Raw genomic sequence first — 57,671 nt, forward strand, 5'->3', positions numbered from 1 at the left:
CGGTGCGCGCGAGCCCCTGCTCGTCGCGCACCGCGACCCGCGGCACACACGTCCGTCCTGCGAGAGGTACGCGATGTCCCCCATCATCGAGCTCGACGAGGTCACCAAGGTCTTCGAGGCGCCGTCCGGCCCGGTCCGTGCCGTCGACGGCATCTCCCTGAGCGTCGAACGCGGCGAGGTGTTCGGCGTGATCGGCTACTCGGGCGCGGGCAAGAGCACGCTCGTGCGGTTGATCAACGGGCTCGAACGCGCCACCTCGGGCCGGCTCGTCGTCGACGGCGACGACGTCACCCGGCTCTCCGAGCGCGAGCTCGAGCTCAAGCGCCGGCACATCGGCATGATCTTCCAGCAGTTCAACCTGTTCGCGTCGCGCACGGTCGCGGGCAACGTCGCGTTCCCGCTCAAGGTCGCGGGGTGGCCCCGCGCAGACCGGGACCGCCGCGTGGCCGAGCTGCTCGACTTCGTCGGCCTGCTCTCACGCGCGCACGACCACCCGAGCCAGCTCTCCGGGGGTCAGAAGCAGAGGGTCGGCATCGCTCGCGCCCTCGCCGCGCAGCCGTCGATCCTGCTGGCCGACGAGTGCACGAGCGCCCTCGACCCGCAGACCACCCAGGACGTGCTGCGCCTGCTGCGCAAGGTGAACACCGAGCTCGGTGTCACGATCGTCGTCATCACGCACGAGCTCGACGTGGTGCGCACGATCGCCGACCGTGTCGCCGTGCTCGAGCACGGCAGGCTGGCCGAGCTCGGGACCGTCTTCGACGTCTTCACCCAGCCTCGCGCGGAGGTCTCGCGGCGGTTCGTCTCGACCGTGCTGCACGACCGACCCCGCGCCACGGACCTCGAGCGCCTGCGCCGCCACCACGACGGCCGCATCGTGACGGCCGACGTGCTCGACGGCAGCACCCTCGGCGCGGTGCTCGGCTCCGCGGGCGAGCTGGGGGTGGCGTTCGAGATCGTCTACGGCGGGATCGGCACGCTCCAGGACCGGTCGTTCGGCTCGTTGACGCTCGCGCTGCAAGGTGCCGACCCGTCGGTCGACCACCTCATCGCGCGGCTGCGCGAGGTCACCACCGTGCAGGAAGTCCGATGATCCCCGTCGTGCAGGCCGGCCAGGGCTTCGACTGGTCGTTCCACGGCCCCAAGCTCGTCGAGTCCCTCGGCCAGACCCTCTACATGGTGGGGGCGACGCTCGTCATCGGCGGCGCACTGGGCCTCGCGCTGGGGCTCGCGCTCTACACGACCCGCCGCGGCGGGCTACTCGCGCACCGTGGCGTGTTCTTCGTGCTCAACCTCGTCGTGAACGTGTTCCGCCCGATCCCGTTCCTGATCCTGCTCATGGTGATCGCCCCGGTCACGGTGACCCTGCTCGGCACCCGCCTGGGCAGCACCGCGATGGTCGTCGCGATGTCGTTCGCCGCGACGTTCGGCGTCTCGCGGATCGTCGAGCAGAACCTCGTCGCGATCGACCCGGGCCTGATCGAGGCGGCTCGCGCGACGGGCGCGACGCGCTGGCGCATCATCTCCACGCTGCTCGTCCCCGAGGCGCTGGGCCCGCTGATCCTGGGCTACACGTTCGTGTTCGTCGCGGTCGTCGACATGTCCGCCCTCGCGAGCATCATCGACGGCGGCGGGCTGGGGGCGTTCGCGCTCGACTACGGCTACAAGCGCTGGAACTTCGCGGTCGTGTGGATCACGGTCGTCGTGATCATCCTGCTCGTGCAGGCCGCGCAGGCGATCGGGAACCGGCTCTCACGGCGCGTCATGCACCGCTGAGCGGTCGCCCCGGGCGGCTCAGAGCTGCTCGCGGATCGCGCGCATCGCCTTCTTGCGGACCGAGCGCTCGAGGCGGTCGAGGTAGAGCATGCCGTCGAGGTGGTCGACCTCGTGCTGCAGGCAGCGCCCCATGAGCTCGGTGCCCTCGACGACGACCTCACGGCCGTCGAGGTCCGTGCCGACGACCCGCGCGTACCAGGCGCGCCGCGTCGGGTACCACAGGCCCGGGACCGACAGGCAGCCCTCGTCGCCGTCCTGGTACTCGTCCTCGGACAGCTCGACGATCTGCGGGTTCAGGACGTAGCCGATCTCGTCGTCGATGTTCCACGAGAAGGCCCGCAGCCCCACGCCGATCTGGTTGGCGGCCAGGCCCGCGCGGCCGTCGGCGTCGACGGTCTCCAGCAGGTCCTCGACGAGCGAGCGCACGCGGTCGTCGATCGTCGTGATCGGGTCGCACGGGGTGCGCAGCACGGGGTCGCCGACAGTCCGGATCTCTCGCATCGCCATGGCGAGAATCCTCGCACGCCGCGCACGTCCAGGTCGGCGCGGTCCACGTCGCCGGCACGCCGATCACCGCCGTCGCGCGCGGCTGTGACGAGCGAGACAGGCCGTGCGGTGGTCCGTGCGAGGACCGACGGGTCTATCGTTTGTACTGACCGGTCAGTCAGGAGGACTCGTGAACCAGCAGGACCCCGCCACCGCCCAGCCGCAGGAGGGTGCCGTGCGCGACACGCTCGAGCTCGCACCCGCCCTCGAGACGCCACCGGAGGCTTCCCTGGCGACTCCCGTGGCGGTCGTCGCGCGAGGGTTGCGCCTGCACGGCCGACGCGGCGTCGTGTACGGGCCCGTGGACCTCGATCTCCCGGCGGGCGCGCTCACGGTCGTGCAGGGCCCGCAGGGCGGGGGTCGCTCGAGCCTGCTCCTGACGCTCGCGGGCCGCATGGTCCCGGACGCGGACGCGACCCTCGAGGTGCTCGGGCACACGCTGCCCCGTGAGCGCCGCACGGTGCAGCGACTGGCCGCCGTGGCGGGCTTCGCCGGGATCGACGACCTGGACGAGAGCGTCACGGTCGGTGAGGTGGTCCGCGAGCGCCTCGCCTGGCTCGCCCCCTGGTACCGCCGCGCGCCGCGCGTGGACCAGCGGACCTTCCGCGCGCTGGCCGAGCCCGTCTTCGGCGAGCGGCCCCTCCCGCGCGTCGAGTCCGTGCTGTGGGACCTCGACGAGGTCGACGCGCTCCTGCTGCGCGTGACCCTCGCCATGGCTCAGGGTCCGCGCCTGGTCGTCGTCGACGACGTCGACCAGGTCCACGACACCACGCGGCGCGCGACGCTCTGGCAGCGCCTCGAGGCGCTCACCGCCGCAGGGACCACGGTGGTCGCGTCCGTCGCCTCGCTCGACGAGGTGGCGCGCACACCGTGGCACACCACACCGACGCAGGTCACTCTCGCCACCGGCCCGCACGCCGTGCCCGCACCCGACCTCGCCTGACCGGCGAGCACACCCGCCTCCCGCACCCCCCGAAGGACCCCTCATGTCTGCCCTCACCAGCACCGGGACCGAACTACGCCGGTTCCGCCGCGGCCGCCTGCCACGGCTCGCGATCGCCGCGATCGTCCTCGTCCCGCTGCTCTACGGCGCGCTCTACCTGTGGGCCTTCTGGGACCCGATGGGCAACCTCGACCGCCTCCCGGTCGCGCTCGTGAACGCCGACCAGGGTGCGACCCTCGACGGCCGCGAGCTGCGCGCGGGCGACGAGGTGGTCGACCAGCTCACGAGCGCGGGCGGCCTCGACTGGCAGGTCACCGACGCCGACGCCGCCGCAACCGGCGTGGCCGACGGCACGTACTACTTCGCGGTGACCGTGCCCGAGGACTTCTCGAGCGACATCACCTCGGCCTCGGGCGACGCGCCCACGGCCGCGCAGATCCTCGTCACGTACGACGACGCGAACTCGTTCCTCGCCTCGACGCTCGGCCGCAGCGCGATGGCCCAGGTGCAGGCGGCGGTCTCGGCGTCCGTCGGCGAGCAGGCCGTCGACCGCGTGCTCGTCGGGCTCGGGGACGCGCGCGACGGGTTCGCCCAGGCCGCCGACGGCGCGCTGACGCTGCGGACCGCGGCCGGCGACCTCGGCGACGGCGCGACGCAGGTGGCGGACGGTGCGCAGCGGTCGGCGGACGGCGCGCAGCAGCTCGCCACGGGCGCGGCCGACCTCGACGCCGGGGCGACGCGCCTGGCGACCGGCTCGGCCGACCTGGCCGCGGGCGCGGTCAGCGCGGCCGCCGGCGCGGGCGACGCCGCGAGCGGCGCCGCCGACCTCGCGGACGGTCTCGGCACGCTCGACTCGGGCGCTCGGGATCTCGCCGCGGGTGCACGCGCCGCGGCCGACGGGGCGGGCGACCTCGCGGGCGGCGCCTCGACCCTCGCGACCTCGGCGCGCACCGCCGCCGACGGCGCCGCCTCCCTCGACTCCGGAGCGGGCACGCTCGCCGCGAACCTCGCCACCGCGTCGTCGGGTGCCGACAGCCTCCGGGACGGGACGGCCCGGCTCGCTACTGGCGTCGCGGCGCTCGAGGACGAGCTCACGCCGGTTCTGGGCTCGGTGCCCGACCTGCGCTCGGGGCTGGGGCAGCTCGCGGGCTACCTGACGGCTCGCGCGCAGGCGGGCGACGCGACGGCGGGACAGCTGCTGGCCGGGCTCGCGAACCAGGCGGGCTCGCTCCCCTCGGACGACGACCTCGCGGCGCTCTCCGCCGGCCTCACGACGCTCCGCGACGGCGCCGACGACGCCTCGAGCGGCGCCGCCGACCTCGCGACCGGGGTCGTCGCCCTGTCGGACGGCGCCCAGCGGCTCGCGTCCGGCACGCACGACCTCGCGACGGGGCTCGACAACCTCGCCGACGGTGCCGGGACGCTCGCGGCCGGCGCGGGCACGCTCGCGGGCGGGACCGAGGCCGTGGCCACCGGGACCGGCTCGCTGACCGACGGCACCGGAGCCGCCACGGCGGGCGCGGCCGCGCTCGCCGACGGCACGGCACGCCTCTCGGCGGGGGTCGCGTCGCTCGCCGACGGGTCTCAGACGCTCGCCTCGGGCGCCGGCCGGCTCGCGGACGGCTCGGGCACGCTCGCGGACGGGACGCACACGCTCGCGGACGGCACGGCGACGCTCGCCGACGGCGCGCTCCGGCTCGCCGACGGCTCGGGCCGGCTGACCGACGGGGTCGGCACCCTCGCCGACGCCCTCGGCGACGGCCAGCAGGCGATCCCCTCGGGCCTCGCGACCGAGGCGCGCGCTGCCACGATCGCCTCCCCCGTCGGCGTGGCCGAGACCCACGTGAGCCGGGCCGAGGGCTTCGGCGAGGGCTTCGCGCCGTTCTTCCTGCCGCTCGCGCTGTTCGTCGGCGCCCTCATCACGTGGCTCCTGCTACGACCGCTGCCCACCCGCGCGCTCGCGACGCCGGCCTCGGGCTGGCGGGTCACCCTCGCCGGGTTCGTGCCGGCGATGGCGCTCGGTGTCGCGCAGGTCGCGGTGATGCTCGGCGTCGTGCACTACGGGCTCGGGCTGCACCTGAGCTCGGCGGTCGGCACGATCGGCTTCACGCTGCTCGTCGCTGCGGCGTTCCTCGCGCTGCAGCAGATGCTCACCGCGGTGCTCGGCCCGGCCGCCGGCAAGGTCGCGATCCTCGCGCTCCTCATGCTGCAGCTCGCCTCGTCGGGCGGGACCTACCCGGTCGAGACGACCCCGGCGTTCTTCCGGGCGATCAACCCGTTCCTGCCGATGAGCTACGCGGTCACCGGTCTGCGCCAGGTCATCACGGGGACGCTCGACGCCCGCCTGTGGGTCTCGGTCGCCGTGCTGACGTTCGTGGCGCTCGGGTCGCTCACGATCACTGCCTGGCGCGCGGGCCGGATGCGCACGTGGACGCTCGACCGTCTGCACCCGGCGCTGGCGATCTAGTGACGTCGGCCGCTGCACAGCCCTCGCTAGGGTTGCACCCCATGACGGACACCCGGCGCCAGATCGTCGACGCCGCGCTCGCGCTGGTCGCCGACCGCGGCATCGGCGCGACGTCGGTCGACGAGATCGCCGCCGCGGCCGGCGTCGCCAAGGGCAGCGTCTTCTACAACTTCGGCTCGAAGTCGGGGCTGTTCGAGGCGATCATCGCCGAGGGCGTCACGCGGCTCACGGCCGCGCTTCGTGCGGCGGGCGACGGCCTGCAGGGCCGCGCGGCGCTCGACGCCATGCTGGGTGCCCTGCTCGAGCAGGTCCGGGCTCACCCGGACTTCGCCAAGCTCGTCGTCGCCGAGACGTTCCGTTCCGGACGCGCGTGGCAGGAGTCGATCCGCCAGGTGCGCGAGGAGTCGATGGGGACGCTCGTGAGCGTGATCGAGCAGGAGTGGCCCGAACGAGACGCCCGGCTCACCGCCGCGGCGCTGTTCGGTGCGGCGCTCGTCGCCGGGCTCGAGTGGCTCGTCTTCCAGCCGGACCGCTCGCTCGACGAGGTCCGCGCGGCCGTCCTGTCGACGGTCCGCTGAAGCCCGACCACCGTCCCGGCCCCCAGCCGGGCATGCGTAAGGGCCGGTGACGAGTCACCGGCCCTTACGTCGACGTGCTGGTTGCAGGCTGAGCCCGCAACCTCACTCGCCCGAACGCTGCTGCGGGACGCCCTGGAGGAGCTGGCGCACCTCGGCCTCGTGGAAGCGGCGGTGCCCGCCGAGCGTGCGGACGGCCGACAGCTTGCCGGCCTGGGCCCAGCGCGTGACCGTCTTCGGGTCGACGCGGAACAGGACCGCGACCTCGCCAGGGGTCAGCAGCGCGCCCTGCTGCAGGGGGGTCTCGGACTGGGGGGTGCTGATCGCCATCTCGGGCTCTCCTTCGTCGTTCGGTAGCTCGGCTGACCCTGTAGGCCCCGTGGCTTTGCGTCCCCTCCTTGCAGAGGGTTTGCCGTTGTCGCTGACAACTGAGAACTATGCCCTGAACTGGACACGTGTGCAAGAAGCACGGCCGTGGGAGATCGCGGGCATTCGGGTGAAATTCGGGCGTCCGGTATCAGGAGGAACGCCCCCGAGTCGGACGGACCCGTCAGAGGTGGGACCCAGGTCCTGGTCCGGCGATGACACGTCTCACCTCCAAAAACGGGTCAGACGCATTCACCCGGACGTGCGGGTCCGGCCGCCGAGACGGTCGCGTGGCGCGCCTACGTGTCGGCCCGCGAAGCACGTCATGGCCCCCGGCGCTGGGCAGCCTCCTTGCTGCCCAGCGGCTGCCCGTCCGATCGCGTCGGGGGCGACCGGACGGTCACCTGTGCAGGTCACACGGGTGGGGCAGGTGGGGCTTGAACCCACGACCGACGGATTATGAGTCCGCTGCTCTGACCGGCTGAGCTACTGCCCCGGGGCGGGCCCAGAGTACCGGCGCGTGACCTGGCCGGACCGTCGCGGCGAGTACCGTGAGCCGGTGGCCGCCTTCCGCTCCTCTCGTGCCCTCTCGACCGACGACCGGCGCCGGGTCGACCTGCGACGGGGTGACCGCGTCCTCGTCGCCGCGACGCTCGTGGACGGCCGACGCGTGGTCGCGAGCCGCCTCGCCCTCCACGTGCTGAACGGCGAGGCCGTCTCCCGCACGCCGTGGGCCGACGTCGACCGCGGCTCGCTCGACGCGACCACCCGCGCGCTGTCCGTGCGATGGGTCTGGGGCGGCACCGACGTCTTCACGTTCGACACCGACCGCGCCTCGGTGCGGTTCGCGCAGACGTTCCGCGAGCGCGTGCAGTCGTCTGTGGTGCACGCCACGACGGTCGCTCTGCCCACCGGCGGCCAGGCCCGGGTGGCGTTGCGGCGCGACGAGGACGGCGAGCTGTTCACGCAGGTCGTCGCCGACGAGGGCGTCGACCTGGCCGACCCCGAGGTCGCCTCCGCGGTCGACCAGGCCGAGGACACGCTGCGCGCGTCGGCGGGCCTGCGCGACTGACGCGTGGTCGGGAGCACCTCGTTCGGCTGCTAGAGTTCTGCAGCGCGATCCCCCGTAGCTCAATTGGCAGAGCATTCGACTGTTAATCGAAGGGTTACTGGTTCGAGTCCAGTCGGGGGAGCTCCAGAAGGCCCTGACCTGCCACCGCAGGCGGGGCCTTCGTCGTGCTCGGGCGGACCCGTGCGACGACGAGGGCATCGGCGTCCTGGACGTAGGCTGGGGACGGCCCCACGGGGTCGAGACGACCCCTTCCGCGAGACGGAGCCTCCCACCCCATGTCCGGCGTGCCGCAGCCCGTGCGCGCGTCGTCGCACCGTGCGGTGGTCGTCTACGTCGCCGCGGTCGCCGCCTACTTCGTCGCGGTCCTGCACCGCAGCGCCCTGGGGGTCGCGGGCGTCGAGGCCATCGACCGGTTCGGCCTGAGCGCCACCACGCTGTCCCTGTTCTCGGTCGTGCAGCTCACGGTGTACGCCGCGATGCAGCTGCCCGCCGGGCGCCTGCTCGACCGGTTCGGTGCGCGCGTCGTGATCGGCGTCGGGTCGGCCGTGATGGCCGTCGGCCAGCTCGTCCTCGCCTTCGCGGAGGACGTCCCGGCCGCGCTCGTCGCGCGCGTGCTGATCGGCGCGGGCGACGCGGGGATCTTCATCTCCGCGGTGCAGCTCGTGGCGCAGTGGTTCCCGCCGCGTCGCGTGCCGGTGCTCGTGCAGCTCACGGGGCTGATCGGGCAGTCGGGTCAGCTCGCGTCCGCGATCCCGCTCGCGTGGCTGCTGCACCACCAGGGCTGGACGCCGGCGTTCTGCGTGCTCGCGGGCGTGGGTGCGCTCGCGACCGTCGGGGCGTTCCTCGGCGTGCGGGAGCCGCCGGGGACACGGACCGGCCCGCGTGAGGCGGAGTCGTTCGCGCAGGCGGTGCGCGCCGCGTCGCGCCCGCCCGGCACCCGGCTGGGCTGGTGGAGCCACTTCGCGACGCCCTTCAGCGCCAACGTCGTCTCGCTGCTGTGGGGCGTGCCGTTCCTCGTCACGGCTCAGGGCCGCTCGACCGCCGAGGCCGGGCTGCTGCTGACGGTCCTGACCCTGACCGCCATGCTCTCGGGGCCGGTCGTCGGGCGGGTCACGGGTCGGCACCCGCTGCGTCGCACGTCGATCGTCCTGGCCTCGTGCGTGGCGACCCTCGCCGCCTGGGTGACGGTCCTGGTGCCGGCGACCCCGCGTCCGATGTGGCACCTGCTCGCCTTCGTCGCCGTGATCGGCGCCGGTGGTCCGGTCTCGCTCGTCGGGATGGACTTCGCGCGGACGTACAGCGAGCCGCGGCGGCTCGGGACGGCCTCCGGGTTCGTCAACACGGGCGGCTTCACCTCGACGATCGGCGCTGTGCTGGCGGTCGGCGTCGTGCTCCAGGCGGTCTCTCCCCCGGGCACGACGACCTACTCGCTGGACGCGTACCGCTGGGCGTTCAGCGCCCTGCTGGTGCCGTGGGCCCTGGGCGTCTGGGGCGTGCTGCTCAACCGCCGACGCACGCGCGCACAGCTCGCGGCGCAGGGCGTCGTCGTGCCGCCGCTGCGCCAGGCGCTCCGCCGCCGACGCTGAGGCACGCGCCGCTGCGCCTGACCTGGCTGGGACTCACAGCCGCCCGTACCGGGCGCGCACGAAGCAGTACCCGCCGAACGCGACGAAGCCGAGCGCGACGAGCGTGAGGAGCACGGGCCCGGCGGGGCCCTCCTTGAGCGTGCGCATCGCGCCGTCCAGCCCGGTCGCCTCGGACTCGTCGGCGTGCCACGCCGCGGCCACGAACAGCCCGCCGACGATCCCCAGCGCGACACCCTTCGCGATGTAGCCGACCCTGCCCGCGATCAGGGTGCCCCGCCCGGCGTGCCCGCTGGGCAGCCCCGCGAGGTCCTCGAGGAAGGTGCGACGCCAGCCCTTGACCACGTGGTAGACGCCGACGCCGATCACGGCCAGCCCGAGCGCCCCCACGAGGAGCCGTCCCGCCGGGGCGGACAGCAGGTCGGCCGTCAGACCCTGGGTGTCGCCCGACGACGACGAGCCTCCGCCGCGCGCCCAGGCCACGGTCACCGCAGCGAGCCCGAGATAGACGACGCCCCGCCCGATCGCCTTGACGCGGTCGGTGCCCGAGCCCGCACGGTCGCGCGCCGCTCCGACGTGAGCGGCCTTCGCGACCTGCCAGGCGGCGAGCGCGAGGAAGGCGACCACCGCGACCCACAGCGCCGCGCGACCCATGGGCTCGTCCGCGACCGTCGACAGCGCGCCCGACTGGTCCGCGGACGCCCCCGAGTCGCCGAGCGCGAGCCGCAGCGCCAGCAGGCCGATCAGGGCGTGCAGGACGCCGCTCACGGCGTAGCCGGCGCGCGCGGCGGTCGCCCAGGCGTCCCGGGTCGCACGGGACAGGTCGGAGGTGCTCGCCATGATGGCTCCCGTCGGGTCAAGAAGGGCAGGCCGGGCGGGGGTGGCGCCGGCGCAGGTCCGATCGTGGCAGCGGACGTGGTCGGCCGCGACCGCAGAGGAGCGCCGGACCGCCCGCCCGCGCGCGGCGCGCGGGTACCTCCCGACGACACGGTCGCGTCGTCGGACCACCGGGGCAGACCGGTAGGAACGGGGCCCTGACCTGCGCCTTCAGTGTGCTTCTCCGACCGGCTTGTCGAACGGCCCGACGAGCCCCACACTTGCGCTGCCCCCTCGTGAGTTCCGGCCACCGACAGCCGGGGAAATGGACCACCGGCCGTGCTGCGCACCGTCTCCTGCCACCTGTCTCTCGACGTGCGCAGCCCCCTCGAGCTGTACCTCGCCGTCGCCGTCGCCGACGGCGCCTACGACCGCTCCGAGCTGCTCACGGTGCGGCACGAGGACGGCCCGCTCGACGTGGTCGAGATCAAGGCGGGGCACGGCGGCCGCATCCACCACGTGCAGGCTCCGACCGGTCGGGTCGTCGTGGACTACCAGGCGTCGGTGAGCGGTCTGGCCGCACCCGCACCGGTCGAGGACCTGGACCTCGTCGAGTACCGGCAACCGAGCCGGTACGCCGAGTCCGACCGGCTCCTGGCCTTCGCGCGCGACCAGTTCCGCGGGCTCGCGGGCGCCGATCTGGTGCACGCCGTGGTGGCGTGGGTCTCGGCGCACGTGACCTACCTGTCGGGCAGCAGCCTGCCGACCGACGGCGCGACCGACACGCTGCTCAAGCGGCGCGGCGTGTGCCGCGACTTCGCGCACCTCGTCGTGGCGCTGCTGCGGGCGTGCGACATGCCCGCGCGACTGGTCTCCGTGTACGCGCCCCGGCTCAAGCCCATGGACTTCCATGCGGTCGCCGAGGCGTACGTCGACGGCGCGTGGCACCTGCTGGACGCGACGCGGCTCGCGCCGCGCGAGGGGATGCTGCGCATCGCGACCGGCCGCGACGCCACGGACACGGCCTTCCTGTCGTCGTACGGCGGTGCGCTGACGCTGCGTTCGATGACGGTGACGGCGACGGTCGACGGCCTCATGGACGCCGACGACGACGGCGGGCTGCGCGCGCTCCTCTGAGCGCCCGAGCGTCCTGTCGCCTGACCAGCCAGGTGACGAGCATCTGGTCGCCGAGCATCCGGGCGCCGAGCACCCAGGCGCGCGAGCGTCGTAGGGCGGCGGGCGGGCTCGCTCGGGGGGTCAGACGCTCTCGCGCAGGTTGCGGCGGCGTCCCTCGATCGCGACGAGCTCGGCGAAGGCAGCCTGGTAGCCCGCAGGGTCGGCCGTCGCGTCCATGCGCTGCAGCCGCCCGCGCAGCTCGGCGATGTGCCGCGTGAAGCCCATCTCCACCAGGCGCAGCACCACGCCGCGCACGTAGTCGCCGACCGCCTCGGGACGGTCTTCGGGGACCGGGGCGACCGCGAGCTCGGTGACGAGCGGGCGCACCGCCTCGGCCGCCTCGTCGAGCACGGCACCGACCCATGCCGTCGAGCTACCGTCCTCACCGACCGACGCGCGCCCGGCGGTCACGCCGCCTGCCGCACGGATCGCCTCGTGCACGGCGCGGTGCGCGGGGGCAGCGAACGCGTCGCTGCCGAGCTCGTCGAACTCCGCCGGCACGAGCGCGGGCGCCTGCAGCACGACCTCGAGCGCGGTGCGCTCGACCGCGAGCACGGGGTCGACGGGTCCGGGCCGCTGGGTCCGCGCGGGGCGCTCCGTGGCACCGGCCGGCCGGCCACCGCTCGTCGGTGCGCGGCCCGCCGCTCCCCCACGACCACGCGCGCCGTCGACCGCTCGCTGCACGGTCGCCAGGTCCTCCATGCCCAGCCATCCCGCGAGCAGCCGCGTGTACTCGGGCCGCAGGGCAGCGTCACGGATGCCCGCGACGACCGGCGCCGCGCTGCGCAGGGCGGCGACGCGGCCCTCCGCGGTGGCCAGGTCGTACGAGCGGAGGGTCGCGCGCAGCACGAACGCGAACAGCGGCTGACGTCCGGCCACGAGCGCGCGCACGGCGTCGGGCCCGCGGCTCTGGCGCAGCTCGCAGGGGTCCATGCCGCTGGGCTCGACCGCGACGAACGTCTGCGCGGCGAACGTCTGGTCCTCACCGAACGCGCGCAACGCGGCCTTCTGGCCCGCTTCGTCGCCGTCGAACGTGAAGATCACCTCGCCGCCCACCGACGTGCCCGTCGCGAGCTGCACGCCGCTGCTCGCCCCCGAGTCGCCGATGAGCCGGCGCACGATGCGGGTGTGGTCCGAGCCGAAGGCCGTGCCGCACGTCGCGACCGCGGTGCCGATGCCCGACAGGTGCATCGCCATGACGTCGGTGTAGCCCTCGACGACGACCACGCGCTTGTCGCGCTGCATCTCGCGCTTGGCGAGGTCGAGCCCGTAGAGGACGTGCGACTTGCGGTACAGCGGCGTCTCGGGGGTGTTGAGGTACTTCGGGCCGTTGTCCTCGTCGAACAGCCGGCGGGCACCGAAGCCGATCGTCTCGCCCGTCACCTCGCGGATGGGCCAGACGAGCCGTCCGCGGAACCGGTCGTAGACGCCGCGCTGGCCCTGGCTCACGAGTCCCGACGCGATCAGCTCGGGCTCGGTGAACCCCCGGCCACGCAGGTGCTTGAGCAGCGCGTCCCACCCGGTCGGCGCGAACCCGACGCCGAACTGCTCGGCGGCGGTCCGGTCGAAGCCGCGCTCCGCGAGGAACTGCCGACCGGCCGCGCCGCCCGGGGTCGCGAGCTGCTCGCGGTAGAACTCCTCGGCGACCTTGTGCGCCTCGATCAGACGACGGCGGCGTCCCGGCTCCTCGGCAGGCCTCGTCGGGCCGCCCTCCTCGTACCGGAGCTGCACGCCCACGCGCCCAGCGAGGTACTCGACGGCCTCCGCGAAGCCCAGGCCGTCGACCTTGGTGACGAAGTCGATGACGTCGCCGCCCTCGCCGCACCCGAAGCAGTGGTAGCGCCCCACCTGGGGCCGCACGTGGAAGGACGGCGACCGCTCGTCGTGGAACGGGCACAGGCCCTTGAGCGAACCGACGCCCGCCGTCTTGAGCTGGACGTGCGCGCCGACGACCTCCTCGATCCGCACACGCTCGCGGACCGCCTCCACGTCCTCCCGTCGGATGCGTCCCGCCACGCCTGGAGTCTAGGTCGTCCAGGTCGTCGTCCCGACGCCCGGGCGGGTGAGGCGGCGACCCGACCTCGCGACGGCGGGCTAGCGGGCCGACGACCAGCCGGCGGACCGGACGACGAGGGGGCCGACGCCCGCGGGCGCCGACCCCCTCGCTGCGCCGTCCGATCAGCTGATGCCCGACTTGAGCGCCGAGATCAGCTCGCCGTTGCTCGTGTCACCCGACAGCTCCCAGAAGAACGCCCCGCCGAGGCCCTTGCTCTTGGCCCACGCGGTCTTCGTGGCGATCGTCGCGGGGGTGTCGTAGCTCCACCACTCGTTGCCGCACTTGGCGTACGCGGTCCCGCCGACCGTCCCGGTGGCCGGGCAGCGGTTCTTCAGGACCTTGTAGTCCTCGATCCCCGCCTCGTACGTGCCGGGCGCGGCGCCGGTCGCGGAGCCGCCGGGTGCGCTCTGCGTGACGCCCGTCCAGCCGCGGCCGTAGAACCCGACGCCCAGCAGGATCTTGCTCGCCGGGATCCCCTTGGCGATGAGCTTGTTCACCGCGTCCTCGGAGTTGAAGCCGGCCTGCGGGATCCCCGGGTAGGACGTGAGCGGCGAGTGCGGCGCCGTCGGTCCCTGCGGGTTGAACGCGCCGAAGTAGTCGTACGTCATCGGCATGATCCAGCTCAGCTTGGTCGCCGCGGTCGCGTAGTCGGTCGCGTCGATCTTGCCGCCGCTGCTGCCGTCCGCCGTGATCGCGGCCGTGATGAGGAAGCTCGAGCCGAACTTGTTCCGCAGCGCCGTGATGACCCGGTCGAACGCCTGCGGACCGCTCGAGTCGCAGCTCAGGCCGCACGCGTTCGGGTACTCCCAGTCGATGTCGATGCCGTCGAACAGGCCCGCCCAGCGAGGGTCGTTGAGCAGCGAGTAGCACGAGCTCGCGAACGCCGTCGGGTTCGCCGCCGCCGCGGTGAACCCGCTCGACCAGGTCCAGCCGCCGAACGACCAGATGACCTTGAGGTTCGGGTTCGCGGCCTTGAGCTTGCGGAGCTGGTTGAAGTTGCCGCGCAGCGGCTGGTCCCAGGTGTCCGCGACGCCGTCGACGCTCTGGTCGGCCGTGTACGCCTTGTCGTACGCGGCGTACGAGTCACCGATCGAGCACTGACCGCCCGTCGTGTTCCCGAACGCGTACAGGATGTGCGTCAGCTTCGACGCGCTGCCCGACGTCTTGATGTTGTTGACGTGGTAGTTGCGCCCGTAGACCCCCCACTCCGCGAAGTACCCGACGAGCTTGCGGCCGCCTGGGTTCGCGGTCGGGTTCGTCGTGGGGTTGGTGGTCGGGTTCGTCGTGGGGTTGGTGGTCGGGTTCGTCGTGGGGTTGGTGGTCGGGTTCGTCGTCGGGTTCGTCGGGACGGTCCCGCCGGTGCAGGTGGCACCGTTGACCGTGCAGCCGGTGGGCTGCGCGAACGGGCCGCTGCCGACGTACCCCCAGCTCTGGGAGGCGCCCGGGGCGAAGGGGCCGGCCCAGCTCTTGGAGGTGATCTTGTAGTGGTTGCCGGTGCGGGTCACGTCCGCATCCCACGCGCTCGTGATCGCGGTTCCGGCGGGCAGGTCGAACTCGAGCGTCCAGCTCGACGCCGTGCTCGTCGTGCCGTTGGTGACCTGCACGGACGCCTGGTGACCGGTCCCCCAGTCACCCGCCGACGTGAAGGTCGCGGTGAACGTCCCGGCCGCCGTGGCCGGCAGTGCGGCGACCAGTCCGGTCGCGACGAGCGCCGCCGCGGCGGCGAGCGCGACCACCGCGCTGCGTCGTCGTCGGTGGAGCGTGCGTGCTGTGCCGGCTGCGTCGCCGGAGTGTCCTGCGTGGTGCTGCATCCTTGCCTCCCGGTGCGATGGGAAGTGCGGTATTTAGTAAGGGATATTCACAAATCCCTCGCCACAGACGCTAGCCAGACCGGGTGAAACGCGTCAACGATTCCGCCCGAATCCGGCGCAATCTCCCTCATCAGGACACCGCTCTCCCCCGACCCAGCGGGTGCTCCGGGCACGCACCCGAATGCCCGGAGCACCCGCTGCCTCGATCGATGGGCGCACGACGACCCAGCGATCACTCCGGCCCAGCGCAGCGACGCCTGAGCAGACGCTGGGTCGGCGGAGGTGGTGGAGCACGAGACAGCGCTCGTTCCGGCTCCAGCACCGCGAAGCCGGAGCGGACGCTGGGTCGGCGGGGGTCAGTGACGCGGGGGTCAGTGGCGCGGGGTCAGTGGCGTGGCGGGCGGACGAGGCGGGCGTGGGCCTCGGCCGCGGAGACGTCCGTGAGCGAGGCGACCTGGTCGATCACGACCCGCAGCCGCGCCGCGTCGTCGGCCGCCTGCGCCCAGTCCGCGGCGAACGGCGGCTCGAGCGCGAGCGGCGCACGGTCCGCCATGATCCGCACGAGGTCGGTGAGCACCTCGCGCTGCCGGTGGTAGAGCGGCTCGAGCTCGCGCGGCGCCATGACGTACGCGACGGCGAGGCCCTTGAGCACGAGGATCTCGGCCTGCGTGGTCAGCGGCACGACGAGGTCGGCGGCGTACCGCGTGAGCAGCCCGTCCCCGTACTGCTTGCGGGTGGCCTTCTGCGACGCCTTCGCGAACCGCCCGATGAGCTGGCTCGTCGCATCCTTGAGCATCGCCAGCGCGCCGCGTGACCCGTCGAAGCCCGGCGCCCACAGGCGCGCGTGGATCAGCCGGTCCATCGCGGCGAGCAGCCCCGCCTCGTCGACCGCGTCGCCGTACCAGGTCTGCACGGCCTCCACGACGCGCGCGCGCTCGTCGGGCTGCGACAGCACCGCGAGGTCGAGGCGCCCGCCGACGATCGCGTCCTCGACGTCGTGCACCGAGTACGAGATGTCGTCCGCGAGGTCCATGACCTGCGCCTCGAGGCACTTGCGCCCGGGCGGCGCGTCGCGGCGCAGCCACTCGAACACGGGCAGGTCGTCCTCGTAGACGCCGAACTTGTGCGTCGGCCGGCCGCTCGCCGCGCTCACCGGCCCCTGCAGGTACCGCCACGGGTACTTGACCGACGCGTCGAGCGACGCGCGCGTGAGGTTCAGCCCGACCGAGCGCCCGTCGTCGGCCACGACCTTCGGCTCGAGACGCGTGAGCAGACGCAACGTCTGCGCGTTGCCCTCGAACCCGCCGACGTCGCGCGCGAGCGCCGCCAGGGCGCGCTCGCCGTTGTGGCCGAACGGGGGGTGCCCCAGGTCGTGCGCGAGGCACGCGGTGTCGACGACGTCCGGGTCGCAGCCGAGCGCCTTCCCGATCTCGCGGCCCACCTGTGCGACCTCGAGCGTGTGCGTCAGGCGCGTCCGTACGAAGTCGTCCGACGAGGGGCCGAGCACCTGCGTCTTGGCGCCGAGCCGACGCAGCGCGGAGGAGTGCACGAGACGCGCCCGGTCGCGCTCGAACGGCGTGCGCCCCTTGGACTTCGCCGACTCGGGGACCCAGCGCTCGCGGTCGACGTCGACGTAGCCGTCGACGTCGAGGTGCTCGAGCATGGTCATCGCGCCAAGCCTACGCACCCGCACGCCCGTTGCGGCTCAGCCCAGCCGCCAGACCTGCACAGACGGCCCGTGCGCCGCCGGCACGACGACCGCCTCTGCGGTCACGTCCAGGCGCGCCCCGCCGTAGAGGTTCTCGGCGTCGTGCGCCGGCAGCGGCAGTCGCACGCCGTCCCACGCGTCGCGCGCCAGGACGACGAGCACGCGCTCGTCGTGCGTCTCCCGCAGGTAGCCCACCGCGTCGCGGTCCACGAACGCCCAGCGCAGACCCCCTTCGCGCAGCGCCCGGCAGGAGCGCCGCAGCGCGATGAGCGAGCGGTACACGTCGAACGTCGCTGCGTCCCACGCCGCGCCACTCGCACCGGGCTCGCCGTCGATCCGCGCCCACGGCATCGGCACGCGGCCGTGCTCGCCGTTGGTGCCGGTGAGGCCACCCTCGTCGCCCGCCCAGATGACGGGCGTGCCCGGGTACGTGAGCAGGAAGCCCGCGGCGACCTCGACGCGCTCGCGCGAGCCGGTGACCGTGCGGATCCGCGCCGTGTCGTGCGACCCGAGCAGGTTCCACTGGTGCCGCGTCACCGACCACGGGACGGTCGAGTCGAAGTCACGCATGGTCGCGACCATCGCCGCTCCCCCGGCCCGCGGGACCGACACCGGCATGCCCATGAACGGCAGCGTCGACCCGGGCGCCACGAGCCAGGTCCACAGCGGACGCGTGAACGCCGAGTAGTTCATGTTGACGTGCCAGCCGCCGACGTCCAGGTCGTCCGCGGCGTCGTGGAAGTGCTCCGAGACCAGCACGGCGTCGGGGTTGAGGTCCGACATGGTCGCGCGCAGGGCGCGCGCGACCGCGTGCGTGTGGTCGTCGTCGCGGTAGCGCCCGGTCATGTTGGCCACGTCGATCCGCCAGCCGTCCAGGTCGAACGGCGGACGCAGCCAGCGCGCGGTGACGGAGCCCTCGCCGGTGATCATGCGCTCGGCGAGCCCGGCCGCGGAGTAGTTGAGCTTGGGCAGGGACGCGTGCTCGAGCCACCCGACGTAGCCGGGGTGCTCGTCGGTCCAGTAGTAGAACGCCGCCTCGGGGCTCGTGCGGTCCGCGCGTGCCCGCGTGAACCACTCGTGCCCCGCTCCGGTGTGGTTCGTGGTGAGGTCCCCGACGACGCGCATCCCGCGCGCGTGCAGCGCGCCGGACAACGAGGCCAGCGCCGCGTCGCCGCCCAGCAGCGGGTCGACGTGCGCGAAGCTCGTGGCGTCGTAGCGATGGTTGGACCGCGCGGGGAACACCGGCGTCAGGTACAGGGTGTCGACCCCGAGGCGCTGCAGGTGGTCCAGCCGCGACTCGATGCCGGGCAGGTCGCCGCCGAACAGCTGCTGCGCGACGCCCGGGCCGGACCCGATCGGCTCGTCGGACCAGTCCGCGGGGAGAGCCCAGTCCGGCAGCGGGCCGGCCGGCGGTCCGTCGTGGCCCGACGAGCGGGCGAACCGGTCCGGGAACACCTGGTAGACCACGGCGTCGTCGAGCCAGCGCGGCGCCGGTGCGTGCACCGTGAGCCGGAAGTCCGACCCGTCCGTGACGTCCCGCGCGTGCAGGCCCCGGCCGTCGAGCCAGCGGTAGCCGTCCGGCTCGTCGAGCAGGAAGCGGTACTGCGTCACAGGGTTGTGCACCACGACGTCCGCGACGTACCAGCGCTCGTGCGCGTCCGCCCGCTCGAGGCGTGCGGGCACGAACCGTGGCTCGCCGTCGCGGACGACGCGCACGTGCACGCCACGCTCGCCACGCGACGCGGGGACGCGCACCCGGACGGGTACGACGTCCCCGAGCCGCGGGGTCGCGCGGTCGACGTAGAGCTCGGCGCCGTCGTGGTGCGGCGCGTCGAGCAGCACCACGGGCCCGTGCGCCACGGGCCGATCAGTCATCCCTTGACCGAGCCCGCCGTCAGGCCGCCGACGATGTACTTCTGCAGGAACAGGAAGAGCAGCACCACCGGCACGGCCGCGATCACGGCGCCCGCCGCGAACACGCCCCACGGTGCGGTGCGCTCGTCGGCGGCGAGCGAGTAGAGCCCGACTGCCACCGTCCAGTTCTCGGACCGCTGCAGCACGACCTTGGCGATGAGGAAGTCACCGAAGGACGAGATGAACGACAGCAGCCCGACGACCGCGAGGATCGGCGTGACCAGGCGCAGGATGATCGTCCAGTAGATCTGCGTGTGGGTGGCGCCGTCCATCTTGGCCGCCTCGTCGAGCTCACGCGGGATCGAGTTGAAGAACCCGTACATGAGGAACGTGTTCACGCCGAGCGCGCCGCCCAGGTACACGCAGATCAGGCCCAGGAGGCTGTCCAGGCCCAGGGCCGGGAACACGTCCTTGAGCGTGAGGAGCAGCAGGAAGATCGCGACGAACGCGAGCGTCTGGGGGAACATCTGCGCGAGGAGCAGGCCCGTCAGCCCCTGCTCACGGCCCTTGAACCGGAACCGCGAGAACGCGTACGCGGCCGCGGCGCCCATGAGCACGGTGCCGATCGCCGTGACGGTGCACACGACCAGGGAGTTGCCGAGCCAGCCCCAGAACCCGCGGGCCTCGAGCTCGGCGAAGTTCTCCCCCGAGACGGTCCGGAACAGGTCGTTCGAGCCGACGAGCGTGCCGCCCGGGTTGAGCGACGCCGAGATGACGTACAGCAGCGGCGTCACGCACACGACGATCATCACGACGGCGACGAGGTAGCGCCACGACACCTCGCGCCACCAGCGACGTCCCCGGGTCCCGCTGGGGCGCAGCCCGGTGCCGGCGGCCTTGGTCGACGTGGCCCGTGCGGTCTGGGTGGTCATCACAGCTCCTCGAGACGACGCGTACGGCGGAAGCCCCACCAGGAGATCGCACCGACCAGCAGGAAGATCAGGATCGACAACGCGCTCGCGAAGCCGTACTGCTTGAGCCCGCTCTCGAAGGCGATGGAGTAGACCATCGAGATCAGGATGTCCGTGTGCCCGATCACGACCGGCGTGCCCACGAAGTTGGGGCCACCGCCCGTGAGCATGTAGATCAACGAGAAGTTGTTGAAGTTGAACGCGAACGAGGCCACCAGAAGCGGCGCGACCGAGACCATGAGCAGCGGCAGCGTGATCGAGCGCATGAGCCGCCACGGCTTGGCCCCGTCCATGCGCGCCGACTCGTAGACGTCGGACGGGATCGACTGCAGGGCACCCGTGCAGACGATGAACATGTACGGGAAGCCGAGCCACAGGTTGACGCCGAGCACCGAGAGCTTGGCGAGCCACGGGTCGGACAGCCAGCCGATGTCGGCGCCGCCGAGGATCACCTGGTTGAGGAAGCCGCTGCGCGTGTTGAGCATGCCCTTCCACACCAGCGCGGACAGGAACGCCGGCACCGCGTAAGGCAGGATCAGCAGCGCGCGCAGCAGCTTGCGGCCACGCACGCGCGGGTCGTTGAACACGACCGCGAGGAACAGGCCGAGCACGAACGTCGAGAGCACCGAGAACAGCGCGAACGCGAAGTTCCACAGGAAGATCTCGATGAACGGGCCGCGCAGCCGGTCGTCGCTGAACGCGCGCGTGAAGTTCTCGAAGCCGACCGTGACGCGCCACCCGGGCGAGATCGTCGAGCCGTCCTCCGCCTGGAACTGACCGTGCTCGTTCGGTGAGTAGACGACGCCCGTCTGCGTGTTCGTCATGGTGTCGGCGTCTTCGTCGTACGCCATGACCGACTCGTAGAGGTACCCGGTCGAGGCGTCCTGCGTGCGCAGCGACCCGTCCGCGGGGTCGTCGGACGCGGGGACGCGCAGCCCGACGATCTCCTGCTGACGCTGGGCGATCTCCGCGAAGCCCAGGACCTGCCAGTCGGGGACCTCGGTGACCCGGTCGGCCTCGACCTTCGCGCCCTGCGCGGGGGCGAGCGGGTCCTCGGCCGTCCCGACGAGCGCCTCGCCGTCGCGCACGATCGCGAAGGCCAGCTGGTCGTCGCGGCTCAGGACGGTCAGCGGGAAGGCGGCCGAGCCCTCCACCCGCTGCTCGTTCTGCGCGAGGATCGCGGCGACCGCGTCCTGCTTGGTGGAGTTGTGGCCGTCGCCGTAGTTGGTGAAGGCGACGTAGCCCGTGTAGGCCGCGGTGAACACGACGTAGACGAGCAGGAAGAGGAGCCCCGGCAGCAGGTACTTGGCCGGCAGCGTCCGCCGCGAGAAGTAGATCCAGTTGACGGCGACGAGCGCGAGCGCGAGAAAGGCCATGATGGCCCACTGCTCGACGGCGATCGCCGTGAGGATGCCGTACAGGCCGACCGCGTCGATGAGGGCCACGATCGCGAGCTTGACCAGGAAGCCCTTGCCGAAGTTGCGGGCGGGCGACGAGTCGCCGCGCGTGGGCCGCGCGTCGCCGGGTGGGGAGTCGGGGGGTGCGTGCTCGCTGTCGGGCACGATCGTCTGCTGCGACATGGGTGTCCTCCGCGGCGGCGCCCGCCGTCGGACGCCGATGTGTGCAGTCTGCTCCGGCGCGCGACCCTGCGCTCAGGCAGGCGGCGACCACGAGCAGTGTGGGGGGCGCCCCCGCTGTGGGCAGGGGCGTGAACGGCCGCCCGCACCGCCGTGGACGGCGGTACGGGCGGCCGCTGTCATCAGGACGCGGAGTCGATGGCGCCCTGCATGTTGGTCACCATCGTGTTCCAGGCACCGGCCGGGTCGGTCGCCTGACCGCCGATGATCTGCACCTGGGTCGTGCCCCAGAACTGCCACATGGCACCCATCTCCGGGATGGACGGCATGGGGGCGCCGGTCGCGCCGGCCTCGTTGAAGCCGGCGAGCACCGGGTCGTCGACCTTGGCCGCAGCGGTCTTGAGCGCCGGCAGTCGACCGCCGGCCTTGTACAGCTCGGTCTGGACGGCCTCGGTCGTGAGGAAGTTGGTCACGAACTCGTTCGCGAGGACCGGGTTCTTCGACTTCGCCGAGATGAAGGCACCCTGCACGCCGACGAACGGCTTGGCCTCGGAGCCACCCGCGCTCGGGACCGGCAGGACGGAGATGTCGAGACCGGCGTTCGTGAACTCGGTCGTGTACCAGGGACCGGTCACGATGTACGGCGACTCACCCGCGAGGAAGGCCTCCTTGACCTGGTCGCCACCGAGGGCGGGGTCGAGGACCTTCTCCTGGCCGAGCTTCTGCAGGTAGGTCGCGAACTTGTCGCCGTTCTCGCCGCCGAGGCCGAGCTCGCTCGTGTACGAGCCGTCGGCGTCCTGCGTGAAGATCGGGGCGTCGAACGAGGTCTGCAGCGGGTACAGGTGGTACGCGTCGCCCTGGTCACCCTGCTGGATCAGCACGGAGTAGGTCTTGCCGGCGGCCTTGCCCTCGGCGACCAGCTCGTCGAACGTCGTCGCCTTGGTCTCGGGCAGGATCGCGTTGTTCCGGACGAGCGCGATGTTCTCGATCGCGTACGGGGCGCCGTAGATCTGGCCGTCGTACGTGAAGGCCTGCACGGCCGACGTCGAGAACTCTTCGGCCTTGTCGCCGAGCTGGATGGGGGCGACGACGCCGTTGTTGACGAACTCACCGGTCCAGTCGTGCGCGCCGATGATGACATCCGGGCCCTCGCCGGTCGGGACCTGCGAGACGAAGTCGGTACGGATGTCGCCGGACACCTTCTGCACGAGGTCGACCTTGACGCCGGTCTCGGTCTGGAACTGCTCGACGATCGGCTTCATCACGTCGATGCGGGTCTCGTCGACCCACATCGTCAGCGTCCCGGTCAGCGCGGGAGCGGTGGTCTCCTCGCCGCCGGCGGGAGCGGTGGTCTCGGCGGTGCCGCCGTCCGAGTCGCTGCCGCACGCGGTGAGGGTCAAGGCGAGTCCGAGTACGGCCGCGAAGGCCGGGATGCTCCGTCGCATCGTCGTTATCTCCTGGTGTCGTGGTGGCGTTGCCCAGAGACCGGACGATGCGCCGCACCCCACCGACTCTGGCCTGATGAGCCGACGCTAACGTCGTTGCAACCGTGGCTGCAAGTCGTTACGGTAACTTTCAGGCAACAGTTGCAGAGGGCGTCCCAGGGGCGCCCGAGGCCGCTCGACACACGAACGGCCGAGGACGAGGAGGTCCGGTGTCCCCTACGCTGCCCCCCGTGCGTACCCGTCTGACGGATCTCGCGGAGCAGGCCGGCGTCAGCACGGCCACCGTGTCGCGCGTGCTGAACGGCAAGCACGGCGTGTCCGCTCAGGCACGGCAGGCGGTGCTCGCCGCGCTGGACGTCCTCGGGTACGAGCGCCCGGAGAAGCTGCGCACGCGCTCGGCCGGCCTCGTCGGCCTCGTCGTGCCCGAGCTCGCCAACCCGGTCTTCCCCGCGTTCGCGCAGGTGATCGAGTCGATGCTCACCGAGCGCGGGTACACGCCGCTGCTGTGCACCCAGTCCCCCGGCGGCACCACCGAGGACCAGTACGTCGAGATGCTCCTCGAGCACGGCGTCGCCGGCATCGTGTTCGTCTCCGGCCTGCACGCGGACACGTCCGCCAGCAAGGAGCGCTACCACCGGCTGCGCAGCCGCGGCATGCCGATCGCGCTCGTCAACGGTTTCGCCGAAGGCGTCGACGCGCCGTTCGTCTCGACCGACGACGAGGCCGCGCTCGAGCTCGCGTTCCGCCACCTGGTCTCGCTCGGTCACCGGTCCATCGGCCTCGCGATCGGGCCCGACCGGTTCGTCCCGGCGCAGCGCAAGAAGGTCGCGTTCGCCCACAACCTGCAGCGCCACCTCGGGATCGAGGACGCCGCACCGCACATCGTCTCGACGCTGTTCACGGTCGAGGGCGGTCAGGCGGCGGCGCTCGAGCTCATCGCGTCGGGTCACACCGCGATCGTGTGCGGATCGGACCTCATGGCGCTCGGCGCGATCCGCGCCGCCCGCTCGCGCGGGCTCGAGGTGCCGGACGACCTGTCCGTCGTCGGCTTCGACGACTCTCCGCTGATCGCCTTCACCGATCCCCCGCTGACCACCGTGCGCCAGCCCGTGCTGGCCATGGGGCACGCCGCGGTCTCCGCCCTCGTCGCGGAGATCAACGGCACCCCGGCCTCGCGCATGGAGCTCAAGTTCCACCCCGAGCTCATCGTGCGCGGCTCGACCGGTGCCGCGCCTGTCGTCGTGCCGCTCAACCAGCCGGTGCCGACGGTCGTCTGACCCGGCCCTCCCGGCGCGTCCTGCGCCACCCCACTGCGCCATCCCCCTGCCTCGCCGACGCCTCGGGCGAGCGGGCACGCCCGTCCGCGCGAGCGGAACCCCTCAAGGAAGCGACTCAGCACTCGTGACGACTCTCGACGCCCACCCCCTGACCGACCAGGCCACCGTCGTGCACGCGCCCGGGGCGCTCGACGGCGAGTGGTGGCGCCACGCGGTGATCTACCAGGTCTACCCGCGCTCGTTCGCCGACGGGTCGGGCGACGGCATCGGCGACCTGCCCGGGATCACCTCGCGCCTCGAGCACCTCGCCGAGCTCGGCGTGGACGCGGTCTGGCTGTCGCCGTTCTACCGCTCGCCGCAGGCCGACGCGGGCTACGACGTCGCCGACTACCGCGACGTGGACCCGCTGTTCGGCACGCTCGCCGACTTCGACGCGCTGCTCGCCCGGGCGCACGGGCTCGGGCTGCGCGTGATCGTCGACCTGGTGCCGAACCACACCTCCGACGAGCACGCCTGGTTCGTCGAGGCACTGGCCGACGGCCCCGGCTCGGCCGCGCGCGAGCGCTACCTGTTCCGCGAGGGCCGCGGGGAGAACGGCGAGCAGCCGCCGAACAACTGGCAGTCGATCTTCGGCGGCCCGGCCTGGACTCGCGTGCCCGACGGGCAGTGGTACCTGCACCTGTTCGACTCGCGTCAGCCCGATCTCGACTGGGAGCACCCGCAGGTGCGCGCCGAGTTCGAGGACGTGCTGCGGTTCTGGCTCGACCGTGGCGTCGACGGCTTCCGCATCGACGTGGCCCACGGCATGGTCAAGGCCGAGGGCCTGCCCGACTGGGACGGTCACGTCTCGATGATCGAGGGCTCCGAGGCCGCGTTCGAGGCCGCCGAGCACGCGCTGCACGACCACGCGCCGAGCGCGGGGGGCCGCGTGGACGAGGTCACGGGCTCCGGCAACCAGGGCCCGATGTTCGACCAGGAGGGCGTCCACGAGATCTACCGCGCGTGGCACCGCGTCCTGGCCGAGTACGACGGCGACCGCGCGCTGGTCGCCGAGGCCTGGGTCGAGCCCCTGTCGCGCCTGGCGCGGTACGTGCGGCCCGACGAGATGCACCAGGCCTTCAACTTCGCCTTCCTCGCCACGCTGTGGCACGCGCCGTCCCTGCGGGACGTGATCACCGCCTCGTACACGGCCTCCGACTCCGTCGGAGCGCCGACCACGTGGGTGCTGTCGAACCACGACGTCGTGCGGCACGCGTCCCGGCTCGGGCTCGCGACGCCCGGCTCGCGGCCCAACGGGATCGGCGCCGACGACGAGCAGCCCGACGAGGAGCTCGGCCTGCGCCGCGCACGGTGCGCGAGCCTGCTCATGCTCGGCCTGCCCGGCTCGGCGTACCTGTACCAGGGTGAGGAGCTCGGCCTGCCCGACCACACCACGCTGCCCGACGACGTGCGTCAGGACCCCGCGTTCTTCCGGACCCTGGGCGCCGAGCTCGGGCGCGACGGCTGCCGCGTCCCGCTCCCGTGGGCGGCCGCCGAGCCCGGGTTCGGGTTCTCCCCCACGGGCGAGACCTGGCTGCCGCAGCCGCAGTCGTTCGCGCGCTACGCGGCCGACGTCCAGCGCGGCGTGCCCGGCTCGACCTACGAGACCTACCGCACCGCGCTGCGCGTGCGCCGCGCGGAGTCCCTCGGCTCGGGTGGTCTCACGTGGCTGCCGTCGGGTGCCGACGTCCTCGACTTCGTCAACCGCGACGTGCGCGTGGTCGCCAACCTCGGCGACGGGCCGGTCGTGCTCGCCGCGGGCACGCGGGTGCTGCTCGCGTCCGGCCCGCTCGCCACGGACGACGCGGGCGCGCTGCTCGTCGGCGCCGACACGACGGTCTGGGTGCGCCCCTGACATCCACGCCGTCCGCACCGCCACGAGGCTCCTGACGCCGTGGCGGTGCGGACGGCGTGCGCTCACGACCGGTGCGCGACGTCCCAGGCCTGCGCCGACCGCGGCGGGACGGTGACGTTCAGCCGTCCGTCGGACACCTCCGTCGCGAGGCAGTCCTCCTGGCCGGCCAGGACGTCGCAGTACCCCCCGTCGGGCAGGCTCGTGCTCAGCGTCGTGACCAGCTCGTCGTCACCGGCGTTGACGACGACGAACGCACGCCGACCCCGACCCAGAGCGACCGCGTCGCCCTGGGACCGGTGTCGACCACGGGGGCGTCGCCCGCGACACCACGCCAGCCGACCATCCCCGCGACCTGCGGCCACCGGTGCTGGCACACCCAGTCGCCGTCGGTCACGGGCGTCGTCGGTGCCGGGTCCGCGACGCAGGTCGCGTCGAGCACGCGGCCGTCGGCGTCCTGGCGCGGGCCGGTGTCGGTGTCCGTGAACGCGTAGCCGGAGTAGACCTGCGGCGTCCCGTACGCCCCGGCGAGCATGAGGACGCTCGCGAGCGCGTCGGTCGGGCCGTCCTGGTAGCTGAGCGTGGAGCCGTTGCGCTCGGTGTCGTGGTTCTCGACGAAGACGATCGCGTCGTCCGACGGCACGTAGCGCGCGGCGGCCTGCCCGAGCTCGAGCGCCAGCCCGGGCGAGCCCGCGAGCATCCCGGCGAGCTCCTTGCCGTAGGTGAACTCGTAGACCTGCCCGAGGGGGACGTACTCCTGGGGCGTGATCGGCTCGGCGGACCCGCGGATGACCTCCTGCATGATCGCGACGTCGTCCGGCAGCGGCGCGAGGATCGCCGCCAGGTCGTCGGCCGCGATGTGCTTGGCGGCGTCGATCCGGAACCCGTCGACGCCGAGCGACAGCAGGTCCTGCAGGTAGGCGGTGAGCCGCTCGCGGACCTGCGGGTTGCCCGTGTCGAGGTCGGCGAGGTTCAGGAGCTCGCACGTCTGGACCTGGGCGCGGTCGAGGTAGACCGCGATGTCGTCGTTCGCGGTGAGGCCGCAGTGGTGGAAGTCGTCCGGAGCCCACAGCCCCGGGTAGGCGTAGTGCTCGTACGACGAGCCCGCCCACCCGGTGCCGGGCGCGTCCTGGCCGGTCATGTGGTTGACCACCGCGTCGACACGCACGTCCACGCCCGCCTCGTGGCAGGTCGCGATCATCGCGCTGAGCTGCTCGCGCGTCCCGAGCCGCGACTCGAGCTCGTAGCTCACCGGCTGGTAGGCGGTCCACCACGGCTCGCCCAGCACGTGCTCCTGCGGGGGCGAGGTGAGCACCCACGCGTAGCCCGCCGGTCCGAGCGTCGAGGTGCACTCGTCCGCGATCGCGTCCCAGGTCCAGCTGAAGAGCTGCACGCCGACGTCGTGCCCGCTGCCGTCAGTCGCGGGCCGGGTCGCAGGGTCGGGCGGGTCGCCGGCGCAGCCGGAGAGCGTGAGCAGGGCGAGGCCCGCGAGCGCGGCGGCCGCGCGGCGTACGAGGTGCGTCATCGTCACCACCAGGTCGTCAGCCGTGCGCAACGGTGCTGCAACGGCTTGCAGCAACTTGCTGCCAGGGCTACCAGAGTAGGGGTCCGGGCCCGTAGGTTGCGTCACGTGACTCACGTCGTCGTGAACGGGCCCGCGTCCTGGAACACCGTCGTCCGGCTGCCGACGCTCCCGGAACCGGTGCCGCACATGGTCCTGGCCTCGAGCCACCATGACGGGCTCGGGGGCACGTCCGCGGGCAAGGCCGTCACGCTCGCTGCGATCGGCGTCCCGACGACGCTCGTCACGACGACCGGCGACGACGAGCCCGCGTCGCGCGTCCTGGCCGCGCTGCGCGCCGGGCGCCACGGCGACACGCTGCGCGTCGTGGCCCGGCCGGCGCTCGGCGGTCGCACCGAGCGCCACGTCAACCTCGTGTCCGACGACGGCGACCGCCTCTCGGTCTACCTCGAGCTGCCCGCCGCTCCCCCGCCGGACGACGAGACGCTCGGGCTCGTGCGCAGCGCGCGTGCCGCCGTCCTCGACCTCGCGGACTCCTCGCGCCCGCTGCTCGACGTCGCGCGGGCCGCGGGCGTGCCGGTCTGGTGCGACGTCCACGACGACGACGGCGTGGGCGACTACCCCCGCGCCTTCGTCGCGGCCGCCGACGTGCTGCTCGTGTCCGCCGCGCGGTTGACCGACCCCGGTGCGTACCTGTCCGCGGCCGTCGCCGGGGGCGCGACGCTCGCCGTCGCGACCCGTGGCTCGCGCGGCGCGATCGCCCGCGACGTCGACGGGTGGTGGGAGGTCGGCGCGATCGAGGCGGGCCCGCTCGTCGACGCCGAGGGCGCCGGGGACGCGTTCCTCGCCGGTCTGCTGCGCGCGACCCTCGCAGGCGCCGCGCGGGGTCAGGCCCTCGCGGAGGCCGCCGCGACCGCGGCGCTGGCCGTCGCGAGCGCGGGCCTCGGCGCGCCGCAGGCCCACGTGCCGGAGGTCGAGCGCCTCGCCGCGCAGGTGCGCGTCGCGCGCGTCGAGTGACGCACGTCGGCCAGAGGCCAGGTCAGCCGCCCGAGACGCTCAGCTCGGCCTCGTGCAGGTCCTGCCGGAACTCCTCGGAGAGCTCGCGCGAGTCGAGCCAGCCGTAGGGAAGGATCGGCCGCTTCGGTGCGCCGGCGCGTCCGCGCTGGCCCTCGGCGGGCTCGCCCGGGTACGGCTGGTCCAGGTCGAGCAGGGCGAGCAGGTCGTCGAGCTCCGCGAGCGTCGAGACGAGCCCGAACCGGGACCGCAGCTCACCACCCACCACGTAGCCCTTGAAGTACCAGGCCATGTGCTTGCGCATCTCGCGCAGCGCCTTCGACTCGTCGTCGAAGTGCTCGACCATGAGCTCGGCGTGACGACGCACCGTCGCCGCGACGTGGCGCAGCCCCGGCCGCACCCGCTCGTCGGAACCCGCGAACGCCGCGGCGAGGTCCGCGAACAACCACGGCCGCCCCTGGCACCCGCGACCGACGACCACGCCGTCGCACCCGGTCTGCTCGACCATCGCCAGGGCGTCCTCGGCCGACCAGATGTCGCCGTTGCCGAGCACCGGGATGTCGGTGACGGTCTCCTTGAGCCGCGCGATCGCCTCCCAGTCCGCCGTGCCCGAGTAGTAGTCCGCCGCGGTGCGGGCGTGCAGAGCGACGGCCGCGACCCCCGCCTCCTGCGCGACGAGCCCCGCCTCGAGGTACGTCAGGTGGTCCTCGTCGATGCCCTTGCGCATCTTGACGGTCACGGGCACGCCGTACGGCTCCGCGGCCGCCACGGCCTGCGTGACGATCGCCCGGAACAGGTCCCGCTTCCAGGGCAGCACCGCACCGCCGCCGCGGCGCGTGACCTTGGCGACCGGGCAGCCGAAGTTCAGGTCGACGTGGTCCGCGCGGTCCTCGCTGACGATCATGTGGACCGCCGCGGCGACCGTCGCCGGGTCCACGCCGTACAGCTGCACCGAGCGCGGCTTCTCGTCGGGCTCGTGCGAGATGATCCGCAGCGACTCCTCGCCGCGCTCGACGAGCGCGCGGCTCGTGACCATCTCCGCGACGTAGAGCCCCGCACCCGACTCGCGGCACAGGCGGCGGAACGCCGCATTGGTGACGCCCGCCATCGGTGCGAGCACGACGGGCGTGTCGATCTGCAGCGGCCCGATGCGCAGCGGGGGCAGCACCGGCGTAGCTGTCGATGCGCGCTCGTCGCTCCGCTCGTTCGTCAGGGTCACGTCGGACATTCTCCCATCGTCGGACGGGTGACCTCCGGCCACTCAACCTTCGTGGCCGCTCGCACGTCTCCTACGGTGTGACCACCATGACAGCCGGGACCCGCGACGAGGACGACTCGTCCCACGTCGAGTCCCTCACCGTCGTCTCCGTCCGACCAGGTCAGGCGCGCACGCGCGCCGAGATCGATCGCGAGTTCGCCGCCTTCGTCGCGCAGCACGGCGGCGACCTGCTGCGCACCGCGTGGTTGCTGTGCGGTGACGCACACCGCGCGGAAGAGCTCACCCAGCAGGCGCTCGTGCGCACGTACGCCGCCTGGTCGCGGACGCACGACCCGCTCCCCTACGCGCGACGGGTGCTGGCGAACCTGCGCGTCGACACCTGGCGACGACGACGCCGGGAGGTCCTGACCGCTCCGGAGGACATGCCCGAGCGCGACCGCGTGCACGTCGGCACCGACGAGCACGCCCGCACCGAGGACCGCGACCAGCTCGTACGGGCGCTCGCGCTGCTCACCCCGAGGCAGCGCCGGATCGTCGTGCTGCGGCACATGGTCGGCCTGCCCGAGGCCGAGGTCGCCGCCGAGCTCGGCGTGAGCCTCGGCACCGTCAAGTCCACCGCGTCGCGTGGCCTGGCCACGCTGCGCGCCGCCCTCACCACCGAGACCAGCCAGGAGGATGCGCGATGAGCACCGACCTGCGTCCCGACCCCGACCTCGCCGCCCGCGCCGAGCGCACGACGCCGCTCATGTCCCTCGACCCCGACGCCCTGCTGGGCGCCGCCCACCGGCACGTCCGGCGCCGCACCGCTGCGCGCGTCGCGGGCGGCGCGCTCGCGGTGGCCGCGGTCGCGGTCGTCGGCGCGCAGCTCGCCGCGGACCGCACCACCGAGCCCGACCCGGCCCAGCCGCCCACGCAGGTCGCCCGCCCGCTCGGCGACGGTGCGGTCGTCGAGGTCGCCGACGGTCTCCTCGCCGCGAACCGGCCGGGCGCCAAGCACGCGCCCGACCCCCGTATCGACCCGCTCGTCGACGGGGCCACCTGGCAGGTCGACCTCGGCCTGACCACGGACGACCACGAGCTGGTGCTCGGGGTCGGACCCGTCGTCGACGGCATGCAGCAGGGCGCCGCGTACTACAGCCGCGTGACCGCGAGCGGTACGTCCGACGGCTACGGCGGTGGCGTCTGGACCTGGGGCACGCCGTCCGTCGAGGACGGCGTGCGGCTCGTCGCCCCGCTCGACTCGGGCGAGTGGAGCGAGCTCGTGGTCGTCCCCACGACGATGCGTGACCCCCACGTCCTGCTGTGGAGCACCGCGGGGTTCGAGGCGTCCGGCGGCTCGCGCGTCGCGGTCGAGCTCCCGACGTTCGCCGCGCCCGACGGTCAGCTGCTCGCCGCCGCTCTCGGCGACCCCGCCGTGGCCGACTCGATCCAGTCCGGCGAGTCGGGGGTCGTCTTCGTCGGGTCCGACGGTCGCGTCGTCCAGGCGCCGTGCGCCGACCTGCCCACGCCGCAGTGCCCGACCATCGACGACGTGCCCGGGCTCGCGGCTGCGGTCGCCGCGGTGACGTCGGCGCCGACCGCCGAGACCGCCGCGACCACCAAGCTGGCGGAGGGCGTGCACGCCACCACCTCGCTCGCGCGGTCGTCGGGCGACGGCTGGGACGCCGGTCTGCGGATCACGGGCTCGTGGGCCGACGAGGGCGAGTCCGGCGTCGTCGTGCTGGCACCGGCGACCGAGGTCGAGCTCGGCACCGCGCGTGACGCGTTCGACGTCCCCGCCACGGACGGGGTGCGCGTCCGCGTCTCCGGCCTCGACGGTGTCAGCGCGTTCACCTGGGCGGACGACGACTCCGCCGACCGCTTCCCCGCCCAGAAGTACTACCCCGGGTCGTTGCGCTGGGACATGAACGACGACGTCCGCCTCCTGGCCGGTGCCGTGCCCCGGTGGCTGCCGAACGGCCGGGTCGTGCTGTGGCTGCCGCGCGGCGTCGTCGGGAACGACGGCGAGCGGGTCCACGCGCTCGACGTCCCGACGTTCGCGGACCCCACGGGCAGCGGATCCCACCTCTACGCGATCAGCCTCGACGAGGGCGTGGCCATGAGGGACGTGACGGCGCTACGGGACGCGCTCGTGCTCTACCTCGGCGAGGGGACGACGGCCGACGAGGTCGCCGAGGGCTCGGGCAGGTGCACCGCGCTGGACCCCGCGTGCCTCGAGGCGCAGCCGGACGGCGGCGCGGCACTCGTCGCCGCCCTCGCGGAACGCGGCGTGGACGTCGCCGACGTGACGCTCGGCGCAGGCGTCACGCCGCCTGCCGGGCCGTCGACCGCGGCCTCGGTCGGCGAGGGGATCACCGCGGCCACGGCCTGGTCCGACGACGAGCGCCTCGACCTGGGCGACGTCGAGGGTCGGCGGGTGTGGCTCGAGCTCGCCGACGGTGCCGGCGACGTCCTGCTGCCGACGCTCTACCTCGACACGACGCTCCCACAGACGCAACCGCGTCAGCTCGACCTGACGTCGATGGACGGCACGGTCGCTCCGCTCGCTCCCGACGTGCGCGCCTTCGTCGAGATCGGTGCCGCACCGCAGGACGGCGCCTGGCGGGCATTCACCTGGTCCGTCATGGGGAACGCGCGGGGCGACCTCCCCGTCGAGCTGCCCACCGTGTGGCACGGCGATCGCGCGATGTACGCGTACGTCGCGACGGACGCGTCCGGGCACTTCGACACGCTGAGCACGAACGTCTGGGTGTCGCCTGGTGGCGACGTGCTCGTGCCTGGCTGTGAGGGCATCAGCGAAGAGGAGTGCGAGCAGACGGGCGGCACGCCGGGGATCTTCGCGGACGTCCGCGCGGCGCTCGGCTGACGTCGCCTGCAGTGAGGCGCGAGCACGCGACGAGGCCCGTCTCCGGTGGACCGGGGACGGGCCTCGTCGTCGTTCGCGGCCGCGAGGGCCGGCAGGTCAGGCGCCGAGCAGGCGCGGGGCGAGGTAGGACGTGACCTGGTCGAGCGCGACGCGCTCCTGGCTCATGTCGTCGCGGTGCCGGATGGTGACGGCCTGGTCGTCGAGGGTCTCGAAGTCGACCGTGATGCAGAACGGCGTGCCGATCTCGTCCTGCCGGCGGTAGCGGCGACCGATCGCGCCGGCGTCGTCGAAGTCGACGTTCCAGTTCTTGCGGAGCTCGGCCGCGAGGTCGCGCGCCTTGGGCGAGAGCTGCTCGTTGCGGGACAGCGGCAGGACCGCGGCCTTGACGGGCGCGAGGCGCGGGTCGAGCTTGAGCACGACGCGCGTGTCGACGCCGCCCTTGGTGTTGGGCGCCTCGTCCTCGGTGTAGGACTCGACGAGGAACGCCATGAGGCTCCGCGTCAGGCCCGCGGCCGGCTCGATGACGTACGGCACGTAGCGCTCGTTCTTGCCCTGGTCGAAGAACGACAGGTCCTGGCCCGAGTGCTCGGTGTGCGTGGACAGGTCGAAGTCGGTGCGGTTCGCGATGCCCTCGAGCTCGCCCCACTCGCTGCCCTGGAAGCCGAACCGGTACTCGATGTCGACGGTCCGCTTCGAGTAGTGCGACAGCTTCTCCGCCGGGTGCTCGTAGAGCCGCAGGTTGTCGCGGTCGATACCGAGGTCGACGTACCAGTCGGTCCGGTAGTCGATCCAGTACTGGTGCCACGTCTCGTCGGTGCCGGGCTCGACGAAGAACTCCATCTCCATCTGCTCGAACTCGCGCGTGCGGAAGATGAAGTTGCCGGGCGTGATCTCGTTACGGAACGACTTGCCGATCTGGCCGATGCCGAACGGGGGCTTCATGCGCGCGGCGGTGTAGACGTTCTTGAAGTTCACGAAGATGCCCTGCGCGGTCTCGGGCCGCAGGTAGTGCAGGCCGGACTCGTCCTCGACCGGGCCGAGGTAGGTCTTGAGCATCATGTTGAAGTCACGGGGCTCGGTCCACTCGCCCTTGGTGCCGCAGCTCGGGCACGGCACGCCCGCGAGGCCGCCCTCGGGCGCGCGGCCCTTGCGCTCCTCGAACTCCTCGAGCAGCTGGTCCTCGCGGAAGCGCTTGTGACAGCTCAGGCACTCGGTGAGCGGGTCGGTGAACACGCCCACGTGGCCCGAGGCCACCCACACCTGGCGCGGCAGGATCACCGAGGAGTCGAGGCCGACGATGTCGTCGCGGCTCGTGACCATCGCGCGCCACCACTGGCGCTTGATGTTCTCCTTCAGCTCGACACCGAGGGGTCCGTAGTCCCACGCGGAGCGGGTACCGCCGTAGATCTCGCCGCTCGGGAACACGAAGCCTCGCCGCTTGGCGAGGGAGACGACGGAATCGAGACGCGAGGGTGCCACGGCGATGCTCTCCAGGTGTTCGAGGCCCGCCGCTGGGTGCTGCGGGCTGGGGTCTGAGCGAAGTCCGTGGGGCGTCGTGCTCGACGTCCCACGGAGCCCGCCCAGGCTACCGGTCGTGCACCGTCGACCTGGCATCCATTCGTCCGTGGCCCGCACCCCGCCGCCCGGCGGGCGCGCGCAGGTCAGTGCTGCGAGACGCAGAACTGGTTGCCGTCCGGGTCGGCGAGCACCGTCCAGGAGAAGCCGCCCTCGGTGTGCGTGTCGACGAGCGACGCGCCGTCGGCGACCAGGCGCGCCACCTCCGCCGGCGCGTCGGACGCCGCCAGGTCGAGGTGCACGCGGTTCTTGCCCGGCGTCGCCTCCTCGACCTTCTGGAAGCCGACGCGCGCCACTCCCTGCACGTCGGCCGCGACGACGAACCAGCCGTCCGACTCGTCGCGGACCTCGCCGCCGAGCTGCCGTGCCCACCACGTGGCCAGCGCCACCGCGTCGGTCGTGTCGAACGTGACCATCTCCACCGTGAGTCCCATGCGGGCCACCGTAGAGCGCACCTCCGACACGCACCGGGTACTCAGTCCTTCGTGCCCCGCGCGCGGGGTCGCGCCCGCACGTGCATGCGCTCGCCCTGCGGGCCGAACAGCGTGAGCAGCTCGGTGGGCCCCGGGCCGGGGTTCACGAACGCGTGCGGCGTGCGCGTGTCGAACTCCGCGACCTCCCCCTCGCCCAGCACGAGGTCGTGCTCGCCGAGCACGAGCCTGACGCGGCCGGACAGCACGTACATCCACTCGTAGCCCTCGTGCGTCTGCTGCTCGAGCGTGCGTTGCGGCGCGCTCGGCGCGAGCACCATCTTGTAGGCACGCAGCCCGCCGGGTCGGCGCGTCAGCGGCACGTACGTCGCACCGCGGTGCTCGAAGGGCTGGGCGTGCACGCGCGGGTCCCCGGTGTGCGGTGCGCCGACGAGCTCGTCGAGCGGCACCTGGTGCACGCGCGCGAGCGGCAGCAGCAGCTCGAGCGTCGGCCGCCGCTGCCCCGACTCGAGCCGCGACAGCGTGCTCACCGAGATGCCCGTCGCGCTCGAGAGCGCCGCGAGCGTGAGGTCCCGCCGTTGGCGCAGCGCGCGCAGCCGCGGCCCGACACCCGCCAGCACGTCGTCAGTCATCCGCTCACCTCCCCATCCGCCCACCTTGCCACTTCGGCAACGATCCTTGCCGCGCGGCGACTCCGTGGGAGACGGTCCCACGAGGACACCGCACGCGGACGGACGGAGCACAGCATGGAGCGTCACGACGAGCACGAGCCGCACCACGGGCACGACCTGCAGCACCAGCACGGAGACGACGCACCCCCGCACCCCACCGCGTGGCCGGGGTCGGGCACCGGCTCGTCACCCGGCGGCGACGGGGACGGCACCTGGGACGGCACGTGGGACGTCGTCGTGGCCGGTGGCGGCGCGGCAGGGCTGGCGGCCGCTCTCGTCCTGTCCCGCGCCCGGCGCCGCGTGCTCGTCGTCGACGACGCCCGTCCGCGCAACGCGGTCGCCGCGCACGCGCACGGCTACCTGACCCGCGACGGCATCCCGCCGCGCTCGCTGCTCGCGCACGGCCGCGACGAGGTCGCGGGCTACGGCGGCGAGCTGCGCACCGGCCGCGTCGTGGCGGTCAGCGGTCACCTCGGCGCGTTCGAGGTCGAGCTCGACGACGGCAGCCACCTCACGACGCGCACGGTCGTGAGCGCGACCGGCGGGCGCGACGTCCTGCCGGACGTGCCGGGGCTGGCTCGACGCTGGGGCCGCGACGTGCTGCACTGCCCGTACTGCCACGGCTGGGAGGTCGGCGACGGACCTGTCGTGGTCGTCGGCGACGGACCCCTGGGCGTGTACGCCGCGCTGCTCTGGCGGCAGTGGACCCCGCGCGTCACGCTCCTGCGCGGCGACCCGCTGCTCCCGGCCGACGAGGCGGCACGCCTGTCCGCTCGTGGCGTGCGTGTGGCCCTCGGCGGCCTCGCCGAGCTCGTCGTGCAGGACGACGCACTGACCGCCGTGCGCACCGACGCCGGCGAGACGATCCCGGCGGACGCGGTCGTCGTGCGCACGACCCTCGAGGCGAACGACGCGCACCTGCGCCCGCTCGGCCTCGTCGCCGAGCCCGTCGAGCGCGCGGGCGTCGTCGTCGCCACCGCCGTGCCGGCCGACGAGGCGGGCGCGACCGCCGTCCCCGGGGTGCGCGTGGCCGGCAACTCCTTCGACCCCATGGCCACCGTCCTGACGTCCGCCGCGCAGGGTGCGAGCGTCGCGGCGCAGCTGAACGCCGAGCTCGTCGAGCTGGACGCCCGCGAGGCCGTCGCGCGCTGGCGTGAGCAGACCGCGGGCGACGTGCGCGACCGGTCGACGTGGTCGCTGGACGCGGCGGGCTGGGAGGACCGGTACGGTTCCGCGCCCGCGGTGTGGAGCGGGCAGCCGAACGCGGCGCTCGTGGCACACACCGGGCACCTCACGCCCGGGACTGCGCTCGACCTGGGGGCAGGTGAGGGTCGTGACGCGGTGTGGCTGGCCGAGCAGGGCTGGCGGGTCACCGCCGTGGACTTCGCGGCGACCGGGCTGGCGCGCGGCGCACGTGCGGCAGCCGACGCGGGGGTCGAGGTGCGCTGGGTCCAGGCGGACGTCGCGACCTGGGACGACGACGCGCAGTTCGACCTCGTGACCTCGCACTTCATCCATCTCGCGCCGCAGGCGCGCGCAGGCTTCGTCGCGCGCGCCGCCCGGCACGTGGCCCCCGGCGGGACGCTCCTGATCGTCCAGCACGACGCGCTGGACCTCGCCGCGCCGGTCGGCCGGCCGCACGACCCCGGCATGTTCCCGGGCGCCGACGAGGTGCGTGACGAGCTCGTCACGCACGACGGGGCCTGGGTGGTCGAGGTCGCGGCGTCGGTCCCACGGCTGGCCCGGACGGGCCAGGGTGAGACCGTCACGGTCCACGACGCGGTCCTGCGGGCGCGACGCGCCTGAACCCGGCCGCGGCGGGTCAGTCCACGCGCACCACGGTCTCGGCCAGCACGCGCCGCAGCAGGGGGCGGGACGTCTCGGTGGCCGCGAGCACGAGCAGCACGCCCACGGCCAGGCTCGCGGCCAGCAGCAGCGGACCCTGAGGAGCCGTGAGCACCGCGAACCCGAGCAGCGGCAGGAGCAGCGCGAGCGCGAGGGCCGCCGATCCGACGGACGCCACGACCACCGGGCCGACGACCTCGCGGCGCCGCACGTCGTCGAACAGCTCGGCGGGCGCCCCGGCGAGGTGCGCGAGCGCGAGCTCGCGCCTGCGGTCGAGGACGGAGGCGGCCTGCGCGATCCCCGCCGACGCCGCGGCCAGCAGGAACGCGATGAGCAGGGTGAGCAGCCCGCCGGTCACGATGTCGCCCGTCAGGAGGCGGGTGTCCGCGTCGTCCCCGGACACGTCGGCCAGTGCCGGGATCACCGCGAGCGCACCGGCGACGAACGAGGCGAGCGCGAGCCCGCCGACGACGCGCCACACCCCGCGCGGGTCGTCGAGCAGGCGTCGTGCGGCGAGCAGCTGGGCGGGGGTGCGGGCGCGCCGCAGCCGGCGCCGGCCGGCCACACCCAGGAGCCACGGACCGATCGCGTTCACGGCCAGGAAGGCCAGCGCGAGCGCGCCGAGCAGCACCGCGACCGCCGCGGCGGCGAAGAGCTGCAAGGTCATCGACACGACGACGAACGACGCGAACGCGACGACGGCGACGACCACGCGCACCGCGCGAAGCGCCGGCGGGCGCACGCGTCGCGCCACGCCCAGGGGTGAGACCACGACCTGGCGCAGCGTGACGGCCCCGCTCACCGCCGCGAGCAGCGGGACGACGAGCCACACGAGCGCCAGCACGCCGGGACCGACCCACAGCTCGCCCACCGTGAACGTCCGTCCCAGGAGCGGGATCGCCGCCCACACGGGCAGCAGCACCCCGTAGAGCACGGTCCCCAGCACGGCACCCGCGAGCCCCTGGGTCGCCGTCTCGACGAGCGTCAGGCCGACCACCTCGCGCGGCGTCGCGCCGAGCAGCCGCAGGGTCGCCAGCCGCTCGTTGCGGCGCGCCACCCCGAGCCGCGCGGCCGCGCCGCCCAGGGTCAGCAGCGGCACGACGAGCAGGACGGTCGCCACCCAGGCGAGCAGCACGTACGTCTCACCCAGGCGCTCCTCGAACCCCGTGACCGGGTGCTGGGCGCGCTCGACGAACCCGAGCGTCGCCGCGAGCACGCTCGTGGCCAGCGCGCTCGTCACCGCGAACGCGAGGACGGCGAGCGTCGTGGTGAGGCGACCGTCGCGCCCCGAGGCGCGCGCGAGCCGCGGCGCGAGCCCGACGACCACGTTCACGCCGGCACCGCGTCCGCCGGCACCGCGTCCGCCGGCACCGCGTGCTGAGGGGCGACGACCAGCCCGTCACGCACGTCGACGCGGCGGTCGCACCAGGCGGCGACGCTCGCGTCGTGCGTCACGACGACGAGCGAGGCGCCCACGGCGCGCGTCGACTCGGTGAGGACCCGCATCACGTCCTGGCCGGTCGCCTGGTCCAGCGAGCCGGTCGGCTCGTCGGCGAACACCACGTCCGGGCGGGTGACCAGCGCCCGCGCGACCGCGACCCGCTGCGCCTGGCCACCCGACATCTCCCCCGGGCGCCGGTCACGCTCGTCGGCCACGCCGAGCGCCGCCAGCCACTGGACGGCGAGCTCCTGCGCCTGCGCACGCGGCTCACCGTCGAGCATCGAGGCGATCGCCACGTTCTCGAGCGCCGTCAGCTCGGACAGCAGCTGCCCGTGCTGGAACACGAACCCGTAGCGCCCGCGCCGCAGCAGCGACCGCTCACGCTCGGAGAGCCGCTCGACGCGTCGTCCGCGGAGCGTGACTGCACCCTCGTCGGGCACCAGGACGCCCGCGAGCACGTGCAGCAGCGTGGACTTGCCCGAGCCGGACGGGCCCATGATCGCCAGGGCCTCCTCCTCGCCCAGGTCGATGTCGACGCCCGCGAGCGCGGTCGTCGAGCCGTACCGCTTGACGAGGCCGCGACCGGACAGTCGCGGGTCGTGCCGGGAGGTGGTCACGACGAGGGGGTGGGTCACCGTCTGGCTCATGCCTCCAGCGTCGGGCGTGGACCAGGTGACGCGCGTCCCACGGCGGAACCCTCCCGCGCGGACCAGGGTCCTCCCGTCGTCGTGCGCGAGTCCCGCCGGGGTCCACCCGTCGTCGTAGCCGGACGGCGTCAGGAGACGGGCGTGTCGACCGCTCCGCCGTAGCGACGGTCCCGGCGCGCGTACTCCTCGATCGCGCGCCACAGGTGACGGCGGTCGACGTCCGGCCAGGCCTCCTCGAGGAACACGAGCTCGGCGTAGGCCGCCTGCCAGATCATGAAGTTCGACGTGCGCTGCTCACCCGACGACCGCAGGAACAGGTCCACGTCCGGCAGGTCCGGCTCGTCGAGGTACCGCGCGAAGACCTTCTCGGAGATCCGGTCGGGGTTGACGCGACCCGCCTGGACGTCGCGCGCGAGCGCGGCCGCCGCGTCGGCGACCTCGGCGCGCCCGCCGTAGTTCACGCACATCGTGAGCGTGCACACCGTGTTGTTCTTCGTCAGCTGTTCGGCGGTCTCGAGCTCGTCGATCACCGAGCGCCACAGCCGGGGACGACGCCCGGCCCAGCGCACACGCACGCCCCACGAGTTCATCTCGTCGCGACGGCGGCGCAGCACGTCCTTGTTGAAGCCCATGAGGAAGCGCACCTCCTCCGGCGACCGGTTCCAGTTCTCGGTCGAGAACGCGTACGCCGAGACGTACTCGACGCCGATCTCGATCGCACCGGCGACGACGTCGAGCAGCGAGGCCTCGCCCGCCTTGTGACCCTCGACGCGGCTGAGCCCGCGTGCGTTGGCCCACCGGCCGTTGCCGTCCATGACCACGGCGACGTGCCGGGGCACGAACTGCTTCGGGATCGCCGGGGGGCGGGCACCCGACGGGTGCGGGAACGGGGGCAGCACGGGCGCGGGCACAGCGTCATTCTGCCGCGCACGCGGGCGTCGTCGGGCCCCGCCACGTGCGAACGCCCGTCAACGAGCCCGCACACGCGGGCGAACGGCGGGTCAGACCCGTTCGACGTGCGGCAGGGAGCGCAGGCGCCGCTCGAGGTGGAACTGGCTGAACGCGGCGACGAGTCCGGCGGCCTCGCCACGGTGGCGTTCCGCGCTGTCGTCCACGACACCCCAGTCGCCCGCGAGCAGCGCGGACAGGAGCGCGAACGTCTCCGGAGCGGGCGACGCAGAGCCGGGCGGCCGGCACGACCGGCACACCGCCCCACCCGACTGCACGTTGAACGCCTGGTGCGGCCCGGGCTCACCGCAGCGCGCGCAGTCGTGGAAGCTCGCCGCCCAGCCCGCGACCGCGAGAGCGCGCAGCAGGTAGGAGTCCAGCACCAGGCCGGGCGCCCGCTCGCGCGAGGCGAGCGCACGGACCCCGCCGACGAGCAGCCAGTACTGCTGCAGCGCGGGCTCGTGCTCGGCGTCGACGAGCCGCTCGGCGGTCTCGAGCATCACGGTGCCCACCGTGTAGAGCGCGTAGTCGGCCACGAGCGCACGCCCGTACGGGCCGATCGTCTCGGCCTGGGTGACGATGTCGAGGTGGCGTCCCGTCGACAGCTGCAGGTCGACGTGCATGAACGGCTCGAGCCGGGAGCCGAACCGCGACGTCGTCCGGCGCACACCCTTGCCGACGGCACGCACCTTGCCGTGCTGGCGGGTCAGGAGGGTGACGATCCGGTCCGCCTCCCCCAGCTTGTGGGTGCGCAGCACGATCGCCTCGTCGCGGTAGAGGCTCACGCAGGCATTGTCCCCCGGGGCGCCCACACGCGGGCGCTCCCGCGCCGCCGGCTCACGCGACCCTGCTCGTCGGTCCGGTGGGACGACGAGCAGGGTCGCGGGCGCACGCGCCCGGCAGGCCCGCTCAGCGGGTGGCCTCAGCCCCGGAGTCAGCGCAGCTGGCGGTTGATCGCCGAGACGATCGCCTTGAGCGACGCGGTGGTGATCGAGGGGTCGATCCCGACGCCCCACAGGATGTCGTCGCCGATCGCGCACTCGACGTACGCGGCGGCGGTGGCGTCGCCACCCTCGGACAGCGCGTGCTCGGCGTAGTCGAGCACCGCGACGTCGACCCCGACCTGCCGGAGCGCCGCGACGAACGCCGCGACCGGGCCGTTGCCCGTGCCCTCGATCGTGCGGACCTCACCGCGGTCCACGAGGTCGACCGACAGCGTGTCCGGGCCGTCCTGCGCGCTCGTCGCGCGGGTGCCCTGCAGCGAGAACCGGCCCCACGGGACCAGGTCGCCGAAGTCCTGCGCCGCGGTCCCGACCTTCGCGGCCTCGACCGGCAGGTACTCGTCGACGAAGATCCGCCACAGGTCGTCGGCCGTGACCTCCGTGCCGTGCTGGTCGGTGTGCTGCTGCACGACCTGCGAGAACTCGATCTGCAGCCGGCGCGGCAGGTCCAGGTCCTTCTCGGACTTCATGAGGTAGCTGATGCCACCCTTGCCCGACTGCGAGTTGACCCGGATGATCGCCTCGTACGAGCGGCCGACGTCCTTCGGGTCGATCGGCAGGTACGGCACGGCCCACACGACGTCGTCCGTGGTCCTGCCCAGGGCCGCGGCGCGCTGCTCGAGCGCGTCCAGGCCCTTCTTGATCGCGTCCTGGTGCGAGCCCGAGAACGCGGTGAAGACCAGGTCGCCGCCGTACGGGTGGCGCTCGTTCACCGGCAGCTGGTTGCACCGCTCGACCGTGCGGCGGATGCGGTCCATGTCGGAGAAGTCGAGCTGCGGGTCGATGCCCTGGCTGAACAGGTTCATGCCCAGGGTCACGAGGCACACGTTGCCGGTGCGCTCGCCGTTGCCGAACAGGCAGCCCTCGATGCGGTCCGCACCCGCCATGTACCCCAGCTCCGCGGCGGCCACGGCCGTCCCGCGGTCGTTGTGCGGGTGCAGGCTCAGCACCACGGCGTCGCGGTAGCGCAGGTTGCGGCTCATCCACTCGATCGAGTCCGCGTACACGTTCGGGGTCGCCATCTCGACCGTCGCCGGCAGGTTGATGATCACCGGGCGCTCGGGCGTCGGCTGCCACTCCTCGAGCACCGCGTTGCAGATCCGCAGCGCGAACTCGAGCTCCGTGCCCGTGTACGACTCCGGCGAGTACTCGTAGTACACCTCGGTGTCCGGGACGAGCTCCTCGTACTTCTTGCAGAACCGGGCACCCGACACCGCGATGTCGACGATGCCGTCCTCGTCGGACCGGAACACCACGTCGCGCTGCAGCGTGGACGTCGAGTTGTAGAGGTGCACGATCGCCTGCTTGGCGCCCGCGATCGCCTCGTACGTGCGCTCGATCAGGTGCTCGCGCGACTGCGTGAGCACCTGGATCACGACGTCGTCGGGGATCCGGCCCTCGTCGATGAGCATCCGGACGAAGTCGAAGTCGGTCTGCGACGCCGCGGGGAAACCGACCTCGATCTCCTTGAAGCCCATGTCGACCAGCAGCTCGAACATCTCGAGCTTGCGAGCGGGGTTCATCGGCTCGATCAGGGCCTGGTTGCCGTCGCGCAGGTCCACGGCGCACCAGCGGGGGGCCTTCGTGACGCGCGCGTCTGGCCACCGGCGGTCGGGCAGGTCGACCTTGATGATCTCGTGGAACGGCCGGTACTTGTGGATCGGCATGCCCGACGGCTGCTGGGGGCTCGTCTGCTGATAGCTCGCGCTCGTGGGGGTGACGCTCATGGGGTACTGCTCCTTCGCGGGTTCTCTCGGCGTGTGGTCAGCCGGCGCAGAACGACACCGCGGCAGGGGTCCGGCCTAGAAGGCCCCGCCGCGGCACGGAAGGAGGAGGCTCACGCCCGTCGTGCTCAGCACGTCGGTCACCTTACTCCCCTGCGCGGCCCGCCCCGCAAACGCTGCCCACCTGACGGTCCGGCACGCGCGGGACCGGGCGCGTCACGGAGCCAGGACCACGACGCCCTCGTCGGTCCGGCCGACGAGCAGCCCGCCGATCGCCGAGAGCCGCGTGACCTGCGGCGGGACGCTCACCTGCCACCGCTGCGCACCGTCGCGCAGGCCGCGCGCGAGCAGGGTGACCCGGTCGCCGTCCTCGACCGCCGTCAGCACGAGTGAGCCGTCCGTGAGCACGGGCCAGGCCGGTGCCTCGAGCTCGTGCGACCACAGCGACGCGCCGGTGTGCGCGTCGTACGCCGCCCACCGGCCGTCGTCGGCGACCAGCAGCGTGTCGTCGACGACCGCCTGCGGCGTCGCGCGCGTGCTCAGCGACCACAGCTCGTTCCCCGTCGCCACCTCGAAGCCGCGCACCGCGACACCCGTGGACAGGATCGCGACCTCCTGCGCGGACTCGTCGTCGATCGCCAGGCTCGACGGCACGGCAGGCAGGGCCGTCACCGGCTCACCGTCGCGGTCGAACATCCAGCCGCCGCGCGCCGGCGTCCACGCGGCGAACCCGTCGCGGAACGGGACGAGCGCGACCGCCTGGCCGCGCGCCTCCGCGACGACCACCTCGCCGTCGTCGAGCCGCAGGACGACCAGCTCGGCACCGCGCACCACGGCCACCCGGTCCGTCAGCTCCATCGAGGCGCGCTCGATCGCGAGCGTCCCGGAGAGCTGCTGCAGCGACCGGTACGACCACACGACGTCGCCCGTGCGTCCCGCGCGCCGCTGGACCAGCGTGCGGCCGTCCGGGTCGGTCACCGCGACGACGATGTCGTCGTCGACCCGCCCGAAGCCCGCGACGTCGCCCTTCTCGGTCCACGACCCCACGCTGCGGCCGGTCGCCGCGTCCACCGCCACCACCCGCAAGCCCTCGAGCCCGTCCGCGACGGACTCACCCGGCGCGGGGTCGCCGTACACGGGGATCGCCAGGTCCGTGGTGCACAGCACCAGTCCGCTCACGCGCGCCCCGCGCCAGCTCGGGCACTGCAGCCACGCGCGCTCGGTCGCCGCAGGCGGGCCGGTCACACGCGTGGTCCAGCGGTGCTGACCCGTCTCGGCCGCGTGACCGACCAGGCTGCCTCCGGACGAGTCCTGCTCGACGACGACGAGCGTGTCGTCCGCGACCACGACCGACCCCTCGCCCGACGCGGCCGCGGCACGCCACGTGACGTGCACCGGCCCGTCGAGCGGCTCGAGCAGTCCGGGCACCGACACCGCACGCTCGTAGGCGTCCGCGCGGCGCGCGTCGTCCCAGGCCGCGAGAGCGGCGAGGACGAGCACCGCGGCCCCGATCGCCGCCACCCAGGCCAGCACCCGGCGTCGACGCGCCGGCCAGCCGTGCGGTGCGGCCTCGTCGTCCGGGTCCCACCCGTCCTCGCCCGCCGCCACACCGCTCTCGGGGGGCGCGTCGTCGAGCGGCGCGTCCGCCGGGGGGCGGGGCTCGGGCGCGCCGGCGGTCGTCGGGCGCGACGAGTCCGGGACAGCGCCCGCCGACGTCGGCGTGAGCTCGTCCACCTCGACCAGCTGCAGCTGTGCAGCGTGGCGGCTGTTCGCCATGCCGTCAGCGTAGGCTCCGCGAGCCGTTCGCGGGGCGGATCCGCCGATCGGCCGCACGACCGACGGTCAGGATGTCCCGATCGTCTGCGTGTCGTGGCGTCGGGACGACTCGCCCGTCAGGACGTCTCGACCAGCCGCAGGACGCAGTCGCCGAACATGACCACGGCGCCCAGCCGTAGACGCACGGGCTGGTCGACCGGGCAGATGACCTGCGCACCGTCCGGCAGCGTGACGACCGTGCCGTTCGTCGAGCCGCGGTCGGCGACCCACACGCCCGAGTGCTCGACCGCGAGCTGCAGGTGCGTCTTGGAGACCGACCGGCCGGGGTCGACCACGCGGACGAGCTGGACGCCGTCGGTGGCCGCCGCCGGGTTGCGCCCGACGAGCGCGGTGTGCCGCACCTCGACGCGCTGGCCGTCGCTGATCTCCACGATCGCCGCGGTGATTCGCTCACGCGTCGTCGACGGCGGCGGGACGGGCGGCAGCGCGCGGCGCGTCGTCTCGACGTCCTCGTCGTCACCGAACCGGTGCGGGACGGGGTGGCCGAGGACGTCGGGCGCGGGCGACGCGGCGGGCGCGTCCGGGACGAGCCGCGCGAAGGCACCCTGGCCGCCGGCCGGGACGGGTGCCGCGGACGGCGCGGGCGGTGGCGGGACGAGCGGGAGGGCGCGCGTGTCGAGGTCCGGCCCCGCGCGGTGCGGCGCGAGCGGCGCGAGGACGAGCGGACGGGTGATCGGGCCGGTCATCGGGGCCGACGCCGTGCCGACCGGGGCGACCGGCGGGGCGGGTGGCCGTGCGGGGACCGGGCCGGGCGCGGCGGGCGGCGTGACGGCGGCCACCGGGTCGCTGCTGGGCGCGCGCCACGAGAGCGTCGAGGCCGCGCGCACGACGTCGGGGTGCGGCGGGGGCGGCGCGACCGCACCCGTGCCGCCGCCGCGCACGTCGAGCACCACCGCGCGTGCCGCGAGGTCGTGCCAGCCCTGCTTGCGACCCGAGCGGTCGAACAACGGCGAGAGCAGCACCACGAGCTGACCGACGCCCGCGACGAGCGTCCCCGCGGCGACGACGAGCCCGCGCAGGAGCACGCGTGCCAGGCCGATCGGTCGGTGCGTCCGCGCGTCGAGGGTGCGCACGCCCAGGGCGCGTCGCCCCACGGTCCAGCCGAGCCGGCCGTGCAGCACCCACTGCAGCACGACGAGGGCGAGCGACAGCGTGCCGCACAGCACGACGAGCCAGGTCGCAGGCGTCGCAGACTCGCCGGAGCCCCCGTCGAGGGCCGAGACCCCCTGCAGCACCCCGAGCCAGCCGCCGACCAGGAGCGCCAGGACCACGTCGAGCCCCACCGCGGCGGCGCGGCGCCCGAGACCCGCCGCACCCGCGGACGCCGATGCCGGTACCGACCGACGGTTCACCGTGACTCCTTGCGCGTGACCTGCTGCGTCCGGCGCCTCGTGCGACCGGACTCCACCGTGCGCGCCGCGCGAGCGGCGTCCTTGCGTGCTCGTCGGCGCGCCCGCACCGACGCGAGCGACAGCCGCGCCCGCAGGCGCCGCCGCCAGCCGACCGACGCGCGCATCGTCGCGAGCGTCGACTCGACCTGCGACCAGTACTGCGCGACCTGCGTCGCGTCCGGCTCGCCCGGCCCGAAGACCGCGCGGTCCGCGTTCCGAGCGAGCGCGTCGACCTGCTCGGCCACGCGCGGTGCAGACGTCGTGCCCCGACCCGCGGCGTCGCCTGCGAACGCGAGCGCGAGCGCCCGCGCGGACTCGGACCGGGTCGCGACCTCGGGTGCGGGACGGCGCAGGTCGATCGCCTGGTCGAGCACCTCGTCCCACCCCCCCGCGACGCGTGCGACCGGGTCGCCGTGCTTGCGGCGCCGACGCCGCCGCCGGGACTTGATCGCCCCCACGACGACGAACGGCGCGACGAGCAGGAGCAGCGGCACGCCCGCGGACACCGCCACGACCGCGACCGTGCGCCACAGCGCGGAGGCGTCGTCGTCGTCCGCCGGAGGCTCGGGAGCGGGCTGCTCGGTGTCGTCGTCCGGCGGGGTCACCGCACCGGGCGGCGGCGGTGGGGGCTGCACGACCTGCGGCTTGGGCTCGGAGCTCTCCGGGTCGTCGCTCTTGTCGGGGGTCTTCTCCTTCGGCGGCGTCGCGTCGAAGGGCACCCAGCCGTACCCGGAGAACGCGACCTCGACCCACGCCTGGACGTCGGCGCCGGTCACCGCGACGGGCTCACCGCTCGCGACCTGCTCGGCCGAGGGCACGAAGCCGAGCACCACCCGCGCGGGCAGCCCCAGCGAGCGCACCATGAGCGCGAGCGCGGCCGCGTACTGCTCACCGTCGCCGACCATGAGGTCGTCCGCGAGCAGGCTCGCGATCCGGTCCGCGCCGTGGCCCGAGAGCGACGGCGTCTGACCCTCGAGGCCGTCGCTGTAGAACCCCTCCTCGATCAGCCAGGCCGCGAGCGAGTCGGCGACCTCGACCGCGTGCCCGGCGTCGCGGGCCACGTCGGCGGCGGTCACGCCCACGACCTCGGGGACACCGACGAGCTCGGGCTGCACGACGTCGGCCGCCGCCGCCGTGCCGATCTCGTCGACGGTCGGGACGACCGGTACGACGGTCTCGAGATCGTAGGACAGCCCCTGCTCGAGCCCGCCGGTCAGCACCGCGGCGCCCGTCGCGTCGTTGAAGCGCAGCTGCGAGGCGGTGCGGCCCAGGCCGAAGCCGGTCGCCTGACCGACCGTGGGCAACCACACGCCCGTGAGCTCGTCGATCGTGATGCGCACGGTCCGGCGCTCGCCCCGCACGCTCGTCGGGAGCTCGTCACCGACGCGACGGAACTCGCCCGAGCTCTGCGCGGAGCCGTCGCCCGCGACGTTCCACACGACGCCGTCGTAGCGATCCATCGTCGCGAGCCGGACGCGCCCGCCCTGGCCGAGTCCCTCCACGGTGAACAGCGTGGTCTCGTCGAGGTTCTTGACGTACTCCCGGAACGCCGACAGCGGGCTCGCGTAGTCACGCGGGTCGAACGGCGGGACGATCTCGTCGCGCAGCACGTAGCGCGGCTCGTCGCCGACAGCCAGCGGCGCACCACCCAGCGCGGCCCCCACCCCGACGAGTCCGAGGGTGGCGAGCGCGATCACGCGACGCGGACGCAGCCCGCCCGCACGCCACGCCGCCCATGGCAGCAGAACGACCGCCAGGACCACGCCGGTCACGGTGGGCGGCACGAGCGGGAAGCGCACGCCGAGCAGGATCACGACGACGAGCACGCCGACCGGCACCAGTGCGGCTGCGGCCGCCCACCGCCCCGGCGCCCGCACCGCGACGGCGACCGCGGCCAACGAGCCGACGAACGCGAGCAGCAGGGCCGCGACGAGCATCGTCCCGCCGGACCCGAGCGGCGGCTGCAACGTCACCACCTGCGCCCAGGACGTGACCGCACCGCGCGCCAGACCGACCACCGTGGCCGACGTCGGCACCACGCCGGCGACCGTCGTCGACGGCGCCGCGAGGGCCCCGCCGGCGAGCGCGTACGTCACCAGCGCGGCCGCGACGACCGTGATCGCGGTCCACCGCAGCCACGCACCGACCAGCGCGAGCGCCGACCCGAGCACCAGCCCGCCGACGATCGCCGGCAGCGCGGCGTTCCCGCCGTACACCTCGAGCAGGGGCGCGAGGACCAGGGCGAGCACACCGACGAGCACCGTCGCGTCGAGGACGCCCAGCGCGAGCGGTCGCCGCCGCGGCCGCGCGGTGGCGCGCCGACGGGCCGGGGCCTGCGCCGCGCCCGCCGGTGCGGGGCGTTCGAGGGTCGTCGTCACGCGATCACGCGCCGCAGGAGACGGGGCAGGTCGTCGAGCGTGCCGAGCGTCGCGAGCGTCAGCTGGCCCTGCGTCCGCACCGACACCTCGGCACCGAGCTCGCACCGCACGACGAGCGTGCGCGTCCCCGCAGGCAGGTGCCTGCTGCCGAGCCGCAGGTCGGAGTCCGAGGGCACCGAGCCGGTGACGAGCACCGCGACCGAGCACTGCGGCGACTCGCGCACCACGCGCCGGCCGAGGAGCGTCACGTCGGCGCCGGCCGGGTCGAGCTCGAGCCCGGAGCAGTCGTCGAGGAGCATCGCCGGCGTGCGGACCCGCAGCGCACCCGGTCCCGCGAGCACCGCGAGGTCGCGCTCGTCCCGCAGGGTCTGCACACCGATCGACGCGAGGGCCGAGATCGCGAGCTCGAACTCGTCGTCGTACGCGTAGTCGCGCGGGTCGTTCGCGAGCGCGAGCACCGTCTGCGTGCGACGCGTGTCCTCGAACTGCTTGACCATGAGCTTGCCGCGGCGCGCGGTCGTCCTCCAGTGGATGTAGCGACGGTCGTCGCCCGCGACGTAGTCGCGCAACGCGTGGAACGACATGTCGGAGTCCGACAGGTCGCGCGTCGACTGCCCCTCGAGGTCGCGCAGCAGCCCCGAGCTCGCTCCGCCGAGCGGCACCAGCTCGGGGTGCACGTACAGGTCCACCGGCCGGGTCCACAGCACGCTGCGCCGCGCGAGCCCGAGCGGGTCGCCGCGCACCGAGCGGACGGGGCCGACGACGACGACCGCGCGGCGCGCCGTCGGGATGGCGAACAGCTCGTCGTGCGTCGCGTCGGGGGCCAGCGACGGCACCGCGAGCTCGGCGAGACCCGCACCCACGGGCAGCTCGAGCCGCGAGGGCAGGGACCTGCGCCGCGCGGCGTTGCGGACCTCGATCCGACCGACCGCGCGCTCGCCGATCCGCACGCGGTGGTCCGCCATGTCGAGCGTGACCGCATACCGCGCGCGGCCGACCGTCATGAGCAGGCACACCGCGAGGACGCCGACGAGCCCCGCGCCGAGGGTGGCGAGCTCGGCCCAGCCGAGCAGCCGCCCCAGCACGAGGCCGAGGAGCGCGACGACCGCGCTCCCCCAGCCGGCGCCCGAGATCCGCACGTCAGGCCGCCCGCAGCACCGGGGGCGCGACCTGGTCGAGCAGGCGGGCGAGCACGTCGGTCGCCGTCACGCCGGCGAACTCCGCCTCGGCGTCCAGCACGAGGCGGTGGGCCAGGACGTACTGCGCCAGGTCCTTCACGTCGTCGGGCAGCACGTACTCGCGGCCTCGCGAGGCGGCCCAGACCTTCGCGCAGCGCACGAGCGCGAGACCGCCGCGCACGCTCGCACCGAGCGCCGTCTGGCTGTCGTCACGGGTCGCCTCGGTGATGCGCGCGACGTAGTCGAGCACCACCGGGTCGATGTGCACCGTCTGGGCGAGGTCGGCCATCGTGCCGACCGCCTCGGTCGTGATCCGCGGGCTCAGCCCGAGCGTGCGGTCCTTGGCCCCCGCGAGGATCTCGACGGTCGACGCACGGTCCGGGTAGCCCAGGCTCGTCTTGATGATGAACCGGTCGAGCTGGGCCTCGGGGAGTCGGTAGGTCCCCGCCTGCTCGATCGGGTTCTGCGTCGCGATGACCATGAACGGACGCCCCACGGGGTGGGTCACACCGTCGACCGTGACGTTGCCCTCCTCCATGACCTCGAGCAGGGCCGCCTGCGTCTTGGGCGACGCGCGGTTGATCTCGTCCGCCAGCACGACCGAGGCGAACACCGGGCCGCGATGGAACTCGAAGCGGCCCGTGCCCTGGTCGTAGATCGTCACGCCCGTGACGTCCGACGGCAGCAGGTCCGGCGTGAACTGGATGCGGTGGTGCGTGCCCTGCACGGTCGCGGCGAGCGCCTTGGCGAGCGAGGTCTTGCCCGTCCCGGGCGCGTCCTCGAGCAGCAGGTGTCCCTCCGCGACCATCGCCGTGAGCGCGAGGCGCACCGGGAGCTCCTTGCCCAGGAGCACACGGCTGACGTTCTCGGCAAGGGCGGCGAACGTCTCGGCGAACCAGGCGCTCTGCTCGGGGGTCATGTGGCGGTCTCCGTCGTCATCGGTTCGGTCGTGCTCGGGGCTCTGTGGCGGTGGTGGGTCATCCGCCGGGTGCCGGATTCGGGGTCGGGCTCAGGTCGACCGTCGCCTGTGCGGTCGCGGCGTCGGAGTCACCCTTCGAGTTCTGAGCACGGATGATGAACGAGACGGCGTTGGACCGACCGTCCTGAACGTCGATCGTCCTGAAGGATCGTGTGACCGACGTGTTGCTCGTCTGCCCGCAATGGGTCTCGACGTCGTTGACCCGCCAGCAGAACACGTAGCGACTGACGCCGACGCCGCCGTCGGACGACGGAGGATCCCACGTGGCCGTGACTTGCGCACGGGCCGGGTCGACACTCAACGCGACGGTGCGCGGAACCGACGGTGCAGCGCCCCACTCCAGCTCCGTCAGGTCCGCCTCGGTGTCACCGAGGAGCTGGACGCCCTTGACGGTCGTCACTGCCGTCACGGCTAGCGTGAGCTCGGTTCCCGAGAACTCGACCCAGTCGACGATCGGGACCCCCGGGACTGTCGTCCCGGTCGTCGTCCCTTCCACCGGGCCATGGCCCCGCGCGCTGAGGCGCCATGAGTACGTCACCGTTCCACCGCCGCCGTCGCTCGCCGGGTCCCAGCTGAGATCGACTGCGGTAGGACGGGCGAAGTCTCCGAACGAGGTCGGGACGATCTTGAGGCCCGATGCGCGGCCCGGACGCGTCGTGGGCCGGGCGACCACCGACTCGCTCGGCGCTCCGTAGCCTGCGTCGTTCCGGGCGACGACGCGGTAGGTGTAGTCCGTCCCCCCGGCGAGGTTCCTCAAGGTCACGCTGGTGTCGCTCGTCGTCACCAAGACGGTGCTGCCCTCGCGGACCTCGTAGGTCACCTCCGAGCCGTTCCTCTCAGCCGGACTCCACGCGAGTCGCACCGCGCCCTCACCTGGCGGCGTGTCGGTTGTCGTGATCGTCGGCTTGCCAGGAAGCCCGTACGTCAGCGCCGTGGCGGACGCGGCCGGCCCCTCGCCGGCCTTGTTCACTGCGCTGACCTCGAATGTGTACCGCGTTCCGTTCAGTGCGTCCTTGAACACGAACGACGTGCTCGTGCCAGGGTCCGGCGAGTACGTGCCGGCTCCCGGGCCGCCCGACACCCGAACGCGGTACGTCGTGATGCGATCACCGTTCGGCGCCGCGGCGTCCCAGGTCACATTGATCTGACCCCCCGTGTCGGTCGCCACCCGCGTGGCCACCACGTCTGACGGGGCCCCGGGCTTGGCGGCGGGGGTCTGCGGACCGGTCGACGGGGTCCACGGGCTCGGCTTGTCGCGGAGCGCGTTGTGCGCGCGCACGCGGATCGAGTACGACGTGCCGTTGGCCAGGCCGGTGAAGGTCACCTTGGGCGAGGTCGGGGTGAGCACCGCGCTGCCGCTCGGCGGCGACGGCGTGATCTGGACCTCGTAGTTCACGATCTTCGAGCCGTTCGTCACCGAGTCGGGCCAGCTCCACGAGAGCTCGCCGTCACCGAAGCCGACGAAGTCGACACGGGCGGGCGCCTCGGGCACGGCGTCTGGCCGGGCCTGGGCGGACGCCGGGCTCTCCTGCGACCACCCGACCGCGTTCTGCGCCGCGACGGAGAACGTGTAGGTCACGTCGTTGGTCAGCCCGTCGAACGTGCACGTCGTCGATGCGCACGTCTTGGTCAGCCCACCGGGGCTCGCCGTCAGGCGGTAGCTCGTGATCGACGCACCACGGCTGTTGGGCGCGGTCCAGGACAGCACCACCGTCTTGTCGCGCTCCTCCCCGACGCGGGGGGCCGCGGGCGTGTCCGGGACGCCGCGGACGTTCAGCGAGATCCGTCCCTCGACCTCGCGGTCCGCCTCGTCGATCCCGTCGCGCACGCGATAGCGGACCACGAGCTCGCCGATGTAGTCGGGCGCGGGCGTCACCGTCACGCGGGACGCGGTCGCCGACGCCGTGCCACGCCCCGACTCGACGGTCGCGCCGACGACACGGAGCGGCTGCTGCGGGTAGGGGTTGAACGAGCCCTCGAGCACGTCGATCGCGCGGGCCTCGCCCTCCACCGCGTCCTCGATCGTCCAGTCCTGCACGAATGCCTTGGGGCGCGTGCTCGCGATGACGCGCAGCTCCAGCTGAGCCTCGAGCTGCCCCTTGCGGCCGAACCCGATCCGCAGCGGGAGCACGCCGCGGGTGCCCTTGTCGGCGCTCAGCGCGGCGGCCACCGAGAGCTTGGAGTCGTCGATGGTGGCGGTGAACCCGCTGGGCACGCCGGAGGCCACGGCATACGTGTACTGCTTCTCGCTCGGCGTCGTGCCCTCGGGCGTCGTCGTGAACGACCGCAGGTCGACGGTGATCGGCGCCTCGCCGGGCGCGACCTCGATGACGGCCGGGGCGAACGCCGGCGGGTGGTCGTCGACCGCGAAGACCTCGATGGGCAGCGTCAGGTAGGACGTGCGGGCCGTGGTGTCGTTCGCACTCGTGGCGTCCGTGACCGGCAGCGTCACGGACGCCGGCCCGGCGTAGTCCTTCGTCGGGGTGAACGTGAGCTCGTCGCCGTCCTTGCCCACCGCGACCGTTCCGCGTGTCGCCGTCACCTGCAGCGCGTCGGCAACCGTGGGCTGGCGGCCCTGCGCGACCTTGATCTGCTCCTCGAGCACGATCGTCAGCTGCTCACCCGACGCGACCCGCAGCTCGGGCGCACCGGGCCGCAGCGAGGGGCGGATGAAGCCCAGCGCGGGGACGGTGATGAACGCGTACGCGGTCGCGGTCTCGGGCGCGCGCGAGTTGACGAGCTGGAACGGCAGGGTCTGCGTCTGGTCGGTGAGCGTGACCAGGACCTTGTTGTCGGCCGTCACCTGCGCGACCTGGGCGACGGACGCGGGCACGCGCACCTCGAGGTCGCTGAGCGGTCCGCTCGGGTTCTGCGCCGTCGCGAGCACGTCCACCACGACCTCGGTCAGCCCGAACGTCTCGGTGGCCGGGACGACGACGTCCTCGGCGATCGGCGGCAGCACGGGTGCGTCGGGGTCGACGGTGACGGTCAGTGTCGCGGTGTCGCGCCCGCCGCGCGAGTTCGACACGGTGTAGACGATCGGGAACACGGCCGCCTCGGACGGCGCCGTCACGGCGATGCGCCGCCCGACGACCTCGGCCTGGACCGCGTCGTCCTTGGTGAGCTCGGGTTCGAGCAGGAGGTCGTCGCCGGAGTTGTCGACGTCGTTCGCCAGGACACGAACCTCGATGCGCTCACCCGGGCGGATCGTCACGGCGTCGTCGCGTGCGACCACGGCCGCGGTGTCGACCGGTCGCGGGCTGATGCCGACGCGGATCGTCCCGACCGCGCGCTGCCCCACCCAGTCCTCGACCGCGTACTGGAACGTCTCGGTCCCCGACTCGTCGCGCAGGGCCTCGTACTCGATCCAGTCCGGCCCGACCTGCGCGACGCGTCCCTTCGTCGTGCCGCTGGCCTGGCCGAGCAGCGTCACCCCGTCCCCGTCGGGGTCGATGCCGACCAGCGGGACCTTGATCCGCACGGTCTCCCCTGCGAACACCCGCGCCTCGAGGTCGCGTGGACGGGGCGGCGTCTTCGTCGTCGGGTCCGACTCGTGCACCCGCACCGTGACGGTCGCGGCCGTGCGGTTGCCGGTCGAGTCGGCGATCTCGAAGACCGCGCGAGCGGTGACCGCGTCGGCCGGCGCCTGGTACCGCAGCACGTCGCCGGAGACGAACATCAGCCCGTCCCCGGGCGCGACCGGCTCGACGAGCGTCGGCATGAGCGACAGGGGGTCCCCGTCGGGGTCGTAGGCGCTCTCGAGCACCGGGATCGTCACGACACCGCCGGTGCGGACGGTCGCCTCGACGTTCTCGGCCACGGGCGCCTGCGTCGAGGACGCGGGCGGCACGGGTTGCACGACGATCTGCCCCGTCGCGGTCTTGGTCCCGTTCGTGATCGTGTACGGCAGGACGACGACGTGGTCGAGCGTGCGCTCCGAGCGGATCTGGACCAGGTGGTGCTCGAGGATCGCGACGCTGAGCCCGTCCGCGTCTGAGGTGTCCACCGACTGCAGGACGAGCATCTCGCCCGCGGGGTCGGAGTCGTTGGCGAGCGGGTCGATCGTCACCTCGCCGCCCGCGGGCAGGAAGGCCCGGTCGCGCACCGCGATGGGCGGCGCGGCCTCCTCGGGCCACGCGCGCACGTCGATCCGCGCCAGCCCCGTCGCCTGCTGCGGCGGGGCCGCGATGACGAACGTCACGTAGTACGAGCCCGCGCGCGGCGCGGAGAACGTGAACGTGCCTGCCTGCAGGTCGGTCGAGATCGTCGCGCCCGTGACCTCCTCGACCGACGCCAGCCGCGCGGGCTCCTCGCCGGTCGACCGGACGGCGTCGAGCGGCTCGAGCGTGACCGGCTGGTCGACGTACGTCACGGCGTGCACCGGGTCCACCCGCGGCGGCAGCGAGCCCGCCGGGCGCACGTCGACCTCGATGGTGCCGGGCGTGGCGTCCTGCGACGACCCGTCCGAGACCAGGACGTCGACCGTGGCGCGTCCGAGCTTGCCGCCGTCGGCGCGGAACGTGATCGTGCCGTCCTGCCGGAACCGCACCGTGCCGATCGCGGGGTCGGTGCTGGCGCCGACCAGGACCATGTCGTCGCCGTCGGGGTCGTGGAAGTTCGCGAGGACGTCGTACGTCGCCTGGCCGTTCTGCTCGACCTGGAACGCACCTTGACGGTCCTGCACGGGCGGGTCGTTGTCGCCGTCGCCGTGCACGACGAGCGTGACCGTCGCGGTGGAGGGCGCAGACGTGCCGCGGCCGTCGTCGATCGTGTACGTGAACGACTGCGAGCCGCTGGCGCCCGACGCGATGTCGACCTGCAGCGCACGCCCGCCGTGGATCGACTGCACGGTCCCGAACGACCTCGCGATCGACTCGAACTCGCGCACGGCCAGGATGCCGCAATCCGACGAGGAGTCGTTGCTCAGCACCGCCAGGATCGTGGTGCGCCCGGGACGCACGCCGAACTCGTCGTCCTTCGCGGTGGGTGGTGCCGACTCGGACGTGCACTCGGTCGCGAGGTCCTGGGTGCTGACCTCGGACTCGGAGTCCTCGACGTCGTCGTCGGGGTTCTCCTCCTCCTTGATGTCCTCCCAGTTCGGCACGCGCAGCTCGGTGTCCTCCTGCGGCTCCCACACGCGGCCGCGGGCCGTGTCGTTCAGCACGACGGCCGTGCGGTTGACGCGGAAGACGAGCTTGTCGTCGGCCGACATCTCCTCGAGCGCCTCCACGAGCGGCGCCTCGCCGTCGCACAGCCGCTGGTACGAGCCCGTCACGGACGCCCAGGCCCCGTGCGCGCACGACCCCACCTGGACCGGCGCGGCCGGCTTGCCCGAGCCCTGCGTCGGGTGCGGCACGGGCTCGCCGCCGTCGAGCGGAACCTCGACGAGGTCCGTGTCGGTCGCGACCAGCACGCGCGACGACGCGGGGCCGGGCTGCTGCAGCGTCGGGTTCGTGCCGGTGACCTCGACCGAGCCGTGCCGGGTGACGACGGTGCCGCCCCGCAGGCCCACCGGCTCGTCGCCGACGGTCGTCAGCTGGTCGAGCTCCCCCTCGCCGAGCGAGCCGTCCTGCGACACGCGGGCGCCGTCACCGGTCGTCGAGACCCGCGAGACCGTGCCGTCGGCGGCGACGCCGTACGCGACACCCGACGTCGAGACGACCGCGCGTCCGCCGCGGCCCAGGTCGACGTCCGGCTCGCCCTCGCCGGGCCGCATCGAGTCGAGCGACGTGAGCGGACGCACGAACAGCCCGCCCTCGGAGTCGACGAGCGAGAGCACACCCGCCGACATCGAGACCGGGCCGCCCGGGACGCTCGACGGCTGCACACCCGCGGCGGCGACCTGCGCCGTCAGCGCGACCGTCGCCGGGTCCACGACCGAGACCTTGCCCGGCTCCACCAGCACCACGTCGCCCTCGTCCTGGAGGACGTCGAACGTCGAGGACTCGGCGACCAGACCCGCGTTCAGCTCGTCGACCTGCACGTTGTACCGGCCGAGCTTGTGCGCGTCGGTCGCCGTGAGCCACACCGCGCCGTCGTTGAGCTCGACGCGCGCGAGCGGGAAGCCGGGGTTGAGGAGGGCGAGCACGGCCACGACCGCGGGGACGGTGACCACCGCCGCTGCCGTCGTGGCGTGGCGCCGCGCGGTGAACCAGCTCATGCGCACACCTGCGCCGGGTCTGCCGAGGCGCGACGGTCGGCGCGCACGATCGACACCTCGATGCACACCTCGTCGCCGGTCTGCGCGGCGGGCAGCGTGACGGTCGGTTCCTCGACCACCTGGAGCGTGCCGGTCCCCTGCACGGTCCGCACGCCCCAGAGGTAGTGGTCGTCGGGCCGCGGGTCGGGGTTGATCCACGTGAACGTCACGTTGCCCGCCTCGTCACGGTCCCCCTCGAGCGAGTGCGGGCTGGGCACCACGGCCTCCACGGCGCTGCCGCCGGTCTGCTCGAAGTCGGTGTCACCCGGCCGACGCTCCGTGCCCGTGGGCCGCAGCGCGGCGGCGGCGATCACGACGATCGCGCCGAGCACCACGACGCCCGACACGACCGCCGCCACGGTCCGGCTGCGCCGCACCTCGACCTCGTCGGCCAGCTCGGGCTCGCCCACGGGTGCGGGCTCGGGCGGCGGGGGCGGCGGCGTGAGGAACCCGGGTCCGGCAGGCTGCGCCTGGACCGTCACCGGGCCGCGGACGCGCGTCGAGTCGTCGGCCGCCGCCGGGGCCGGCTGCGGGATCTCGACGATCGAGCGCAGCCGGGTCGCGTCGGCCGCGTCGCCGCCGGCCGGCGCGGGCTGGGGGTCGGCCTGCGGCGTCCCGTCGTCGAGCAGGTCCAGCGGCGTGACCGGCAGCCGCAGGTCCGCCTCGATCTGCTGCAGCGCACGGCCCAGCGCGGCGGCGGACGGGTGGCGCAGCGCAGGGACCTTCGACATCGCGCGCTCGAGCACCGAGTCCAGGGTGCCCGGGACGTCGTCGCGTCCCGTCGGCGGCAGCGGTGCCCGCTCGATGCGCGCGACGAGCTGCTGCGCGCCGTTCTGGCCGCCGGGGATCTCGAAGGGCGTGCGCCCCGCGAGCAGCGAGTACAGCGTGGCCGCGAG

The 57,671-nt window shown here is 73.5% G+C and carries 42 protein-coding genes, 2 tRNA genes and 1 riboswitch (1 of these 45 running past the window's edge); of the genes, 15 read left to right on the forward strand and 29 right to left on the reverse strand.

The genetic code is table 11. From position 1 onward, the window contains the following. The first annotated feature begins 73 nt into the window (after window positions 1-73). Window positions 74-1,093 (forward strand): methionine ABC transporter ATP-binding protein, encoded by a 1,020-nt coding sequence (locus CGE01nite_RS05330; RefSeq protein WP_141369458.1) that lies wholly within the window; start codon window positions 74-76, stop codon window positions 1,091-1,093. Then, window positions 1,090-1,776 (forward strand): methionine ABC transporter permease, encoded by a 687-nt coding sequence (locus CGE01nite_RS05335; RefSeq protein WP_141369460.1) that lies wholly within the window; start codon window positions 1,090-1,092, stop codon window positions 1,774-1,776. Before CGE01nite_RS05330 ends, CGE01nite_RS05335 begins: the two co-directional genes overlap by 4 nt. Before the next feature lie 18 nt (window positions 1,777-1,794). Here the strand turns inward: CGE01nite_RS05335 and def are convergent, their stop codons facing one another. Beyond that, window positions 1,795-2,283, reverse strand: a complete 489-nt coding sequence (gene def, locus CGE01nite_RS05340; RefSeq protein ID WP_048342106.1) for a peptide deformylase — start codon at window positions 2,281-2,283, stop codon at window positions 1,795-1,797. Between the two features lie 169 nt (window positions 2,284-2,452). Here def and CGE01nite_RS05345 point away from each other — a divergent pair, with 169 nt between their 5' ends. From CGE01nite_RS05345 to CGE01nite_RS05355, 3 genes are read left to right on the forward strand one after another with little or no spacing between them, the layout of a single operon-like run. Further along, window positions 2,453-3,265 (forward strand): ATP-binding cassette domain-containing protein, encoded by an 813-nt coding sequence (locus CGE01nite_RS05345; protein WP_174773420.1) that lies wholly within the window; start codon window positions 2,453-2,455, stop codon window positions 3,263-3,265. Window positions 3,266-3,308: 43 nt separating this feature from the next. Further along, window positions 3,309-5,732 (forward strand): YhgE/Pip domain-containing protein, encoded by a 2,424-nt coding sequence (locus CGE01nite_RS05350; RefSeq protein WP_141369462.1) that lies wholly within the window; start codon window positions 3,309-3,311, stop codon window positions 5,730-5,732. A gap of 41 nt (window positions 5,733-5,773) precedes the next feature. Continuing rightward, window positions 5,774-6,310: a TetR/AcrR family transcriptional regulator gene (locus tag CGE01nite_RS05355; RefSeq protein WP_048343070.1), complete on the forward strand. Its 537-nt coding sequence runs from the start codon at window positions 5,774-5,776 to the stop codon at window positions 6,308-6,310. Window positions 6,311-6,412: 102 nt separating this feature from the next. On the opposite strand, the gene CGE01nite_RS05360 is transcribed toward CGE01nite_RS05355, so the two are convergent. Both CGE01nite_RS05360 and CGE01nite_RS05365 read right to left on the reverse strand, forming a co-directional pair. Beyond that, entirely contained in the window at window positions 6,413-6,637 is a 225-nt protein-coding gene (locus CGE01nite_RS05360; protein ID WP_048343071.1) for a BldC family transcriptional regulator, read from the reverse strand. A gap of 19 nt (window positions 6,638-6,656) precedes the next feature. Further along, window positions 6,657-6,731: riboswitch (cyclic di-GMP riboswitch) on the reverse strand. Between the two features lie 364 nt (window positions 6,732-7,095). Next, window positions 7,096-7,169, reverse strand: a tRNA-Ile gene (locus CGE01nite_RS05365). 24 nt (window positions 7,170-7,193) lie between these two features. Between CGE01nite_RS05365 and CGE01nite_RS05370 the strand changes: the two genes are divergently transcribed. The 3 genes from CGE01nite_RS05370 (at window position 7,194) to CGE01nite_RS05380 (ending at window position 9,331) form a co-directional block, all read left to right on the forward strand. After that, window positions 7,194-7,745 carry a hypothetical protein gene (locus CGE01nite_RS05370; RefSeq protein WP_082156357.1) on the forward strand — a complete coding sequence of 184 codons (552 nt, stop codon included), beginning with the start codon at window positions 7,194-7,196 and terminating at the stop codon, window positions 7,743-7,745. Between the two features lie 48 nt (window positions 7,746-7,793). After that, window positions 7,794-7,866 (forward strand) — tRNA-Asn (locus tag CGE01nite_RS05375). A gap of 154 nt (window positions 7,867-8,020) precedes the next feature. After that, the gene (locus CGE01nite_RS05380) at window positions 8,021-9,331 is read left to right on the forward strand and encodes an MFS transporter (protein WP_141369464.1); all 1,311 of its coding nucleotides are present in this window, start codon (window positions 8,021-8,023) and stop codon (window positions 9,329-9,331) included. Window positions 9,332-9,364: 33 nt separating this feature from the next. On the opposite strand, the gene CGE01nite_RS05385 is transcribed toward CGE01nite_RS05380, so the two are convergent. After that, a complete protein-coding gene (locus CGE01nite_RS05385; protein WP_141369466.1) occupies window positions 9,365-10,168 on the reverse strand; it encodes a DUF1206 domain-containing protein in 804 nt (267 codons plus the stop codon). Window positions 10,169-10,483: 315 nt separating this feature from the next. Here CGE01nite_RS05385 and CGE01nite_RS05390 point away from each other — a divergent pair, with 315 nt between their 5' ends. Further along, window positions 10,484-11,281 carry a transglutaminase-like domain-containing protein gene (locus CGE01nite_RS05390; RefSeq protein WP_048343094.1) on the forward strand — a complete coding sequence of 266 codons (798 nt, stop codon included), beginning with the start codon at window positions 10,484-10,486 and terminating at the stop codon, window positions 11,279-11,281. 120 nt (window positions 11,282-11,401) lie between these two features. Here CGE01nite_RS05390 and dnaG read toward each other — a convergent pair whose 3' ends face one another. The 7 genes from dnaG to CGE01nite_RS05425 all read right to left on the reverse strand — a co-directional run bounded on the left by dnaG (window position 11,402) and on the right by CGE01nite_RS05425 (window position 22,742). Beyond that, entirely contained in the window at window positions 11,402-13,336 is a 1,935-nt protein-coding gene (gene dnaG, locus CGE01nite_RS05395; RefSeq protein ID WP_141369468.1) for a DNA primase, read from the reverse strand. A 162-nt stretch (window positions 13,337-13,498) separates the two neighbouring features. Then, a complete protein-coding gene (locus CGE01nite_RS05400) occupies window positions 13,499-15,187 on the reverse strand; it encodes a glycosyl hydrolase family 18 protein (protein ID WP_141369470.1) in 1,689 nt (562 codons plus the stop codon). Between the two features lie 385 nt (window positions 15,188-15,572). After that, a complete protein-coding gene (locus CGE01nite_RS05405; protein WP_048343097.1) occupies window positions 15,573-16,856 on the reverse strand; it encodes a deoxyguanosinetriphosphate triphosphohydrolase in 1,284 nt (427 codons plus the stop codon). A gap of 36 nt (window positions 16,857-16,892) precedes the next feature. After that, window positions 16,893-18,770, reverse strand: coding sequence for a glycoside hydrolase family 13 protein (locus tag CGE01nite_RS05410; protein ID WP_141369472.1), 1,878 nt, complete (start codon window positions 18,768-18,770; stop codon window positions 16,893-16,895). After that, window positions 18,767-19,681 (reverse strand): sugar ABC transporter permease, encoded by a 915-nt coding sequence (locus tag CGE01nite_RS05415; RefSeq protein ID WP_082156360.1) that lies wholly within the window; start codon window positions 19,679-19,681, stop codon window positions 18,767-18,769. The genes CGE01nite_RS05410 and CGE01nite_RS05415 overlap by 4 nt, the downstream gene beginning before the upstream one ends. Next, the gene (malF, locus tag CGE01nite_RS05420) at window positions 19,681-21,300 is read right to left on the reverse strand and encodes a maltose ABC transporter permease MalF (protein ID WP_048343099.1); all 1,620 of its coding nucleotides are present in this window, start codon (window positions 21,298-21,300) and stop codon (window positions 19,681-19,683) included. The genes CGE01nite_RS05415 and malF overlap by 1 nt, the downstream gene beginning before the upstream one ends. A 179-nt stretch (window positions 21,301-21,479) precedes the next feature. Continuing rightward, window positions 21,480-22,742, reverse strand: coding sequence for a sugar ABC transporter substrate-binding protein (locus tag CGE01nite_RS05425; RefSeq protein ID WP_141369474.1), 1,263 nt, complete (start codon window positions 22,740-22,742; stop codon window positions 21,480-21,482). 209 nt (window positions 22,743-22,951) lie between these two features. On the opposite strand from CGE01nite_RS05425, the gene CGE01nite_RS05430 reads away from it, so the two are divergent. Continuing rightward, the gene (locus CGE01nite_RS05430; protein ID WP_141369476.1) at window positions 22,952-24,019 is read left to right on the forward strand and encodes a LacI family DNA-binding transcriptional regulator; all 1,068 of its coding nucleotides are present in this window, start codon (window positions 22,952-22,954) and stop codon (window positions 24,017-24,019) included. A gap of 124 nt (window positions 24,020-24,143) precedes the next feature. Then, window positions 24,144-25,913 carry a glycoside hydrolase family 13 protein gene (locus CGE01nite_RS05435; RefSeq protein ID WP_048343101.1) on the forward strand — a complete coding sequence of 590 codons (1,770 nt, stop codon included), beginning with the start codon at window positions 24,144-24,146 and terminating at the stop codon, window positions 25,911-25,913. Window positions 25,914-25,975: 62 nt separating this feature from the next. Here CGE01nite_RS05435 and CGE01nite_RS17250 read toward each other — a convergent pair whose 3' ends face one another. Together CGE01nite_RS17250 and CGE01nite_RS05440 are read right to left on the reverse strand one after the other, a co-directional pair. Further along, on the reverse strand, window positions 25,976-26,185 hold the full coding sequence (locus CGE01nite_RS17250; RefSeq protein ID WP_255318479.1) for an alpha amylase C-terminal domain-containing protein: 210 nt from the start codon (window positions 26,183-26,185) through the stop codon (window positions 25,976-25,978). Continuing rightward, complete coding sequence (locus tag CGE01nite_RS05440; RefSeq protein ID WP_229747425.1) at window positions 26,119-27,435, reverse strand: alpha-amylase family glycosyl hydrolase; 1,317 nt, start codon at window positions 27,433-27,435, stop codon at window positions 26,119-26,121. The genes CGE01nite_RS17250 and CGE01nite_RS05440 overlap by 67 nt, the downstream gene beginning before the upstream one ends. Before the next feature lie 105 nt (window positions 27,436-27,540). Between CGE01nite_RS05440 and CGE01nite_RS05445 the strand changes: the two genes are divergently transcribed. Further along, window positions 27,541-28,449 carry a carbohydrate kinase family protein gene (locus tag CGE01nite_RS05445; RefSeq protein ID WP_141369478.1) on the forward strand — a complete coding sequence of 303 codons (909 nt, stop codon included), beginning with the start codon at window positions 27,541-27,543 and terminating at the stop codon, window positions 28,447-28,449. A gap of 22 nt (window positions 28,450-28,471) precedes the next feature. Here CGE01nite_RS05445 and dusB read toward each other — a convergent pair whose 3' ends face one another. Continuing rightward, entirely contained in the window at window positions 28,472-29,674 is a 1,203-nt protein-coding gene (gene dusB, locus CGE01nite_RS05450; protein WP_229747408.1) for a tRNA dihydrouridine synthase DusB, read from the reverse strand. Between the two features lie 77 nt (window positions 29,675-29,751). On the opposite strand from dusB, the gene CGE01nite_RS05455 reads away from it, so the two are divergent. Together CGE01nite_RS05455 and CGE01nite_RS05460 are read left to right on the forward strand one after the other, a co-directional pair. Continuing rightward, window positions 29,752-30,351: a SigE family RNA polymerase sigma factor gene (locus tag CGE01nite_RS05455; RefSeq protein ID WP_141369480.1), complete on the forward strand. Its 600-nt coding sequence runs from the start codon at window positions 29,752-29,754 to the stop codon at window positions 30,349-30,351. Beyond that, window positions 30,348-32,531, forward strand: coding sequence for a hypothetical protein (locus tag CGE01nite_RS05460; RefSeq protein ID WP_141369482.1), 2,184 nt, complete (start codon window positions 30,348-30,350; stop codon window positions 32,529-32,531). Before CGE01nite_RS05455 ends, CGE01nite_RS05460 begins: the two co-directional genes overlap by 4 nt. Before the next feature lie 96 nt (window positions 32,532-32,627). Here CGE01nite_RS05460 and CGE01nite_RS05465 read toward each other — a convergent pair whose 3' ends face one another. The 3 genes from CGE01nite_RS05465 to CGE01nite_RS05475 form a co-directional block, all read right to left on the reverse strand. Further along, window positions 32,628-34,016 (reverse strand): glycine--tRNA ligase, encoded by a 1,389-nt coding sequence (locus CGE01nite_RS05465; protein WP_048343042.1) that lies wholly within the window; start codon window positions 34,014-34,016, stop codon window positions 32,628-32,630. A 176-nt stretch (window positions 34,017-34,192) separates the two neighbouring features. After that, the gene (locus tag CGE01nite_RS05470) at window positions 34,193-34,540 is read right to left on the reverse strand and encodes a VOC family protein (RefSeq protein ID WP_048343039.1); all 348 of its coding nucleotides are present in this window, start codon (window positions 34,538-34,540) and stop codon (window positions 34,193-34,195) included. A 41-nt stretch (window positions 34,541-34,581) separates the two neighbouring features. Continuing rightward, entirely contained in the window at window positions 34,582-35,169 is a 588-nt protein-coding gene (locus CGE01nite_RS05475) for a helix-turn-helix domain-containing protein (protein ID WP_048343038.1), read from the reverse strand. 114 nt (window positions 35,170-35,283) lie between these two features. On the opposite strand from CGE01nite_RS05475, the gene CGE01nite_RS05480 reads away from it, so the two are divergent. Continuing rightward, the gene (locus CGE01nite_RS05480; RefSeq protein ID WP_141369484.1) at window positions 35,284-37,014 is read left to right on the forward strand and encodes an SAM-dependent methyltransferase; all 1,731 of its coding nucleotides are present in this window, start codon (window positions 35,284-35,286) and stop codon (window positions 37,012-37,014) included. 16 nt (window positions 37,015-37,030) lie between these two features. On the opposite strand, the gene CGE01nite_RS05485 is transcribed toward CGE01nite_RS05480, so the two are convergent. From CGE01nite_RS05485 to CGE01nite_RS05540, 12 genes are all read right to left on the reverse strand, one after another. After that, window positions 37,031-38,386, reverse strand: a complete 1,356-nt coding sequence (locus CGE01nite_RS05485; protein ID WP_141369486.1) for an FtsX-like permease family protein — start codon at window positions 38,384-38,386, stop codon at window positions 37,031-37,033. Continuing rightward, the gene (locus tag CGE01nite_RS05490) at window positions 38,383-39,141 is read right to left on the reverse strand and encodes an ABC transporter ATP-binding protein (RefSeq protein ID WP_141369488.1); all 759 of its coding nucleotides are present in this window, start codon (window positions 39,139-39,141) and stop codon (window positions 38,383-38,385) included. The genes CGE01nite_RS05485 and CGE01nite_RS05490 overlap by 4 nt, the downstream gene beginning before the upstream one ends. Before the next feature lie 128 nt (window positions 39,142-39,269). Continuing rightward, entirely contained in the window at window positions 39,270-40,052 is a 783-nt protein-coding gene (locus CGE01nite_RS05495) for an isoprenyl transferase (protein ID WP_048342406.1), read from the reverse strand. A gap of 90 nt (window positions 40,053-40,142) precedes the next feature. Next, a complete protein-coding gene (gene recO, locus CGE01nite_RS05500; RefSeq protein ID WP_048342407.1) occupies window positions 40,143-40,874 on the reverse strand; it encodes a DNA repair protein RecO in 732 nt (243 codons plus the stop codon). Window positions 40,875-41,023: 149 nt separating this feature from the next. Then, window positions 41,024-42,817, reverse strand: coding sequence for a 2-isopropylmalate synthase (gene leuA, locus CGE01nite_RS05505; RefSeq protein ID WP_141369490.1), 1,794 nt, complete (start codon window positions 42,815-42,817; stop codon window positions 41,024-41,026). Window positions 42,818-43,030: 213 nt separating this feature from the next. Continuing rightward, the gene (locus tag CGE01nite_RS05510; protein WP_141369492.1) at window positions 43,031-44,590 is read right to left on the reverse strand and encodes an outer membrane protein assembly factor BamB family protein; all 1,560 of its coding nucleotides are present in this window, start codon (window positions 44,588-44,590) and stop codon (window positions 43,031-43,033) included. A gap of 116 nt (window positions 44,591-44,706) precedes the next feature. After that, the gene (locus CGE01nite_RS17455) at window positions 44,707-46,002 is read right to left on the reverse strand and encodes an RDD family protein (RefSeq protein WP_170210902.1); all 1,296 of its coding nucleotides are present in this window, start codon (window positions 46,000-46,002) and stop codon (window positions 44,707-44,709) included. Then, a complete protein-coding gene (locus CGE01nite_RS05520) occupies window positions 45,999-48,419 on the reverse strand; it encodes a transglutaminase domain-containing protein (RefSeq protein WP_141369496.1) in 2,421 nt (806 codons plus the stop codon). Before CGE01nite_RS05520 ends, CGE01nite_RS17455 begins: the two co-directional genes overlap by 4 nt. Then, entirely contained in the window at window positions 48,416-49,558 is a 1,143-nt protein-coding gene (locus CGE01nite_RS05525; RefSeq protein WP_048343240.1) for a DUF58 domain-containing protein, read from the reverse strand. The genes CGE01nite_RS05520 and CGE01nite_RS05525 overlap by 4 nt, the downstream gene beginning before the upstream one ends. Window position 49,559: 1 nt before the next feature. After that, on the reverse strand, window positions 49,560-50,516 hold the full coding sequence (locus tag CGE01nite_RS05530) for an AAA family ATPase (RefSeq protein ID WP_141369498.1): 957 nt from the start codon (window positions 50,514-50,516) through the stop codon (window positions 49,560-49,562). 58 nt (window positions 50,517-50,574) lie between these two features. Next, complete coding sequence (locus tag CGE01nite_RS05535) at window positions 50,575-56,736, reverse strand: Ig-like domain-containing protein (protein ID WP_141369500.1); 6,162 nt, start codon at window positions 56,734-56,736, stop codon at window positions 50,575-50,577. Further along, window positions 56,733-57,671, reverse strand: partial view of a serine/threonine-protein kinase gene (locus CGE01nite_RS05540; protein WP_141369502.1) — the 3' portion only. 594 nt of this gene lie beyond the right edge of the window; the window shows 939 of its 1,533 coding nt (coding positions 595-1,533); the start codon falls outside the window, past its right edge — the gene reads right to left on this strand; the stop codon is at window positions 56,733-56,735. Before CGE01nite_RS05540 ends, CGE01nite_RS05535 begins: the two co-directional genes overlap by 4 nt.

The organism is Cellulomonas gelida, assembly GCF_006538725.1.
Lineage (GTDB): Bacteria > Actinomycetota > Actinomycetes > Actinomycetales > Cellulomonadaceae > Cellulomonas > Cellulomonas gelida.

Bases quoted from the DNA above. Each gene is read 5' to 3' on its own strand.
- def (WP_048342106.1), bottom strand. From the start codon at position 2,283: ATGGCGATGCGAGAGATCCGGACTGTCGGCGACCCCGTGCTGCGCACC.
- CGE01nite_RS05455 (WP_141369480.1), top strand. From the start codon at position 29,752: ATGACAGCCGGGACCCGCGACGAGGACGACTCGTCCCACGTCGAGTCC.
- CGE01nite_RS05475 (WP_048343038.1), bottom strand. From the start codon at position 35,169: ATGACTGACGACGTGCTGGCGGGTGTCGGGCCGCGGCTGCGCGCGCTG.
- dusB (WP_229747408.1), bottom strand. From the start codon at position 29,674: ATGTCCGACGTGACCCTGACGAACGAGCGGAGCGACGAGCGCGCATCG.
- CGE01nite_RS05400 (WP_141369470.1), bottom strand. From the start codon at position 15,187: ATGCAGCACCACGCAGGACACTCCGGCGACGCAGCCGGCACAGCACGC.
- CGE01nite_RS05530 (WP_141369498.1), bottom strand. From the start codon at position 50,516: ATGACCCCCGAGCAGAGCGCCTGGTTCGCCGAGACGTTCGCCGCCCTT.
- CGE01nite_RS05405 (WP_048343097.1), bottom strand. From the start codon at position 16,856: ATGACCATGCTCGAGCACCTCGACGTCGACGGCTACGTCGACGTCGAC.
- CGE01nite_RS05350 (WP_141369462.1), top strand. From the start codon at position 3,309: ATGTCTGCCCTCACCAGCACCGGGACCGAACTACGCCGGTTCCGCCGC.
- CGE01nite_RS05440 (WP_229747425.1), bottom strand. From the start codon at position 27,435: ATGACGCACCTCGTACGCCGCGCGGCCGCCGCGCTCGCGGGCCTCGCC.
- leuA (WP_141369490.1), bottom strand. From the start codon at position 42,817: ATGAGCGTCACCCCCACGAGCGCGAGCTATCAGCAGACGAGCCCCCAG.
- CGE01nite_RS05535 (WP_141369500.1), bottom strand. From the start codon at position 56,736: ATGAGCTGGTTCACCGCGCGGCGCCACGCCACGACGGCAGCGGCGGTG.
- CGE01nite_RS05360 (WP_048343071.1), bottom strand. From the start codon at position 6,637: ATGGCGATCAGCACCCCCCAGTCCGAGACCCCCCTGCAGCAGGGCGCG.
- CGE01nite_RS05460 (WP_141369482.1), top strand. From the start codon at position 30,348: ATGAGCACCGACCTGCGTCCCGACCCCGACCTCGCCGCCCGCGCCGAG.
- CGE01nite_RS05415 (WP_082156360.1), bottom strand. From the start codon at position 19,681: ATGACCACCCAGACCGCACGGGCCACGTCGACCAAGGCCGCCGGCACC.
- CGE01nite_RS05330 (WP_141369458.1), top strand. From the start codon at position 74: ATGTCCCCCATCATCGAGCTCGACGAGGTCACCAAGGTCTTCGAGGCG.
- CGE01nite_RS05410 (WP_141369472.1), bottom strand. From the start codon at position 18,770: ATGACTGATCGGCCCGTGGCGCACGGGCCCGTGGTGCTGCTCGACGCG.
- CGE01nite_RS05425 (WP_141369474.1), bottom strand. From the start codon at position 22,742: ATGCGACGGAGCATCCCGGCCTTCGCGGCCGTACTCGGACTCGCCTTG.
- CGE01nite_RS05470 (WP_048343039.1), bottom strand. From the start codon at position 34,540: ATGGGACTCACGGTGGAGATGGTCACGTTCGACACGACCGACGCGGTG.
- CGE01nite_RS05355 (WP_048343070.1), top strand. From the start codon at position 5,774: ATGACGGACACCCGGCGCCAGATCGTCGACGCCGCGCTCGCGCTGGTC.
- CGE01nite_RS05480 (WP_141369484.1), top strand. From the start codon at position 35,284: ATGGAGCGTCACGACGAGCACGAGCCGCACCACGGGCACGACCTGCAG.
- CGE01nite_RS05490 (WP_141369488.1), bottom strand. From the start codon at position 39,141: ATGAGCCAGACGGTGACCCACCCCCTCGTCGTGACCACCTCCCGGCAC.
- CGE01nite_RS05510 (WP_141369492.1), bottom strand. From the start codon at position 44,590: ATGGCGAACAGCCGCCACGCTGCACAGCTGCAGCTGGTCGAGGTGGAC.
- CGE01nite_RS05380 (WP_141369464.1), top strand. From the start codon at position 8,021: ATGTCCGGCGTGCCGCAGCCCGTGCGCGCGTCGTCGCACCGTGCGGTG.
- CGE01nite_RS05385 (WP_141369466.1), bottom strand. From the start codon at position 10,168: ATGGCGAGCACCTCCGACCTGTCCCGTGCGACCCGGGACGCCTGGGCG.
- malF (WP_048343099.1), bottom strand. From the start codon at position 21,300: ATGTCGCAGCAGACGATCGTGCCCGACAGCGAGCACGCACCCCCCGAC.
- CGE01nite_RS05335 (WP_141369460.1), top strand. From the start codon at position 1,090: ATGATCCCCGTCGTGCAGGCCGGCCAGGGCTTCGACTGGTCGTTCCAC.